We start from the raw sequence: 47,744 nt of genomic DNA, 5'->3' as shown, positions 1-47,744 counted from the left end.
AGAAAGCGAAAGGCTTGTCTAACCTAAACTGTTTTGACTCCTATCGGCCAGAGGCCTGGACTCCATTTTGTCAATCGGCAGAGCCGAGCGACTGCGGGAGAGTCTAAAACTTCCAACGGTCATCTTAAGTAAAGCCTACTTTCAGTCTCTGCATTTTATTGAAAAGTCCTTCTTAAACCACTATTTTGGATCACCAACAAAAAAGCTGACCTAGATAGATCAGCTTTTCTTTGAAGTAATGCTCTATTGTACTAACTCAATACGCCAGTAGGGTCTTTCATCGCTAATTCAGAAGCGGCTTCTTTGTCGAGGAACCACATCAGAAAACCATTGGACGGAACGATAAGCTGAGCCGGATATTCGGCAATATTAATGGGATCTTCAATGACATGCCGCACGGCTTCTGCTTTTCCTTTACCGTACACCAGAAAAGCCGTACGACTCGCCTGATTAATCAAAGGAAACGTAAAAGAAATGCGATACACTTTTTCTTCGGGCAGGAATACAGATTTTACTGATACACTATCGTCTTCCAAAATATCCGTATGGGGAAATAAAGAAGCCGTGTGAGAGTTATCCCCCAAACCCAGTAGTATTAAATCAAAGCTGATTTTTCTCCGTTAAAGAACTTCTCAATCGTCTGGGTATAAGCCGCAGCGGCAGCCGCTGGTTCCAGACTAGTATCCACGGCGTAAACCTGGCTGGGATGAATCGCTAATGGCGTGAAGAGTGTTTTCTTCGCCATTAAGTAATTACTATCGGCATGATCCTGAGGAACATAACGCTCATCGCCAAAAAAGAAATGAACCTTTTTCCAGTCTAAGGCCATTGCGTACTTTGAGGCCAGAATTTCATACACCTTTTTGGGAGAGCTTCCACCCGACAGGGCCACGGAAAAACTTCCTTTTTTGTCAATGTTCCGAACCGCCGTATCCACAAAATACCGGGCGGTGTTTTCCAAGGTTTCCTCTACGGTATCACCAATCGTAATTTTCATAAGGGTGTTCTAATATGCAATGGTTTACAGGCATTTAATCTCTTCATACCGGTGTAGCCCATTAGTTGCTAACCATATTCACAGTAACCATAGAATACGAAAATTCGTATTCTATGGTTTTAACAATCAGACAGCCTTTACTGTTTCTTTGTTTTCAACGGAAGAGAAAACCAGTGAAATCCATCGCGGGCAATGAGTGCTTCAGCAGACTCAGGGCCCCAGGAATCAGCAGCGTAATTCGGGAAGCTCAGACTAGGTTTAGAAGCCCAGGTATTCAATACCGGCATCAATAAATCCCAGGCCGCTTCTACCTGATCGCCACGCATGAAGAGCGTTTGATCGCCCAGCATGGTGTCGAGTAATAACGTCTCGTACGCCTCGGGTGTCTGGTGCGTATACGTACCTGATAGTCGAATACCATGTCTACCGTATTCAGTACCATATCCAGCCCAGGGCGTTTCGCCTGCACTTGCAAACGGATGCTCATTTCAGGTTGAATACTGATAATCAGACGGTTTTGTGGAAGACTGTCTTTGATGCCCGAAGGAAAAATATCGTGAGGTACTTCCTTGAACTGAATCGAAATTACCGAAGCTGACTGGTGCATGCGTTTACCCGTTCTGAGGTAGAAAGGTACGCCTTGCCAACGCCAGTTATCTACAAAAAACTTGATGGCCGCAAAGGTTTCTGTATTAGAGTTTTCCTCTACTTTAGGCTCTTCACGGTAGCCATTTACTTCTTTTCCTTCCATCCAGCCACCGCCGTATTGACCACGTACGGCCGACAAACGAACGTCTTCTGCCGAGAAACGACGCATGGCTTTCAGCACGTCTACTTTACGGTTACGAACTTCATCGGCATTGAAACTAACGGGGGGTTCCATTGCCACGAGGCAGAGTAACTGTAACAGGTGATTCTGAATCATATCCCGCAGAGCACCCGCTCCGTCGTAATAATCGCCACGTTCCCCTACCCCTAACTGTTCCGTTACCGAAATCTGAACGTGTTCGATGTGATTACGATTCCAGAGTGGTTCAAGAATGGAGTTCGCAAAGCGGAACGCCATGATGTTTTGTACCGTCTCCTTACCTAAGTAATGGTCAATGCGATAAATCTGCTTCTCCTGGAAGATGCTCGCCAGCAGATCATTTAGCTTCTTAGACGACTCCAGATCATGCCCGAATGGTTTTTCAATCACAATTCGAACGCGTTCAGTATCTGAAGCCAAACCTGCTTTGGAAATGTTTTCGGCAATGATAGGGAAGAAATTAGGAGAAACTGCCAAGTAATAAATTACATTGGCTTTCTCGCCCCAGGCTTGCTGGTATTCGTCAATCCGGCTACTGAATTCCTGATAGGTTTCTTCGGCATTCAGATCTGAAACCTGATAGACTACGTGTTTGGAAAACTCCGCCCATTTTTCTGGAGAAGCTTTTCCGCTACGGGAAAACGAATTAATTCCTTCAAGAATTTTATCGTTGAAAACCTTATCCGTCAGTTTGGTACGACCCGTGCCAATAATGGCAAATTGCTCGGGCAGGTACCCGTCCAGATACAGATTATATAATGCGGGGGCCAGTTTCCGGGAGTTCAAATCACCCGTACCACCAAATATCACAAAGATGGTTGGCCTTGTAGTTGATTCCATGGGGTTAATAGATAAAAGGTTTGACTTTTACGGACCGACAGCTAATGCCGCCGGGTTATTAATAAAAACAGACACAATCCCCTAATCCGTCTGAATTTATTATTCTTTTGTCTGAGCTATCCTAGACCAGATTTACGTCTTCCTTACTTACCCATTCGGTATGGAAAACACCTTCCTTACCAATAAGCTCGTAAGTATGGGCTCCGAAGTAATCCCGCTGGGCCTGAATCAGGTTGGAAGGCAGGCGTTTGGTGCGGAAGGCATCAAAGTAACTAATGGCTGAAGTATAAGCCGGAGCGGCAATACCGCTCTGAATTGCAGCCGTTACAACGGTACGCGTGCCCGGAAGAGCGGCAATGATTTGTTGCTTAACGTTTTCGTCCAGTAACAAATGCTCCAGCTCAGGATTTTTCTCGTAAGCGTTGGTAATATCCGTCAGGAATTCGGAACGAATAATACACCCACCTCGCCAGATTTGAGCAATAGCGGCCAGATTGAGGTTGTATCCGTAAGCAATCGAAGATTTGTACAGCATGTGCATCCCTTGAGCATAGGTAATTACCATGCTCGCAAAAAACGCCTGCTCTAGTGCATCAATGAACTCTTCTTTGACGGCATCAATTCCGTGAGCCTGAGTGCTGTACAGGTCAGAAGCCTGTTCGCGGAGTTTTTTATACTTAGATAAATCGCGTTGTTCAACGGCGGTATCAATCGTAGCAATGGGTACTTCCAGATCCATAGAAGCCTGGGAAGTCCACTTACCCGTACCTTTGGCTTTTGCTTCGTCCTTGATGTCGTCGAGTAACTCGCGATCCGTTCCTGGAATTTTATACGCAAAAATATCTTTGGTAATGTCAATCAGGAATGACTTCAGACGGCCTTCGTTCCACTTGGCAAAAATCTGTCCGATCGCTTTCATTTTCAAGCTTTCAGACGATTTCAGTAACGTAGTTCTGCAATTAACTGCATGATCCCGTATTCAATCCCGTTGTGAACCATTTTCACAAAGTGACCGGAAGCTCCGGGGCCAATGTACGTTACGCAAGGAACGCCGTCTACCTTCGCCGCAATGGCTTCAAAAACGGGCTTCATTACTTCATAGGCATGCTTATCGCCACCGGGCATCATACTAGGACCGCGACGGGCACCAGATTCGCCCCCCGAAATACCCATTCCAAAGAAGTGGATTCCTTTGGTTTGCAGGTAATCTACCCGGCGATTAGTATCCGTGAAATGCGAGTTACCTGAGTCAATCAGAATATCGCCTTCTGAAAGTAGAGGCGTAATGTTTTCAATAACGCTATCTACAGCCTTACCTGCTGGAACCAGCATGATAATCGTACGGGGGATCGTCAGGCTTTGTACGAATTCAGGAAGGGTTACGAAACCCTTCACTTTTTTGCCTTCGCCTTCTTTTTCCAGAAGGTCGGCTTTGGATTGATCGGTATCATGACCCGCTACAGACACGCCATGATCCGCCATATTTAACAGGAGGTTACGGCCCATCGTACCCAGACCGATCATCCCCATAGTATACTGCTCAGTGCTCATGAGTTTGAGTTTTGAGTTTAGGGTTTTGAGTTACGTGTTTGGGGTTTTGAGTTCGGGTTGTTAAATGTCTCCCAAACCCAACAGGAATGAGAACAATAACCCAAAACTCTAAACCCTAAACGCCAAACACATAACTTAAAACAGATTTAGAAAGAAGCCACTTTGTCGGCGATGGCTTTGAGGAGTTTTTGGTAAGGTGCGATGAATTTTTCGATACCCTCTTCTTCGAGTTTCGTTGTAATTTCATCGAGGTTGATTCCTAAATCTTTCAGAGAATCAAGGGTTTGCGTTGCCTCATCCAGACCACTTTCCAGAGTAGATGCCGCATTACCATGATCACGGAAAGCCACCAGCGTTTCCATCGGAACGGTATCAACCGTGTTAGGACCAATCAAGGCTTCTACGTAATACGTATCCGCAATAGCAGGATCTTTGCTGCTCGTGCTTGCCCATAACAGACGCTGAGGTTTCGCTCCTTTTTCTTCTAATTTCTTGAAGCGTTCGCTAGAGAAAATTTCTTTGTAGATTTCGTACGATTTCTTCGCTGAAGCAACGGCTACTTTCGCTTTCAGGTCGCTGCCTTCGGGTAATTTAGGATCAACGGCTACGTCAATACGGCTCAGGAAGAAACTAGCTACCGAAGAAATATGATCAATAGGTTGACCAGCGGCCAGACGATCTTCCAATCCATCGATATATGCATTGGCAACGGCAGCGTAACGATCCAGGCTAAATAGCAGGGTAACGTTAATGTTAATACCTTCGCTGATGGCTTTGCGAATCGCAGGCAGGCCTTCGGCTGTTCCTGGAATCTTGATCATTACGTTTTTACGATCTACCCGCTCCCAAAGATCCAGAGCCTGCTCAATCGTTCCTTCGGTATCACGAGCCAGTTCGGGAGAAACCTCCAGACTCACGTACCCGTCCGCACCTACAACTTTATCATTATAAACACCATCAAACAAGTCCGCAGCATCCTGAATATCCTTGATTGCTAAGGCATAAAAAATATCTTCTTCACTCTGGCCCACCAGCTCTTTCATTTGCTCATCATACTCAGAGCTGCCGCTGATGGCTTTTTCAAAAATGGCCGGATTGGAAGTAATACCCCGAACGCCATCTTCGTCAATTAATTTTTGTAATTCGCCAGATTTAATAAATTTCCGTTCAATGAAATCGAGCCAGATGCTCTGTCCGTGTTCATAAATTGCTTTTACACGATTGGTTGCCATAGGTGATAGTAACTGTTTAAATGAAAACTAAACGATATGTTCTAAAGAGTGAACCTTTTGAAGACGACGAAGGTGCCGCTCGGCCCCGGAAAATTTTGCATTTAAGAATGCATCGACATATTCCTGAGCTGCCATAAAGCCCGTAATGCGGCCTCCCAGGCATAAAAGATTGAGGTCGTCGTCCTCAACGCCCTGATGAGCCGAAAAATGATCATTAATTAAAGCCGCCCGAACGCCCGCGATTTTATTAGCCACTACGGAAGCTCCCACGCCACTACCGCAAACGGCAATACCCCGATCTACTTCCTGATTAGCAATTGCTTTGCCTAAGGGAATAACAAAATCAGGGTAATCATCCTGCGTGTCGAGCGAATGGGCTCCGAAATCAACTACTTCATATCCTTTCGCCAGCAAAAACTGGTAAAGGGTTTGTTTGAGGTCGTACCCTCCATGATCGGCTGCAATTCCTATTTTCATAGCGGTGTTAGTTAAAGAAAAGGCTGATACGTTGTGTACCAGCCCCCTCGTTCCTTACTTATTCAGCAAGGCCTTAGCCCGGCTTACAACATTATCAACGGTAAATCCAAACTCCTTAAAAAGATCTTTTGCCGGTGCGGACTCGCCAAAGGTAGTCATAGCAATGACATCTCCCTCATCGGAGACGTATTTATGCCAACCTACGGGTGAGGCGGCCTCTACCGCGAGTCGTTTTTTCAGAGATTTAGGCAAAACGGTTTCTTTATAAGCCTCGTCCTGTTTCTCAAAAAACTCCCAGCAAGGCATACTCACTACCCGTGCCTGAATCGATTCTTCGGCTAATTTTTGCTGAGCTTCCAAAATTAAGGAAACTTCTGAACCCGTTGCTAATAAAATCACATCTGGTTCACCTTGCGAATCAGAAAGGATGTAAGCTCCTTTACTCAGGTTCTCCGCCTTAGCGTATTTATTCTGATCTAAAATAGGAATATCCTGACGGGTCAAAACAATAATTACCGGTCCTGTGGTATGCTCGATGGCCGCTTTCCAGGCCTGAGCTGTTTCGTTAGCATCGGCTGGACGGATAACCACGATATTAGGCATCGCCCGTAAGGCAATCAATTGCTCAACCGGCTGGTGCGTAGTCCCATCTTCTCCCAAACCGATACTGTCGTGCGTATACACCAGTATGGTTCGTATTTTCATAATAGCCGCCATCCGAATGGGAGGACGCATGTATTCCGAGAAAATAAGGAAAGTAGCCCCATACGGAATAATACCTTTCGTCATGGCCATGCCATTCAAGATCGCCCCCATCGAATGCTCGCGAACGCCGAAATGGAAGTTTCGTCCCGAACGATCTTCCGCCGAAAAGGATGGATAATCCTTTAGCATAGTATCCGTAGACGGGGCCAGATCGGCAGCTCCACCCGTCAAACTAGGCAAGATCGGAGCCAGTGCATTTAACACCTTACCCGAAGCTTTACGAGTGGCCATTTTACCCTCTTCCGCACTAAACGTCGGGATAGCATCCTGCCAGTTTTCGGGTAATTTCAGCGTGCGTTCCTGTTCGTACTGAGCAGCTAAATCGGGATATTTTTCTTTGTACGCAGCAAACAACTCGTCCCAGCTTTTCTCTAAGTCTTCACCTTTGGCTCCGATGCTGCGGTAATAGTCAAGCACTTCATCGGGAACGTAGAATGATTTTTCCGGATCGAAGCCAAAATTCTGCTTCACTAATTTTACTTCCTCTTCTCCCAGCGGTGATCCGTGCGAACCGGCCGTATTTACCTTATTCGGACTTCCGTAGGCGATCTGCGTACGAACTTTAATAAGCGAAGGTCGCTCGGTTTCATTTTTGGCATTCTCCACGGCCTGAGAAATGGCCTGAATATCATTTCCATCTTCTATAGACTGTACATGCCAGCCATAGGCTTCGAAACGCTTGGCCACGTCTTCGTCAAAGGTCATCGCCGTATTCCCTTCAATCGAAATATTATTGTCGTCGTAGAGGTAAATCAAATTACCTAACTTCAGATGCCCAGCGATGGAAGCGGCTTCGGAGGTTACCCCTTCCATTAAATCACCATCACTACAAATGGCGTAGATTTTATAATCAAATAGCTCAAAATCAGGCTTATTATAGCGAGCCGCTAACTGTTTCTGGGCAATGGCAAAACCTACCCCATTGGCAAAGCCTTGACCCAGAGGCCCCGTGGTAATGTCGATACCATCCAGTAAGCCATATTCCGGGTGACCCGCCGTTTTACTATGTAACTGACGAAAGCTCTTAATATCGTCCATCGTCAGGTTATATCCTGTTAAATACAGGTAACTATATTGTAGCATACACCCATGTCCAGCGGAGAGTAGAAAGCGGTCACGATTCGGCCATTCGGGATTTTTTGGATTATAATGCATATGATGAGCCCACAGCACATGTCCCATCGGAGCGGCCCCCATCGGCATGCGGGGTGACCAGAATTAGCTTTCTGAACCGCATCGGCGGACAGAACTCTGACGGTATTGATACCTAATTGCTCAATGTCGGTTGTTGTTACTGTCATCTTCTTAAAAATTTAGGTAAACACCGAGCAATAAACGTTTGCTGCGGTGAACTTTACACAGGTTTAAGTCTATCTTATCCGCAAAAGAATCATACAAGCCGAGAGATTTTGAGAGATAATTTCCTGATTTTAAGTGGAATTAATTTTTAATTAAAAGCAAAGTCATTTTTCATTAACTTCAGTTAACGATTATTTCTCCCTTACCGACCATGCCTTCTACCCAATTCGCCATTTATACTGCTCTGGCCGCTAATCTAGCCATTGCTGCCACCAAGTTTGTCGCCGCAAGCGTCAGCGGAAGTTCTGCCATGTTGTCGGAAGGAATCCATTCGCTGGTAGATACATTGAATGAATTTCTATTACTATTGGGCATCAAACGCAGCCAGAAACAACCCGATGAAAACCGACCTTTCGGGTATGGGAAAGAAGTCTACTTTTATTCCTATATCGTCTCGCTATTAATTTTTTCGGTGGGCGGCGGCGTTTCTTTTTACGAAGGCATTACGCACATTCAACATCCTCACGCCATTGAAGATCCTTTCTGGAATTATGTTGTTCTAGGAATTGCTTTTGCACTCGACGGTTTTTCACTGCTTACCGCCTTTAAAGCCTTTAATGCCCAACGAGGAAAAACACCATTTTGGAAAGCCGTAAAAGACAGCAAAGACCCTTCTACTTTCGTCGTGCTTTTTGAAGATGCTTCGGACGTATTAGGTTTACTAATTGCTTTTTTAGGAGTCTTTCTGGGGCACGAATTACAAAACCCGTACATCGACGGAGCCGCCTCCATCCTCATCGGCTGTATACTGATGGGCGTAGCCATTGTATTAGCCCGCGAAAGTAAAAGCTTATTATTAGGCGAAGGAGCAGATCCCGAGATTCGAAGTCAGGTCAGGGCCGTTACGCAAGCATTAAAAGACTCGGAGTCGCTAAAAAGTCAGTTAACCTTTCAAATGGGGCCCGAACAAGTAGTCGTTATTCAACAAGTTTGCTTCAATTCAAACCTGAATAGTGAAGAATTAATCAAAGCCGTGGCCGAACTTAAAGAGAATATTATCACACAAGTAGCTCCCGTAACTCATGTGTTTATTGAGCCAGTGAAAGGGTAATAAGTGAATCTTTCACTGGCTAAACAGCTGACTCTTGATTTGCCTACGCTTTGCAATACTAGGTAAATGGTAGCAGGTTCAAAGAGATTTGAAGATGTGTATACCTTGATTCGCATCGGAAAACGATACTATAATATCTATATTAGAAAAGGAATGACTACCTAATTGTTAATTAAATAGTCATTCCTTTTCTATAAATAACCTTATACTATTACCTAATTACTGAGAAATACTTAGGCCTAAGTAGATAATAGTTTTCCTTTTCGATGAATTCATTTTTATCAAATAACATGTTTATGGTTTGATAAGCAAAGTATAAATCTTTTTGTTTGATTTTTGCAAATTCATTATCGCTGGTAATAGCATCAGCGTATATAGGTAAGTAATACCATTTTGAGTAGTCTATATTAATTTCATCTTTACGATTCTTATTTATAAGATGAGAAGTTTCTGCTACTTTTTGTTTTATATAAACTAAAATTGAATCCATTGTACTACCTTCTATCAATAAGGAGTCAATTTGATAATTCTTTGAATATTTAAACTTAACTAATAGATAATCCTCATAATTATAGCTACCATGTTGTATATTGAAAGGTAGTTGTATATTTTGAAAATAATGTGATAAATGATTAACAGAACTAATTTTTGTAGGAGATTTTGGGTATTTCTGTGCCTGAGAAGTGCAGGAACAAGCTAGTATAAAAAACAAGTGAATAGCAATGCTATCAATGAATGTTTAGGAGCAATAATGGCCATGTTGTTTTTTATAAGAATTTTTTTGTTTTTGTATTGCTGATTCACTATTGCGATTGCTCTTGTTCTCGTCAGATCTACTTTTTCAAATTCCTTCCAAGCAGTGGTTTCCTGCAACCCGCCCCAAGCTAATGCTTCAGCATCAGATTGACTTAAATTTGGGAATAATCCCCTTAACGCATCAGCCATAGGAATAACAAAATTATTTGCCATCAAATTATGATGTGTATCTCTTAATATACCGGTATCTCTTAAATATGAATGTAATACCTCATGGTAAATGGTAGCTGCAATATATTCTTCGGAAGCGTACGCCAAATCACTAGAATTAAGAGTAATTTGACTAGAAGTAGCATTGGTAGGAATTTCATCCGCATCTGTGCCATCTTCTAAAATCCCTTCGGCAAAAGTTATTTCCCTAGTTCCTGCTTCTTTAAAATTTCTTAATATTATTTGCACTTCACTTTTAAAGCTTGCATTAAGCATGTCGCCAAGTACACTTTTAAAACACTCATTGTTTAGATTGTTTATAATATCAAAAATAAATGCTCCTGGCTGCTCGTACCATTTCCAATTAGGTTGACTAGGATCATTGATATCACCTCCTCCTCCGTTATTTGGATCAGTAGGAGTTTCAGGTTCACTCCAACAAACAACTTCCTCTCGAGGCCCCTCGATAATTTGAAAATTATCACATCGCATGCCAGGTTCAAACGTCCATTGTGGAATTATTGGTTCATCACAATTACTGATATACTCCTTAGCAATAACTATCACCGAATTACCTAGTTGGCAGCCAGCAGAAAATACAGCTCGTCTTTTACATTCACACCCGCCACTATTAGCACGTCCTCCCCTATTATTACCAACAGAAAGTTTAGCAATAATTTTGCCATTCTCATATTTATAACCTTCTATGGCAGTTCCGTCACTATTTCTTAGGTACCATTCACCTGTAAAATCTTTTCGGTAAACACTACCACTGTGTTTCTTGTAAAAATTATATTCTGGTATTACTTCTAATATTCCAGATTTATACTCTTTTGCATGGTCATCAAAGTAGATGACTAATTGTGGTTGGGGTAATTTTACTACTTGAGTATCTTCATAGACACGGTATTGATCAACGGCTTGTATGAATGGTATTTGAAGAAGATATTTTTCCTGTTTTTCAAATCTTATTGATGCAGCATTTTTCCAGTCAGGCGTTAGTTTACTAAAAATGGATTTACTTCTCGTTCCCTTATTTATTTTATTATACCATTCCTTCACAGAGTTAACATCTAAAGGGCCTGAATGCTCAGAAAACAAAGATTCAGAATTCTTGCTACAGGATAAAAGTAAAATGATGCAGGAAATAAAAAAGTAGTTAATATGTTTCATATGAATGGTAGGTTAAAAACGCTCAATTATAAATACAATAAACTAAAATCACTAAAAATATTTATTAATAATTTTTTTAATAATTCTAATAACATTACTTTATAGTAGTTCAATTTAAAAATGTATAACATATGTATACAATTTAACTACTAATAGTACTTTTATAGTTATCCAAAACTCCTTACCTTTTACTATAAGGTTCCGTAGAACCTGGCTCAATTAAATAGCCGTCTTTTATTTTCAAGAGTCCTTTTGAATTGTAAGGTAATCGAAATAATACATTATAGGTTAACTTAAGATTTGTTTGAGAAGCATTACCCCGAGTAAAGCATCCTGAGGCCTCCGGGTCAACAAACTGATAAAACGGATACGTAAACCAGTAGGATTTTAGATTTTCTTTTAAGTGAGTAAATTTCCACCGCCCAGAACTAGACCAAATACGATCACTTATTTTTTTAACAACGAATGGTCTTAGATTTCCACTTAAAATAAGAGAATCTACGATACCTTTTTCATTCACTCTAAATTTAAATTCGCCATATTGAGTCTCACAATTTTTAGCTAGCTCTTCTGTTACAAATACGTATTTTCCCAAATAGTAGGATATAGGTTTTCTTAATTCACTTTGATGTAAGCTTTCTGTCAATGAAATCTCAAAATCTGGATAGAGATCATTGCCTTGAGAAAAAGCTTTAATACTCGTCAATAGAATGATACTTTGGATAAATACTATTCGTTTAACATTCATAATTGTCTTTATTATAAGTAGTACTTAAAGATGTAAAATTTCTACCATTATCAAGTTTATACCTTAGTTAGAAATTATCTACAACTTATATACTACGAATCATAACTACTAAAATCTTTATTAATTGAGAATCGGAAGCATTGGTGTAGCTTCTTTGTGCATAGCTATTTCCGAGTACAATGGCAAATGAAAACCTGCTATTGGTATTTATGAGTAGTCTCCAAACACTGGTGTTCTCTGTGACGCCTAACATAGAATACCTTACGCATCTCAACTATAGTAGCCTGATCATATAGCTCTGAGAATCCATCTCACGTAAAATTTCCCGCGTTAGTTCAGTACAGCCTATTCTCAGAGCCGATTACAAACTACTTTCAGCTTGTAACATTTTACAAAGGTTCCTTTAAAAAACGTTATATTTGTCAGAAAACCGTTACTTTTAGGGTTGTTTATCGATCAGTTTTGCTTATCACCCCATGCAATACGTTGCTTATTACCGCGTTTCGACGGTTTCTCAGGGAAAATCGGGATTAGGGCTTTCGGCTCAGCAGGAAATTGTTCGCCGCTTCGTGCGTGACGGCGAAACTATTTTAGAGGAGTTTACGGAAGTCGAATCAGGGAAAAAATCAGACAGACCTCAGTTAAAAGCAGCTATTGCCTTTGCCAAGGAAAAAAGAGCCCGTTTGTTAATTGCCAAACTTGACCGGCTTTCCAGAAATGCCGAATTCATTTTTACCCTCAGAAACGCCGAAGTAGATTTTGTGGCCTGCGACATTCCCGATGCTAATACGCTTACCATTGGCATCATGGCCGTGTTGGCCCAGCACGAACGCGAGTTGATTTCGGAACGAACCCGTAATGCCCTCCGGCAAAAGAAGCGGTTAGGATTTACCTTGGGTAAACCCGAAAACCTAACGGAAGAAGCCATTAGCAAAGGCCGGGAGCTACGTATTGAAAATGCCAAAACCCATCAGGCGAACCGACAAGCCGCCGAATTAGCCCGACTCTACAGAGCCCAGGGACACACCTACGCAGTCATTGCTGAAAAATTGAATAATAACGGTTTTCGCACTCGAAGGGGAAAATTGTTCCATGCCATGACGGTGCAGCGGCTGGTACTACGTTTTACATAAGGTATTAAACGTTTACACTATACGTAAGTTTCAACGCTAAACACCGTAAGTATATGAGTGTTCCACACAATGATCTTCACGGCAATGTACCTGATAGCTGCCCTGTCGCCCTAGTAATTATTGATATGATTAATGATCTGGAATTTCCTGAAGGCGAAGAGTTTGTAGGTACTTCTATACAGGTTGCAGAATGTATTCGGGATTTAAAGAAACAAGCCCGAAAGCTTAACATTCCCGTTATTTATGCAAATGATAATTTTGGTCGCTGGCGTTCTGATTTCAATGAGGTGATTGACCATGTTCTTCACGATCAGGTAAGAGGGCAGGCACTAGCGGAAATTCTCAGGCCCGAAGCGGACGATTACTTCGTTCTTAAACCCAAGCATTCCGCCTTTTTTGCCACAACGCTGTCAACCTTGCTAAGTTACTTCAATGTGAAACGTCTGATTTTGACGGGAATATCTACCGATTCCTGCATTGTTTTTACGGCAACAGATGCGTACATGCGGGATTATGAAATCTACGTTCCTTCGGATTGTACCACGGCCCGAAACGAAGACTATACGCAAAATTCACTCACGTTTTTAGAGCGAACGGTGCATGCTAACCTCACTCCTTCGTCGAAACTGAATTTGCAACAATTAATGGAATTTGAATAAACATTAAAAGTATTGATTAGCTGGTGTAATCGGGTAGAACGAAATTTGAAATACCTATCAGCGGGTTGTCTATTTATAGTTTTGAGCTCCTCACCTAATACAGTTGAAGAGAATCTTAAGAAGCTCATGAGCCTTGCCGGATGAAACGGTTTTCAGGCAAGGCTCATGAATCATCCAGTTTTGATCCAGTTCTGACAGGCGATCATTAACATTTCTATTCATCAAAATCGTTCGCGTATACTCTACCACGTAATTTCCTTTCGCCGATGGTTACCAAAGCATTTTAGGTTAGGCATGGCTTTCGCTCTCTATTCGTTTTCTTTGCCTCAGACGACCAACGGCCTACATATTAGGTCGTCACTCGGCAAAGCCGAGCGACTGCGAAGAGAGGAATTCGCATATACCCTAAGTCTGTCATCCAGAGCAAAGCGAAGGACCTTATTACCTTTGCGAGCGTACTTGACCTCGGGAAAGTTATGTTAATCACAGGCGTAAGACTTCTATCTCGTATCCGTTTATTTCTTTAACTATACTCGCTTCCCCGGATTTCATCCGGGGCTACGGGCTACCGTCGATATATAACTTATTTTACACCTAAAGGATATAGTAATACTTTACCATCAAAATCCGTCATTTCTCCAATAAGACTTCACTAGCCCTAGCCCGAAAAGCACACTTTTTCTATCTCTATTAAGGATTAGACAGAACCTTTCGGTTTTTAAGATCATATTTCTGACCTTCACTCAGCAAAATAAAACCACCATTAGAAGTGGTGAAATTCTCTTTCGCATTAGAGTCGTGCGAAGGGCTCTTTCCTAGTATCGTTTGATAATCATAAACCGCCACATACGATTTGCCTACCACTTCAAAAGTATCCTGCTGAACAACAATGGCGGTAGATTCATCCAGGCCAATGCCAATCAGTTCGGGAGCATTTTTGATGAAATCTATTAAATCAAATTGCCGATTTCTTTTCAGTAAATGCTGGTCAATGGCGGAGTTCTTTAAAAAGCCAAGTCCCTGCGTGTGATCGCCGACCAGAATCTGAGCCCCTTTGGTATCGCCCCGCCATAAAAATGATCCCTGAATACTCGCTCCCGCTGAACTTCCGGCAATAACCCCTCCCCGATTTAATACCTCAAAAAAGGCTTGATGAGTCAAGGTATTCAGGTACGAATCGGCTAGCCGCCATTGTCTTCCACCAATAAAGTACACGCCCGTTGCTTCTTTCAAGGGAGCGATGAAAGCCTCACTATTTGCTTCCGTAAGCTTTTTGGTGTGCAATAACGTTACCTTCGCAACGCCCGATTGTTTCCTGATGCTTTCCACATGCTCAGGTTTTAACGCTTCTTCATCGCCAGCAGCAGCAGTAACCACCACAATCTTAGCCTTTTCCTTTCCACCCGCTAATGTCACAAATGTATTCCAGATTTCAGGGCCGACTTTGCCTCCGCCAATGATGAGGAGTGATCCTTTTTCGGGACCGTGTCTAGTGGTGCTTTTTTCGTTGATAACAACAGGCGTCTGAGCCAAAGCAGACCAGGTGATGATGGTAAATAACAAAAAGTAAATCTGACGCATGGGTAAGGTATTCTGATTGATAAATAAATCTACCTTTCAATGGCAGTTCATCCAAGTAAAGAGCGATTCAATTGCTGTTAACCGCGACCAAAGGCATACTTCTACCTGCTTTCAGGCATCTGTTCATACCTTTCACTTCCATCGTTAACTACTTTTAACGTCGCAATTGCTTGGCTGACTTTTTATTCATGCTTAGTTTTCTAACCATTCAATCAATGCTCAAACGCCATGAAACACCTCAGCCTTTTTACACTTCTATTTTTCGTATTCACAATGACCTATGCTCAGGAGCGGCCTGATTATGACAATCTAAAGAAAGCCGAAATCGAGCAACATTTAAGTAAAGAGGGCTTTATCTCTAAAACAGGCTGGGTTTTAAAAGAAGGGGAAGAAATTACCCTCGGCAACGGAACCATGCCCAATAAATTTTTTGCATTTATTTACGAAACGCCCGCCTATCAGCACAGCGATGAACGGGAGCGGCTTACATCCTTCTCCAATGGGAAAAAGGCAAAAGTTAAATCTTTGTTAGTGAGAGGTTCTAAACGGACAGGTTATCAAGTCATTGCCCGAATTGGCATTGGTACCCTAACGAACTACTGGGTAGAACTCGACAATGCCATTGAGGCGGGCGAGGTAACGCTTCCCGAACCCTATGCTTCTCATCTGCAAACACCCGTGGCAAAGCCTTTTAGCGTAGCCGATGAAATCCGAAAGTTTAAGGAATTGATGGACGAAGGGGTCCTGACGAAAGAGGAATTTGAAACGCAGAAAAAGAAACTACTGAATCAGTAGCCGATGAAAAATCATTTTTAGCTAGGCTGCAAGTACCTGGCTTTTACTTTTGTAATGATAATCATTCATGTTAAAAAAGAGTTATGGTTTTTTCAGTCATTGGCACCGGGGCAATTGGTGGATTTTACGGAGGAATGCTTGCCGGGGCCGGGCAGGACGTTCACTTTTTATTGAATACCGATTACGACTGGGTCAACGAACATGGTTTACAAATTAACTCCGCCCATCTGGGAGGGCTTCATCTTCCGAAAGTTCAGGCCTACCAGAAGGCCACGGACATGCCTCCATCGGATGTGATTTTGGTGGGTTTGAAAAGCAATCAGAACGAAAAACTATTACCCGATTTATTACCGCCCCTTTTGAAAAAAGATAGTCTTGTCATCTTGATTCAGAATGGGTTAGGCGTAGAAAAGGACGTGGCCGATCTCTTTCCGGGCGTTTCCATCGCCGGAGGCATTGCCCGGGTCTCGGCCAGCAAAGTAAGTCCCGGTGTAATCAGGCATTTTGATAACGGTCGATTGGAGTTAGGTTCCTATAACCTCCCGGATTTGAATCGTCTCGAGGAAGTCGTAAGCACTTTTCAAACTACGGGTTTACCCATCGTTACCATTCCTGATTTACAATTCATTCGCTGGCGTAAATTGGTTTGGAATATTCCATTCAATGGGCTTTCTGTCATTCTTAATACTACTACAGATCAGTTAGTGGGAAATCCGGAAACGGCTCAGCTATCGAAAGAAATCATGCGGGAGGTGATTGCCGGAGCTAATGCCTGCGGGATTCATCTTCCAGAAGCTTTCGCCGACGAAATGCTGGCGTACACCCAACGCATGCGACCGTATTCCCCTAGCATGAAACTCGATTTTGAGCAGGGTCGTCCGCTGGAGATTCGCTACATTTATGAAAACCCCGTTTCAGCGGCTCAGGCAGCGGGTTACTCCATGAGTCGGGTGGATACGCTAGCCCAACAGCTAACTTTTCTGGAACGTCAACGAAACTCTCAGGCTGAAATGTAATACCGTAAATGACTACGAAAAAAAGGCGACGAATGCCTGATCCGCCGCCCCTTAGGAAGATGAATTCCCTACCTTTCTTCTTCGGTACCAACAAAAGATTGAGTCATGGATTTTTTTCGCGGCAGCATCCAGTAATAAATCGGAATACCGACGAGAATAATACCCAGCCCCGGAAGGGTGTATTCGCTTTCAAAGATTAATAAAAGTACAGCTAATGTACTGGCAATAATCAGGTATAGGGCAGGCAATACGGGGTAACCCCAGGCTTTATAAGGCCTTGGTATATCGGGCCTTTTGATACGCAGGATATAAATTCCGGCAATGGTTAATACGTAGAAAATTAACACCCCAAAAATCACCAGAGCCAGAAGTCTGTTGTATTCTCCACTTAGGCATAACAGACAAGCCCAGCCGCATTGAATCCATAAACTATACGCCGGCACCTGAGCTTTATTTAGTTTCCCAGCTTTCGGGAAAAATAAACCATCCTGAGCCATCGTATAGTACACCCGTGCCCCGGCTAGAATCAGTCCGTTATTACAGCCAAAGGTGGAAATCATGATCAGAACTGCCATTACGGTCGTTCCTGCGGGACCAAAAATGTATTCTGCCGCAACGACTCCGACCCTTGCATTGGGAGCGAAAGCGATGTCTTTTAGAGGAATAACTGCCAGATACATGACGTTAGTCAAGACGTACAGAACCGTAACGATCAGTGTTCCTAAGATCAAACTCAGGCCAATATTCTTTTTAGGATTTTTCACTTCTCCGGCGATGGCGGTAATGGAATGCCAGGAATCGCTGGAAAATAAGGTTCCCTTCATGGCAATGGCAATGGCTCCCCAACTAGCCAATCCGGTTAGTAAGGTTCGTTGCAAGCCGCCGTCGCTTGCCGGGCTTAACTGAGCCAGCGTCCAGGCTTGTTGCCAGTTTTGTTCCCAGATTTCGGCTTTTGCTCCCCAGATTAACCCAGCAGCAGTTAATCCCACCAACGATAGTATTTTGATACTCGTTAATCCCGTCTGAACGATGACACCATTTTTTACCCCGCGACTATTCAGATACGTTAATCCAACAATGATGGCGATGGACACCAACTGAGCCGCCGTTAGTTGAAAATGCGATCCCTGATAGAGGTAATTGGTTTCACTGAAAGCCGGAAACACATACGCCGCAAATTTGGCAAAAGCCACTCCCACTGCCGCAATAGTACCCGTCTGGATAACTGCGAAAAAAGCCCAGCCGTACAGAAAACCGACCAAAGGCCCGTAGGCTTCCCGAAGATACACGTATTGTCCGCCAGCTCGCGGAAACATCGCCGCTAACTCTCCATAACTAATAGCCGCAATGATGGTCACCAATCCGGCCAAAACCCACATCAGCAACATATAACCGGCCCCGCCAATGCTGGATGTAATTTCAGCACTGACGATAAAAATGCCCGAGCCAATCATCGACCCCGCTACCAGCATGGTGGCATCGAGCAGAGTTACGCGTGGTTTAAAACCCGGTTCGCTGAGATTTTCCATAAAATTAGATCATAGAAGTTTATACGGCAATTTTCAATAAAAGCCATAGAATATAAGTCTTAATAGACTATATATGTAAATAAAATAAGCTAAAATCAAATATTTACTTACACGTTAGAATAGTATTAATATTTGCGAATCAGCGTCGTAAAACCGCATCAGGTTTTATCCGAATTTTGTGGTGGACTTAAAAAGTATAGTATTTGATACTAAATCAGCTCTTATTCATTCAGAATTTAAGATCTAACCTATATCCATGAACGCTTACCATCAACTATCGAAGCTATTCCTGGCCCTTGTTCTGGTCAGTGGAAGTGCTTTGAGCCAATCACTGGCCCCCGAATGGAAAAATAGTAAAGTCAAAGTTTCGCCGGTAGTACCTGTGAAAGCCTATGTTTTTCCGTTAAGTCAGGTGGAGTTACTCGACAGTCCGTTTCGGCAGGCGATGCAGGCGGATGTTAACTTTTTGAAAGAACTTCAACCCGACCGCTTGTTATCCGAATTTCGCAGTCACTCGGGCCTGAAACCTAAAGCCGAAAAATACGGCGGCTGGGAGTCTTCGGGTTTGGCGGGGCATACGCTGGGGCATTACCTGTCGGCCTGTGCCATGCATTACGCCAACACGAAAGATCCAGAATTTCTGAAGCGGGTCAATTACATGATTGACGAATTGGATGAATGTCAGAAAGCTCGTAAAACGGGTTATATCGGGGCTATTCCAAAAGAGGATACCGTCTTTGCTGAAGTTTCAAAAGGCGATATTCGTTCGCGTGGCTTTGATTTGAACGGTGCCTGGTCGCCCTGGTATACGGTTCATAAAGTAATGGCCGGATTACTGGATGCTCACCTTTATTGTGATAACAAAAAAGCTCTGGACATCAACGTTCGGATGGCAAATTGGGTTGGCGAAACACTGAAAAACCTAACCGACGAGCAAATTCAGAAAATGCTTTTGTGTGAATACGGCGGGATGAATGAATTATTGGTAAATACCTACTCGCTGACCAAAGACAAAAAATTTCTGGATTTATCGTATAAATTTCACGACCGCTGGATTCTGGATTCGCTGGCTCATCATAAGGACATTTTACCAGGAAAACATTCAAACACTCAAATTCCTAAACTCATCGGAACGGTTCGTCGCTATGAATTGACGGGGAATAAAGAGGATTATGAAAGTGCGGCCTTTTTCTGGAATACCGTTGTCAATCACCACTCCTACGCCACGGGTGGAAATAGTAACTACGAATACCTGAGCACGCCAGATCAGTTGAACGAAAAACTGACCGAAAACACGATGGAGACCTGTAATACCTACAATATGCTGAAACTAACCCGGCATTTGTTCGCTTTACAGCCCTCTGCTCACTACATGGATTACTACGAACGCGGCTTGTATAACCACATCCTGGCTTCGCAAAATCATACGACGGGTATGATGTGTTACTTCGTACCGCTTCGCATGGGGGCAAAAAAACAGTTCAGCAGCCGTCTTCACGACTTTACCTGCTGTGTGGGATCGGGCATGGAAAACCACGTGAAGTACAACGAAAGCATTTATTTTAAAGGAGCGGATGGCAGTTTATACGTGAACCTCTTTATTCCTTCAAAACTGAATTGGGAAGAAAAAGGGCTACAGGTTAACATGGAAACGCAGTTACCCGCCGATTCTTCCATTCGATTAACCTTACATCCTAAAAAAGCTATTTCGTTACCCCTCCGCATTCGCAAGCCGCACTGGGCCGGGACCATGCTGGTTTTACTCAACGGAAAACCCGTTTCTGACTTGAAAGAAGAGGAAGGTTATCTGGTAATTAACCGGAAATGGAACGCAGGTGATTTAGTGGAAGTAAGCTTGCCGAGCAAACTTTACACCGTCGCCATGCCCGATAATCCCGACCGTAAAGCGTATTTCTACGGTCCATTAATTTTGGCAGGAAATTTGGGTCCCCAAGAAACCGATCCGGCGGTGGGTATTCCGGTTGTGGTCAGTAATGATTCAGATCCTAACCGCTACATCAAATCCACCGGAAAACCACTGGAATTTCAGACAAGTCGATTGGGTAATCCGGGAACGCTGACGCTGCAACCTTTTTATGCGTTACAGGATGATCATTATAGCGTGTATTGGGACGTATTTACCAGTAAAACCTGGCAGGAGCAGCAGAAACGCTACGAAGAGCAACGCCGACAAGCCCGCGAACTGGAACTTCGGACCGTTGATAACCTCCGCGTTGGTGAAATGCAACCCGAGCGGGATCATGACTTCTCAGGGGAAAATCTCGAAACGGGTGAATCTCACACGCGTAAATTCCGGGTGGCTAATGAGGGGGGCTCCTTTCAGTTTACAATGAAAACAGACCCTGATTCAAAAAATACGCTGGTTGCTACTTATTGGGGCATGGATAACCGGGGTCGGCAGTTTGATATTCTGGTGGACGGGAAAACCATTGCCAGCGAAGATGTTAATAAATACAAGGAAAGTCGCTTTTACGAAATTTCTTATGAGCTACCGAAGGAATTAACTACGGGAAAAATGTCAGTTACGATCAAGTTTCAGGCGAAAAAAGGCAATCAGGCGGGGCCAGTCTACGGCATTCGAATGTTGAAAGATTAATAGCGAAAAGGGGTACTTCACAAAGTATCCCTTTTTTTATGCACTGGGGAACAACGGTTTACTTCATAAATTCCTCCTCCATACATTCCGCTTTCCTACCCCCCCCCCAAAAAACACCTGTTTTGAAGAACACGTATATACGGTCTGTTATTACCTTTTCTCATTTCAGACCTTTGTAAAAGAAACGCCTAGCAATTAAATGCCTCCCGGTTCATTTTACGCTTGTGTATTAGGATTAACCCACTGCCTTTAATTAAACCCGGCACAATTCCGGGAGCGAAACAAAGCTCTATTGTGTGTTGTGCAATCTGTGAAAGAAAAGACAGCTAGCCGCAGGCTCTTTAATGATGTGGATGGCGGTCCCAGAACTAAAGTCGTCGAACGTTAGCTGTCTTGATTTCCAGATTAATTCAGATTCCGGTTTTAATCTGCTCTATATATCACCGCTAAGTTTAATTCATTAAATCTTATCCCGGTACTATGAAACGTAACTCCCATTGCTCAAGATTCCTGTATTTACGAACCCAACATTTCATACCCAAACCCGTGTATCGCGAACGAGCGATGCCTAAACCACTGAAGGAAATAAAAGGAGACACGCGATTTCCTTTTTCGTTGATACTGACGTAAAAGTTGTCGTCAAAAGAAGCGTTTGAGCTTTTCAAAAAGCTGCGTATTAAACGCATAGCCCGAAGAATTAACCCTCCCTTTAATAGATTAGGTTCAACAGTCGTTCTTCATTGAACGGCTGTTGGTTTTCAGAAGATCAATCCGGTTTATACCTTCCAGAGCTTGTTTCTAATGGCATACACCACCAGACTTACGGAATTATTAGATCCCGTTTTTTCGAGTAAATTTTTCCGGTGCCCTTCTACGGTGCGGTAACTAATGAAGAGGCGATCAGCGATTTCAGCGGTATTTAATCCCTGGCATAGCAATTCCAGTACTTCCATTTCTCGACCCGTCAAAAGCCCTTCGCCGGGCGTTTTTTTAGCGGATTCTTCGGGATGCTGAAGCCCCTGACGCAACGCCTGAGCGGTATCGTCATTCATGTAATACCCCCGCGTACTGACGTCTTCGATGGCCTGTACGAGCGTATTGCGGTCAATGTCCTTGGGTAAATATCCGTGAACGCCTACCCGCATGAGCTTCATAATATGCTCCTGAGAGTAACTCATAGACAAAATGATGATTTTTATTTCGGGATAATCTTTCAGTAAAATCCGACTGATTTCTTCCCCATCCATCCCCTTCATGTGTAAATCCAACAGGATTACATCGACAGGAGTGATAGGCAACTGATCAAATAAGTCTTTTCCGCTACTGGCCTGTAAGACAATTTCGTACTGCGGAAATTTCTTTAATATCTGGGCGACTCCCAACCGAAATAACTGATGATCATCAACTAGAGCTAGTCTACGATTTTCCATACATACTAACTAAGTTTCACGCTCTGCAAAGGTATGAGCATTTCTACACGAGTTCCTTGTCCGGGAGCAGAGTTGATGTCGAGTTTGGCATTCAAAAAATTGGCTCGGGCTCTAATTCCGCTTAGGCCAATGCCACTAGCGGGCGACTCTTTCGAGTGCTCGAATCCTTTCCCGTCGTCTTCCAGCCAAAGACGAAGCGTTCCGGATTCCTGAGTCAGACTCAGGGTTACCTGCTGAGCCTCGGCGTGTTTAATAATATTTACTGAAACCTCCTGTACAATGCGGTAAAGAGCCAACTGTTGTTCATGGGAAAGAGCCGCTTCCTGAAATTGAAATGAATGCGTGATTTGTAGTCCGTTGACTTCCAGTTGCTGGAATAAAGCTCGCAAAGCCCCGGTAAATCCCAGTTTTTCGACTACCAGAGGAGAAAGATGATGCGAAACCCGACGAACCTCCTGCACCAGCGTTCCCAGAACGCCATGAGCCTGTTCGGCCAGTTCGATCATATCCGGCAGGGTTTCTTCGTACTGAATCTGATTGATAAACAGCCGGGCGGCAGACAGCGAAGCACCCACTTCGTCGTGCAAATCCTGAGCAATGCGTTCCCGCTCATTTTCCTGAGCCTGAACAATCCCTTCGGTAATTTCCTTCTGATGGCGAATTTCCTGCTGGTGCATCTCCCGTTGCTGCTGAAAGAATTTCCGCTGGTAAACCACAACAAACATAACGACGGTTAGTGCCAGTAAAAACATTACTCCAACCCCCGCCAACAGAAGATAAGTAAACGTTATTCCTGCGGAGCTTCCATAAGGCTACGGTATAGGTAGTGTACAAAAGCATATCCAGTATCGAATGAACAATCCAGAAAGACCAGTTAAATTCTTGAGAATACCTCCGAGCAAATTCGGCAAATAGATACAGGATGGTGTTACTAGAAAAATAAATAAGTAAACCTCCAGAAACCCAAAAAGCGGGTTCCTGATGGATAGAAGGAGTCTTTATTTCTCTGAACAACTTAAAAAAGTAAGCAATTACTAACGCTATAACGATTCCTCCTTCAATAACCCTGCTTAAACCATCAATCACGTTGTGATTGATAAAATCCTGAAAAGAGTTTAATTTAAGATATTTACTACCAACGACCACAGCTAATAGAAGAATCAACCAGACTCTTGCCTTCTGTAACCAGGCAGATTCCAGCATCAAACTGTACATCCAAATAAACAAGCTTCCTTCAACTATCGTATAAATGGGATATAGAAACAGATTATTAACCTTTCTATACCATAAAATATCTGAAGCAGTCTGGATTATAAAAGCGAAAAACTGTATGTAACATAGAAACTTTACCCAGCCACTAACCCGCCGAATTGAATTCCGGCGGTAATAGTTGCGATCCACATTGGTACAATTGCTACTGAAAGTATGATTTGTTGTACAGAATAGTGCATTTTACAATATTCTATTTACAAGTCGGCGGACAGGGTCTACTTAAATCAAAATATCCGTCATCATCATCACTGTCATCTTTTAATTTCTGAAGTCCGGTTTCCGCACGTAGTAACAAACCAAACGTATATACGGCTGGATCTCCTTCCTGATATGTAGGAGAAAGGTGTTCGTGAAGCCCGAAATTAATACGTACATCCGTCGCCTTTCGGTCAATTAGAAGGGCTTCCATGAATTCTTCCAGTTCATAGTTATACCCTTTCAAAAATCCATGGGTTACCAGGAAATTCTGAACACTGATTAGATCATCGTTCGCTTTGGTAAGCCAGTAAAACCGCCATTGCTTTTGTAACTCTGCTGGTACAAGTCCTCCATTGGACTGATCAGGACGCTTCTCAAAAATTGCTTCCTTCGCGTGATAATAAGGGGTGATTCGTTGCTCTAACTCATCCGTTCCCCAGAGTATGACCTGAAAAAAGTTTTCCTCTTCTTTCGAGAACCCGAATCTGATTTTGATGGTACTCGTACCGGGCGTAGAAAGCAGATACTCCAGGGTTTTTTGGTTCAGAACAACTCCCGTTTGGATGCTGTATTCGTTGGCAAAAAACGGAAAAGTGGCGGTTTCAAACTCCAGGGCCTTCCAGTCGGACGTCCAGGTTTTGAATACTTGTTCGGTGATAGTGTGGACATTCATAATCTTATGAGTAAAACAGCGGATAATGGGCGAATATAAGTAATTATTTGAGTCCATTATCCGCTGTTTTACCTCAAGATTATTCTTTTGTTTAACAAGCAGATTTTGAATAAGTATAGACCTGGATAAGCTTCTGCTCTCGCAGCCATAGGTAATCTATTCATAACCAAATGTTAACGACCCACACAGTTATCGAATAAATCCGCGTTACTTCGGGTTTAGAATCAGTTCTAGCTCCAGTGCATTTTCCTTCAGAGGAATCGCAAAGGCTTCCCGTTCCTGAGGATAGGATTTCTGTAATTTATACCTCTGCGATTTTTTCTGGGCTGGATATTCCAGTCGCAGGTAGGCGGTTGGTGTAATTTCGGAAGCAGGTTGTAATCGAATTTTTATTGCTTTAGTTACTGAATTGTAGGCAACCTGCTCAATCATTCCGGCATCCAGACTGACCTGAAGTCCAATGGGTGAAAGATACACATTCGACCGGGCCGCCGTGGTGGGTTTGAGTATCACTTCATTCCCCTGCTGTCTGACGTTACCTCCAAAACTCAGCCATCCAAATTCGGGATGTTGCGTTAAGTAGGATATGGTGTTAACCGCATAACCGAAGAATCCACAACCATAATCGCCGGACAAAGCATCTATCTCCAGCGTAGAGGGATAGGAATGAAACGCCGCCGGGCCGAACCCATCTTCGGTGATATTGGCGATAGCTCCCATCAATCCACCGTAGCCGACGCGTAGCAGGTAAAAATCATCCGGCTGATCGCGATACGCCATTAACACTGGAATGGCATTGAGTCCAGAACCATAATGGTGAATCTGCCGCTCCACGCGAGACAATTTTCCGCCGTATAAAAAGTCCCAATAGCGACGGGCATTTCCATTGTAAGCCCAGTGCGGAATGGTTGGCATGTACCCCAGAATCGCGTTAAGGGTAACTTCCGCTTTGTCACGATACCCAAAGTAATACGACCAAACGTAAACTTCTTCCTGACCCGTTGAATCCCAGGGCATTTCGCTACCAAACGGATACTCCAGCGAACGCCAGAGATCGGCCCGTTTTTTCATGGTGCTTTCCAGTTCGGCGGCCAGCTCCGTTAATCCTTCCCGTTTTAAATCTTTTAGAATCAGATAAAATACTGTTCCCTCCATTTGACCAAACTGAGCGTAATAAGGAGCAAGTTTCACCATGCCCAGAGCTGTTTGGGCGGCATTCTCCAGATAACTTTTCCAGTTCCCCTGCTTTACCAGGTGCTGATGATTTCGCTGCAATCGGTATAATACCCAGTGAGCCGCCGCCACGTGCGGGTAGTTATACGAACGTCCCAGTGACTCGGCTTCCTTATGGGGCCAGGCCGACCAGCTTTTGTAGTTCACCGTCGGGCTGTAGGTATGGGGAGGCATGGAGTCGGGCTGATAATAAAACAGACTCTTCCGAACGCCGTATTGGTAGGGCCCTTCTTTATGCTGAATGTTTCCCCACAGGGTTTCATTCACAAAACGTTCCAGCTTTTGTACTTCTTCAGGTTTGGGCAACACGAGTTGTTTCATGGTCGCTCCGAGCCAGCTTCCAGCTCCGCCTTCGTCGCTCAGGCCCGCTACCCAGGCTCGGCTGTCCTGCGTTACCTGTTGCTTGGTTTCGTAATCATAGCTAATCACCGATGGGCTTCGATGAAATGTATCTTTAGGTACTTCGAACCACTGCTTTGTCGTTAGGAAATTCCCAAAATCGGCAATGGTTTCGCTTTCTGGTTTAATGATTTTATAATGGATCGTTTGCTTCAATCCATCCTGATACTGAATGGTTAAACGAGCACGCCCCCATTTTTTACCCCGAATCAGGTAACTCTGAAGATTCTTCTTTTGAGAGGGAATAGATTGCCAGCTTAGAGCTTCGGCAGGCTCCACTTCCATTGATTTTACTTTACTTGAATGTTGCAAAAACAGCTTTGCTTCTACGTCTTGTGGGACTACATAACCCGGAATTCCTACCGCAACCGGACGTTTATGAGCAATCAACGTTTTTTCAATCTCCCGAATGCTGGGAGCCAGTACCAATTTCAGACCATAACTTTTCGTTTCGCCGGGTTTTAACGTAACGGAAGTAGCGGTATTCCAGGGTTGAGCCTTCGCCCAATCTTTTTCAGCGTGAGCTTTACTATGAATCATCCATTCATGAAAACCCTCAAAGACAATTCCTCGCGGCGTAGGATCATCCAGCAAAGGGTTATAGGCCTCAAATGGCGTGTTTCCTTCGGGTAGTACCAGTAATACCGACCCTTTGCCGTGCAAACGAGCTACCTGTAAGTATCCGGCATCGGCCCCAATGTAGGGATCAAAAAAGACGTTTCGAGCATGAGCCTGCTCGAGCGTATTTCCTTCCAGAATGTTATTGAAAATCAGAGGGATACCTAACGAACCTAGTTCAATCGCTTCTTTACCGGGATTTTTGATCTGAAAGCGAAGGATTACGCCTCCATTCGTTTGCTCCCAGGAACGTTGAATTTCCAGGGGGAAATCAGAAGGAAAACTAGGCGAAAGATTCGCTATAGCCCAGACCTGTTTAGACTTTGGCGTTAATGCTTTTACTGCTGAACGTTTGCTCGCTGAAGAGAACGATTTCCACTCATTCCCTACCTTCAGGCGAAGATTAATATCCCCCAGTTGATACAGTCCGTCACCGCTACGCACTTTGAGTCGATCGCCTGGTGTAAAGTCGAAACTCTTCTCGCTGACCGGATGTAAACCTGCCACCGTCTGAGAAGACTTTACCAGCTTTAGTTCCAGCTCCGGCGTAGCAAAGGTTTGATACCCCTGCTCCAGATGAAGCGTGGATGGTTTTTCCTCCAGCTTTTTCCAGGGCGATTGCTGAGCCCAGCTCAGTTGAGTAACACTTAGTAACCCAGCGATCAATAGACCCCGGTGCTTTTTCAGGTAGGTAGCAGTAGTCATAAGGGGGGAAGTCTTCCGGGTTAGGATTTCCCCGGAAGACCGTTTTTATTTTTGAAAGGCACCGTCCACTAAACGGAAGATATTCAGCGGATTACTATCTTTTAATTCATCGGGTAAAAGTCCTTGCGGAAAACCCTGGTAACACACCGGACGGGCAAAACGCTTGATGGCATTCGTACCTACGGAAGTGCTCCGTGAATCCGTTGTAGCGGGGTAAGGCCCCCCGTGTTGCATGGCGTGGCTTACTTCTACGCCCGTTGGGAAGGCATTAATAATTAATCGACCTACTTTCTGTTCCAGCTCGGATAATAACTCGGCATTGGCCAGTAACTCCTCTTCAGTACCAAACACCGTAGCCGTTAGGTGACCTTCCAACGAACGTGCTACCTGTAGTAACTCTTCACTGGTTTCAGCCTGCACAATAATACTGCTCGGCCCAAACACTTCGTGAGCCAGTAAAGGATTAGCCAGCAAAGCCGTTACCGAACTTTTCAGTAACACCGGACGACCTGCTGCGAAGCCTTCCAGCTCCTGAGCTTCGGCAACAACCTCTACGTTAGCCTGCTCTTTTAATTTAGTGATTCCCTGAGCAAAAGCCTTTTGAATGCCCTGCGTTAGCATGGCCGTGGGCGAAAGTGTAGTTAGGGACTCCTGAGCGGCCTGAATAAACGCCTGCGAATCTTCTGATATAGGCAGAATACTTAAGCCGGGATTGGTGCAAAACTGTCCCGTTCCCAGCGTTAGGGAAGATACGTAATTCTGGGCTAACGTTGCTCCCTGCTGTTTCAGGATTTGAGGTAAAAAGAACACAGGGTTCGTACTGCCCATTTCTGCGTATACCGGAATGGGTTCGGGGCGTTGATTGGCCGCATCGAACAGAGCTTTACCACCCTGAAACGATCCCGTAAAGCCAATGGCTTTGATGGAAGGATGACGAACCAGATCTAATCCGGTAGCCGTGGTACGGCCCTGAATCAACTGAAACGTATCTTTCGGAACACCCGTTACTTTAATCGCTTTATGAATGGCCTGAGCTACCAGTTCAGACGTGCCGGGATGGGCTGGGTGAGCCTTCACTACGACGGGGCAACCCGCAGCCAGAGCCGAAGCGGTATCGCCACCCGCTACGGAAAACGCCAGAGGGAAGTTACTAGCTCCGAAAATACCTACCGGGCCGAGTGGCCGCAGCATTTGCCGCAAATCAGGACGAGGCAGGGGCTGACGCTCAGGCAGGGCTGGATCAATGCGGGCTTCTACCCAGGAACCTTCCCGCAGGTAACTGGCAAACAGACGTAACTGCCCCGTTGTACGGCCTCTTTCTCCCGTCAGACGGGCTAGCGGTAAAGCCGTTTCGGCGTTTGCCCGTTGTAAGAGCTCATCGCCCAACGCTTCGATCTGTCGGGCAATTTCTTCTAAAAAATCAGCTTTCGCTGACCCGGAAAGTAATCGGTATTCGGCAAAAGCTTGTGCCGCCCGAAGTCCGGCTTCGTTTATTTCCTGAGACGTAGATTCCTGAAAAACGCCCGGTAATAATTCGCCCGTAGCGGGATTAATGGCCTGAAAACCAGATTCGTTCATAAGTTCAGATGATTACTTATTAATCGTATAAAACCGCCAGCTAGTTTTAAAATCCTGCTGAAGCGGTTGTTTTGTAAGCAAAGCCCGAATTAACTCAACGGGCAATTGATTGAGTTGCAATATAGAATCATGAAATTGTTTGTCCGTCATTTTTCCGCTGTCTACCAGCTCTTTTCGCAGGGCTACAAACTGCAAACCACCCACCATATAGGCCAATTGATACAGCGGTTCGTACCCTCCAATGAATGAACGACGAACTTCCCCCTCGCATTCGCCCGCTCGTGCCCTACCCGATCTACCAGAAAGTTGATGCACTGTTGAGGCGTCCATTTGCCGAGGTGGTAATTAAGTGAAAAGATAATCCGGGCACAGCGGTGCATTCGCCAGAACAGCATCCCGATTTTGTCTTCGGGTGACTGCGGGAATCCCTTATCCCAAAGTACCATTTCCCAGTACAATGACCAGCCTTCAATCCAGAATGGCGAGTTAAAGCGACGGCGATGCGTCTCGAAGCGGTTATTCATAAACTGTTGCAGGTGATGACCTGCGATGAGTTCATGGTGAACCGTCGAACGGGAAAAATGGGGATTATTACCCCGCATACTCATCAGCTTATCGGCGTGTTCCATACTCGCCGTCGGGTAGGAAATCAGGATTTGTTCTCCGCCCAGAAAGAAGGGATTCACCAGTTGACGCTCGGGCGCCATCATACCCATTCGCCAGGTTTCTTCGGCCAGCGGTGGAATGGTTACCAGGTCATGTTTTTTGAGAAAATCAACCGATTCGTTATACAATCGTAGAATTAACTCGGGTTGTTTACCCACAGGAACGTAGCTGTTCTTTACTTTCTCCTGAGCCGCCCGCCAGTTTTCGCCAAAGCCCATTTCCTTACTGGCTTTCAGTAACTCCTTGTCGCACCAAGCAAATTCCTGATTAGCGATGGCCAGTAACTCTTCGGGCGAATAAGGGATGTATTCAAGCTTTAACTGACGGATTAACTCGTCACGACCTACCGCAACACCCTGGATACCGCTGCCATCATTAGCCATTGTACCCAGCTGGCCTTTGGGCTGAAAGAATTTCGTTAATTTCTCCAGTTGTTCATTCAATCGCGGATAGGGTTTTTCCATCCACCATGTGAACATCGGATCGTATTGATTGTAAAACTCAAAAACGCTTCTAATGGCTTGTTGTAGTCCTTTTGTTGTTTCCTCAGCCCGACTCGCCAGCAGAGGATTCATTGTTTTCATCTCCCCTAATTTCTTCTCAGCCTGGGCAACCTGAGTCGTCCAGCTTTCAAAATCACGGGCCAGTTCTTCTGAGTTCAGGTAAATGCCTCTCCGTCGTTTTTTCTCCAGTGCGTAAATCGGTTCGGCAAATGGAAACCAGTCTTTAATTTGCTCTGATTCTTTTTCTGCCGTAGCATATTCACGCAACTCGTCCTCCAGATCCCGGCGAAATAGTAAGTAATCCACCTGATTATTAGGCGTTAACTGCTTAAAATTCAATGCATTTAACCGGGTGATATACTGCTGATTCAGTTCTTTTAGCCGTTGGCGGCGTTCAGGCGAATTCGCAATCACGTAAAAGCGACGCAAACTGCCTTTGTCGGCTTCATACTGGATAATATGCTGGCTCAACTGCGTAGGATCGGTCGGCATTTGAGCCTTACTTGAAAAACTTAGCAAAAGGCCAATCAGCAGAAGACAACGTGCCAGAGACATAGGTTATGGATGGTTAAGAGTAAGAAAAAACTACCGCTGTTGACGAGTCGTTTTCGCGGATTTTTCAGGTGCTGGCACGGTGGTATCCTTTGCATTCCAGTGGGGAGGCTGCACGTGAAGCAAATGCTGCACAAAAAAGTCCCGGCGTTTACGTTCGCCGTATTCACCACCCGAGGAATGGCCCATATTGGGCACCACTACCAACTGAAATTCTTTATTAGCCTTAATCAGAGCATCGGCCAACTGATAGGTTGACGAGGGATCGACGTTATCGTCCATTTCACCCAAAATCAGCATCAAATTTCCCTGCAATTGGTCAGCGTGAGTGACGTTTGAACAATCGGCATAATGCGGACCAATGGGATAACCCATCCACTGCTCATTCCACCAGATTTTATCCATCCGGTTGTCGTGGCAACCGCAGGACGAAACGGCAACTTTGTAGAATTCAGGGTGAAACAAAACTGCTCCTGTCGAACTCTGCCCGCCCGCCGAGGTGCCGTAAATACCCACCCGATCCAGGTCCATAAAAGAGTACTTTTTAGCTGCCGCCTGCATCCACAGAATCCGATCCGGGAAACCGGCATCTTTCAGGTTTTGCCAGCACACATCATGGAAGGCTTTGGAACGATTGGACGTACCCATACCGTCAATCTGCACTACAATAAAACCTAATTCGGCCAGTTCATGCAAGGCCGTATTCGTCGTAAACGACTTGGGAACAAAGGAATCATGAGGGCCAGCATAGATCATTTCAATGACCGGATACTTGCGGGATGGATTGAAATTCGTCGGACGAATAATCATCCCATAAATGTCTGTTTGCTGGTCACGCCCTTTGGCCACAAAGGGCTCGGGTGCTTTCCAACCCGATTTTTCCCAAACGGAAAGATCAGCTTTTTCTAAAGTCGAAATAATCGAGCCGTCTTTACTGCTCCGCAGCACAGTGACTGGAGCCTGATTAATTCGGGAATATGTGTCAATGAAGCTTTCGTAATCATCCGAAAAGGTAACTTCGTGATTAGCCAGTTCGGGCGTCAGACTTTTCAGTCCTGAACCATCAAAATTAATTTGGTAATAATGCAGGTAATAGGGATCTTCTCCGGCATTCATGCCGCTGGCAGCGAACAGAATGGTGCGGGTTTTATCATCCACATTCATTACTCTACGAACAACCCAGTCCCCTTTCGTAATCTGATTTTTAACCTGACCAGTGGCGGCATCATAGAGGTATAAATGATTCCATCCATCCCGTTCGGAAGCCCAGATGATTTCTTTTTCGTCGGAAACATCCTGACGGAATCGTTTGCCACTGTAACTGAAAAAGGTTTTACATTTTTCTTCGATAACAGGCCGGATGGCTCCATTTTCTGCGTTCACATCCAGCACACGATAAACCTGATGCCCCCGCTGATTGTATTCAAGCGTAAAACTCTTACTATCTTTTCGCCAGTGCGGACGCGATAAATCGTATTGCTGGGCAATCAAATCCATCGAAATCCGGTATTGTTTTTTTGACGCAATGTCGAAAAGAGCCGGCTCTGAAATAGCCAGATTATCACCGGGTTTGGGGTAATTCCGCGTTTCCAGTTTAGGCTGTAGCTGATCGACAGGCGAAGAACGAATCAGGTATAAGAGATGAGGGGTTGGTTTACGAATCTTCACTCCAGCCAGTTTCTTGCCGTCTGGCGACCAGCGAAGATCGCTACTGTAAGCATCCCCCGGCGAACCGTCGAAACTCAATGGCGTTTCCTTCTTTGTTTTTTCGTCCCGCAGGTAAACATTGCTGTTCTTTATTGCTGCGGATAAGCTACTGTCAGGGCTATACGTTCGGCGGGTTTCGTCTTCTTCCCATCGCTCGCCCCAGTAACGACCGGATGGAACCTCCCCTTTTTTATGTAATCGTCCGTCTTCAAGAGTCCAGCGGACATTTTCAGCCACGAAGGAATAACCCTTATCCGTGGGTTTTAAGTTTTGGAGTGAAAGCTCGTACGCGGAAATGGTTTTACCTACCTGAGCACTGAGTTGTTTAGCCAGTTCTTCCTGATTAAAAGCGGGTTCCCGCTTACCCGTTTTCCGGTTCACCTGAATATATTCCCGACCTTTGGGGGTCTGAATGGTGTAGACTAATCGCTGGCTATTATCCTGCCAGTTGGTCTGCCGGGGAATATAATAAGCTTTATCTGTCCACTGTTTTTTTAGGGACTGACTTCGCTGATAATCAGCCAATGTGCCCTGAGCACAGAGTTGCTGAACGGAAAATAAGGTCAGAAGAAGAAAGGTATAACGCATAGAGGCTCGGTAGGTAAAACGAAAATTTAATCAAATCGATTCGGGGCAAATGCAGTAAGGCTCATGCTAAGGGGCTGATCGGCAATTACTTCTGCCACCAGTTTTCCTGTAGCAGGGCCGAGGCTGAGTCCCATCATGCCATGCCCGGTCGCAATTACTACGTTTTCGTAGTTATTCAATCGACCGAGGTAGGGTAACCCATCAGGCGAACACGGACGTAATCCTTTCCAGACCTGATTTTTAGCGGGTAACTGAACCGGAATATCTGGATAATACTGATTAATAGATTCAGCAATACCCTGCACCCGATTCATGTTGACACTCATGTCTGTTCCAGCAATTTCCATGGTTCCTGCGAAACGTAAATCTCCCCCCATTGGCGTAGCTGTGGCCCGAGCTTCCAGCATAATCGCCGGAACCCGTACGTTCTGCTTCACGTCTTTCAACATGAAACTATAGCCTTTGCCACCCTGCAAGGGTAAAGACAACTGTAATTGCTTGACGATTTCAGAAGACCAGGCTCCTCCGGCAATCACAACTTCATCCACCGGGAAAGCCCCTGCTGTCGTTTCAATAGCCGTCACCCGTGACCCCTGTCTCGTAAAACCTGTTACCTCTTTGGCTTCCTTAAACGTAACGCCCGATTGTTTCAGGTGGGTAATGAGCGAAGACATGACCTGCGTTGGAACAACCTGAGCATCACCAGGGTAATACACTGCACCCGCCACTGTCACCCGAACATCCGGCTCCAGTGACTGCACCTGATCGGGGTTTAGTAACTGAGCCTCAATACCGGCGGCATTTGCCACATCGGCTTCATGCTGCATTTCGTGAGCAGCCGAAGGCGTTTTGAAAAGCATTAATAAGCCCCGCTCGTGCCAGCCCATGTCCAGTGTATCAGCCATTTGCTGATACAAAGTCTTGCTTAGCAGACTGATGTCCCGCAGTGCCGGAATGGATGCTTCGACGTGCTTCTCGGTGGAGTGCTTGTAAAACAGCCAGCCCCATTTCATCAGATCGGCATTGAGCCGGGGTTTGACGTAAAAAGGACTTTTTGAATCCAGCATCCAGCGTAACCCCTTGGCAATCATGCCGGGCTGGGCCAGCGGAATAATATGGCTGGGAACGATCATCCCGGCATTGCCGTAGGAACATCCATCGGCAATGACCGTCTGATCGAAAATCGTCACCTGATAACCTGCCTGTTGCAGGTAATAGGCCGAACTTAGACCAATGATGCCGCCTCCCACAATTCCAACGTGTTTCATACGCGTATGGCCTGATTTTGGTGGTTAAATAACCTGAAAACCAAATCCGTAAGGATCGTCTTCATCAATAATGAGGTGATTGTATCCGTGAATTCTCGCCCAGCCTTCAATGCTCGGCACGATAGCCGGGTGATCGCCCAACTGGGTTTCGGCTTCGATACGTCCGTTAAAAATGGAACCAATGATGCTTTCATGCACGAAGACATCGCCAGACTTCAGCTTTCCTTTGGCATACCACTGAGCCATCCGGGCGGATGTACCCGTGCCACAGGGAGAGCGGTCAATGGCTTTATCGCCGTAAAAAACGGCATTGCGGGCGGTTGAGCTTTCCTGAATGGTTTTTCCCGTCCAGAGTAAATGGCTCAATCCGCGAATGGTATCATTTTCCGGGTGAACGAAGCTATACTTTTCATTCAGTTGTTTCCGTAATACCCGCGACCAGCTCACGAGCTGATCGGCACTGAAGTGTTCGAGTCCGGGGAAGTTTTCCTGTACGTCCACAATGGCGTAGAAGTTTCCTCCGTAGGCTACATCAACGGTTAATTCTCCTAAATCCGGACACTCTACCGTCAGGTTTTCAGCCGCCAGATAAGACTTGATGTTGGTAATTTTCACCGAAGTTACTTTACGACCGTCCATGACGTACTCGGCCCGTACGAGGCCAGCGGGTACTTCCAGATTGAGTACGCCGGGGGTTTTCGGCGTAATTAGGTTTTGCTCAATGGCTACCGTTACCGTACCAATGGTTCCGTGACCGCACATGGGCAGGCAACCCGAAGTCTCAATGAAAAGTACGCCTGCGTCGTTGGCCGGATCGATGGGCGGATAAAGTATACTTCCCGACATCATATCATGGCCCCGGGGCTCAAACATCAGTCCTTTGCGAATCCAGTCGTACTCACGCAGAAAATGCTGCCGCTTTTCGCTCATGGAATTTCCCTGCAAAAAGGGAATACTTCCCCCTGTTACCACCCGAACCGGATTGCCGCAGGTGTGAGCATCAATACAAAAAAAATGATACGCTGTAGACATGAATTCACTCGATTAATAAACTCAGAAAAAGAAATTAGGCGGGGGTTAATACGGGGCGAGTTGCCAGTGCCTTGTCGATAATTGCCTGCACATGAGCACGCTCTTCACCGATTAAAGGTAAACGGGGAGCCCGAACGTATTCTGAAGCAATACCCGTTGCTGTAGCAGCTAATTTAATATTTTGAACCAGTTTGGGGTGAATGTCCAGTTCGAGTAATGGCATGAACCATTTGTAAATTTCCAGAGCTTCGGCCAGTTGTCCCTGTTGAGTCAGATTGAATAAGGCTACCGTTTCTTCAGGGAAGGCATCCACTAAACCTCCTACCAGACCATCCGCACCTAATACTACGGCTTCCATGATTAAGGTATCCACACCACCCATGATTTTGAAGCGATCACCGAAAGCATTACGCATCCGAACGATGTTCGTCAGGTCGCGAGTTGATTCTTTAACAGCCTGAATGTTAGGGCATTCTGACAATTCCTGGAACATCGCAATCGTCGTCATGATTTTGTAATCCACGGGATTGTTGTAAATCATGATGGGTAATGACGTTGCCTGAGCCACGGCTTTGAAATACTCAACTGTTTCGCGTGCGTCTGAGTAATAACGCATCGGAGGTAACAACATCAAACCGTCGGCTCCGTTTGCTTCTGCTTCTTTCGCCCGTGCTACGGCTTCGCGAGTAGCCTGCTCAGCAATGTTAACAATAACAGGAATTTGTCCCTGAGTTATTTCCAAAGCTGAAGCCAGTAATTCCAGCTTTTCTTCGGGAGTAAGCGTACTGGCTTCACCCAGCGAGCCACCAATGATGATTCCGGTAATACCGGCTTTCATCTGAGCAATTATATTTTTCTGGAATAAAGGCAGGTCCAGGGTATCTTCAGCAGTGAATGGGGTAAGCATGGCTGGATACACACCTTGCCAGGTAACGATAGTGTTCATGAGCGTTAGTTTTTCTGGTGATTGATTTAGTCAAAGGTCGGAAACTTGAGGGAAAGGTTATTCTCAATATTTGATTGCCTTTAATACTTTTTTCACTAGTTTTATACCGTCAATAAGATTATATACCAAAAATGTATTATTCTTACCTCTATGAAACCACTACTGTTCCGGGTACCCAGCGTGGACCAGCGGTCATTCCGAGTTCAAATTGACGATGGTCCTACCTTTTATGCTCAGTTACACTTCCACCCCGAAGTTCAGTTAACCCTGATCGAACGAGGCGAAGGCACACTCATTGCCGGAGACCGAATTGACCGGTTCCAACCGCTCGATTTACTATTATTTGGGAGCAACCTGCCCCACGTGCTTCGCAGCAGTGACTCGCACGAGCGAGCTACCTCGACTACGATGTTTTTCATGAACGACTCGCTGGAACAACACTGGCTGGAATTTCCCGAAGTAAGCCATTTGCGGCAGTTACTTTCAGAGGCCAAACAGGGGGTTCGTCTGCGTTGTCAGGAAAATGATCCAATTATTGATGAATTCCGGCAGCTCTCGCAACAGCGGCCTTTTCACCAGTTCCTCTTTTTATTAAAAGTACTAGATAAACTTGTAAATGAAGAAGGTCGCGAGGTTTTATCGAGAACGGCTTACGAGCGTCCCAGTCGTCCAGACGACCATTACCGCCTTGAACGGGTATTTTCTTATTTATTACAAAACTACGCTTCGTCCATTTCGCTGGAAGACGTAGCCAATGTAGCCAATCTCACGCCGGGAGCTTTTTGTCGCTTTTTCCGTCAGCATACTCGCAAAACCTTTTCGCATTTACTGAATGAAATCCGAATCGAAAATGCCTGTCGCTTACTGCGGGAATCGAAGGACCCCATGAGTCAGATTGCGGAATCCTGTGGGTACACCAATATGTCCAATTTTAATCGTCAGTTCAAAGAAATCGTGGGCATGCCCCCAAGTCAGTATATCCGTACGTATCGGATGTAGACCCTGTGTCGTTGTTTACCCTATTGCTTAATAACAGACTTTTACGGAATTCAACGAGAGCGTACTTGTAATAAACTAGTCGCTCTTTTTGTTTAATGGACTTTCAGAAAGTTAATTTTGGGCGAGTAAAGGGCTGTATACTTGTCCGTACCCGCAAAATACGCATTCAATAGGACATTTAAGCATAACTATTTATAAACCCTATAGCGGTTCTGGATGTTAAGACTGAAATTCTTCCTACGAGGAAACTTTGGTAAAGGCATTTCATGCATCCCTTCGAATCGTTTGAAAAAGAAATTAACGTAACAACATATAAATGGATATTTCTCAAATTTTCAAAAACAACCAAGACTGGGTTCAGAAAAAGCTAAGTGTAGAGCCAAACTATTTCAGCGATCTGTCTAAAGGCCAAACGCCTGATATTCTGTATATCGGTTGTTCCGACAGTCGGGTAACGGCTGAAGAGTTGATGGGTATCGCACCGGGTCAAGCCTTTGTACACCGAAATATTGCTAACATGGTTCCCAACACCGACCTGAGTGCCATGTCGGTTATCAACTACGCCGTTCAGCACCTGAAAGTGAACCACATTGTTGTTTGTGGTCACTATTACTGCGGTGGCGTTCAGGCAGCCATGAAATCGCAGGATCTGGGAATTTTGAATCCGTGGTTAAGAAATATTCGTGACGTATACCGGACTCACCAGGCCGAATTAGATGCGATCAAAGATGAAGAATTGCGTTACAAAAGACTGGTAGAGCTGAACGTAGAAGAGCAATGCATCAATGTGATTAAAACGGCGGAAGTACAGAAAGCCCGCCGGGAACGAGACCTTACCGTTCATGGATGGGTGTTTGATGTACACACCGGAAAGCTGATTGATCTAAATATTGATTTTATCAAATTACTGGAAAACATCATGCAGATTTATCACCTGGATCCTAACGAGCCTGAAAAACCAGCCGATAAAAACGTGTAATTGTATATGAGTAGCACTTTCCGAAAATTTTAAAATTTCGGAAAATGCCGCAGTCGCTCGGCTAGAGCCGAGCGACTGCTAGGAATCTCCCAAAAACAAAAGACTGACCCTACAGAGTCAAATAGAAAGGAACGCCAGCTTTTGGCGTTCCTTTCTATTTGACTCTTCTTTTTTAAGACCATTTTAAGCGTATTTATAAATCAATTTAAAGCTCTGGGAAGAGCTTTGCTTACACAAAGGCAGTATTAAAAACAAATTCAACACTATCAACTATGCATGTCAACCATGAAAACGCAATGGCTTTTTATGGGCTTTATTCTACTCTGGATGAGTGGATGTACAGCCGTTCAGGTACAGCAAAAAAGTGCCGTCAATTTTAATGACTTTCGCAAATTTACCTTTGTTAAACCAGATATTCAGGGTAATAAAAACCCCTTGTATCGAAGCGGCATTACCGATGACATGATTCAAAATGCGATTGCTGCCGAGCTTACAAAAAAGGATTGGTTCGGGATGATAATCAACCTGACTTGTTAGTTTCGACGCACGAGTATTTTGAAAATAAAAGCCAGCAGGTAGCCAATCCTTCCTATCCTTATCCCTATTACGTTCCGTATAACATCTGGTACCAACGTCGCTGGATGCCCGTAGGCTTCGGTTATTATTACCAACCCTGGAATACCGGTTATCATACCGAACACTACACGGACGGTACATTGATCGTCGACGTCATTGATGCTAAAACCCAGCAATTACTCTGGCGTGGTTCACTGGAAAACCCAGTAAACGATCCGGCTGAACTGAGTAAACAGTTTGCCCACGAAGCCGAAAAAATTCTCGCTCGTTATCCTCAACATCTTCAACACTCATAACTAGTAAAATCATGAAATCTAACCTGTTAGCCATCAGCCTAATGATTGCACTGGCCTCTTGCCAGTCATCACCCAAAAAACAAGAAGCACAAACTTCCACTACGGATACTACCCTTATCGCGGCGGAAGAAACGCAAGTACTGGAAAATCCTTCGGATGCGTATTTCGATCAGGCTCTAGTGGCTTTGCAGACCAATGCTCCAGAGACCGCAGTAAAAGATTTACAATCAGGTATTGCTGCTCTCAAAGTGGAAGGCAAAAATCTGAAGGGTGAAAACCTGTCACTCTTTGATAATCACCTGAAAGACCTCGAAAAACTGGTAGAGCGGGCCAAAGAAAAGAAATTAACGGAAGCAGAACTGAATGAAGCCGTAACCGCAGCCGAACTAACGGTAGGCCACCAGGCAATTGAGGATATCCTTGTATTGCCAGAAGTAACGACCGACCCCCTCAAGGTTACGCTTAATGACCTGGAAAAACACGTGGGTAAAATGGATAAATCCAGTAAGGAAGAGGGTCTTAAACTTATAAACACCGCTCGCACTTCGCTCGATGCCAGAGAAAAAGCAGCGAAGCAAGACGCGAAAAAAATGGATGATCGCCTGCGTCAGGATTTGAAGAACATTCAGACCTACATCAAAAAACACGCGTAGTCCATAAAAGCCAGCATTCTCTGGCGGATCAACAAAATCTAGAGGCCACCTGTAGGGGGTTATCACTACAGGTGGCCTCTAGATTTTGCTATATTGTTAGTTAATAGTTTAATATTAAGCATTTTACAATCCATTTATCTATGTATTAAATTATTACAAGAACTTATCCTTAACTTCTTACATCACTTATTAGCCGCCGACTTTGAATACAAGTCCTCTAATTTAGCTCCTAACTCTTCCCCTCTTAAATTACGAGCAACAATTCGTCCTTCGGCATCGAGTAACACGTTTGATGGGATGGCTCGAACGCCGTATAACTGAGCGGGTTCGCTGTTCCAGTATTTCAGATCCGATACTTGATGCCAGGTCAGTTGGTCTTTGGCGATGGCTTTCAGCCAGGCTTCTTTGGTATGATCCAGTGATACGCCAAGAATAGTAAAGCCCTGCCCTTTGTATTTTCCATAGGTCTTTACCAGGTTCGGGTTTTCGTGCCGGCAGGGGCCACACCAGGCCGCCCAGAAATCTACCAGAATATAGCTCTTTCCGTACAGACTTGACAACCGCAGGGGCTTCCCTTCGGGTGTGTTGGCCTGAAAGTCTTTGGCTTTTTCTCCTACCTGCACACTTCGCAGGGTAGTCACCAGCTCTTTCAGCGTTTTCACATAAGGTGTTTTTTGAAGCGACGCGTCGAGTAAGGCTACGTTTTTCTCAATTTCTTCCGGTGTTAGTCGGTACGAATATTCCCGATACAGAATATAGGTTGGAACAATGGACGTTGGATTCTTTTTAATGAAATCCTCAATCTTCCCTTCCTGCCCCTGACGGAAACTTGCCAGCAGCTCCTGCCCCTTGGAGCCCGTTACTTTTGTGTTCCGGTAGCGAGCTGCACTATCCAGACTGATCGTTACTTTAGTATCGGTAGCGTCCAGAAACAGAAACTGATTTCCACGGGTGGTATCGACCGTGATACCATATACTTCGGGTAACTGTAGCTTCCGCTGAATCTGAAACTTCCCATCTTTCACGGGTACGGCTTCAACCGTATAAAACATTTTATTGTGGAAGCGTTGCAAGTACACTTTTCCGGTGTTAATACCCGCAACGGTTCCTGAAATATTCACGGGTGTTTGAGCCTGAGCCAGTGAGTTCAGACCTAGTCCAGCCACCAGCGTTAAAGATTTGAGCAGATTCATTGAGTGATTGGTTTGAATTGAAAAGAAAGTTTTCAGAACTCCTTCTGCGTATAGCGATGGGAGTGCGTTTAAAAACGGCTGACATTAAAGCGGATACAGACTCTTATCGCCATAACGACAGATTCTCGCTAGCAAATCGGCGTATTCTTTGGCTTTGGTCGAATCGCCTTTTTTTCGATATACTTTATACAAGCCCCAGAGTCCGTTGGCTGAATTGGGATGTTTATGCAATAAATCCATATACGCTTTAATAGCCTGATCGTAATTTTTGGCCTGTAACTGCACTTCGCCGAGGCTAATCAATACCGGACGGGCATACGAAGGCGGTTCGCTATACCCTAATTCTTCTTCCTTGACCTTTGCTTTTTCCAATAAGGCAATCGCTTCTTTGGTATGTCCCTGAGCGTTTTTGATCAGTCCCTGTAATTCCAGCGAAGCTACATTTAAGTCATTCACCCGCCGCGAATTGATAATATCTGCTTCGCTAAACTGGTTGACATTTCGCCAAAGCGTAGCATCCAGTGCATCAACCAACTTCTGAGCTTCCTCAATTTTATTTCGCTTGATGGCGTCCATTCCTGCAGAAAAATAATATAGTCCATCTTTATACGCCATTGCTTTGACTGAATACAAACTGTCAGTGGGCAAAATGGCTTTAAGACGTTGGGCCGCCCGGTCGTAATGCCCAAAACAGATTTCCATTTTTACGGGAGCAAGAATGCCCTGATAAAAGAAACGACCTTCGTACTTGCGTTTGCGTTCTTTCGAAGCAGGCATATTCTGGAGCTTTTCGGCATAGTACAATGCCGTTGCGTAACGTCCATCTTCGGCACAATTGGCCAATAAGTAATTGATATTGTGAATGTAATTCCAAGCATCAACTTCCTGAATATTCTGCTTTTTCATATAAACGGAGTCCACCGCGACGGAAGCTTTGAATGTATCGAAGGCTTTCTGGTATTCGCCTAACTTATAGTACACGTGACCCGGCATGTGCACCAGATGACTCGAAGCCGGACCGAGTTTAGGTAATTTTTCACAGCTTTCAAGAGCCTCTTCCGGGCAACAATTTTCCTTCAGGTGAATCCAGTAATGATGAGCTCCGGCGTTATCGGGATGCGATTTTAGTACGTCTCGCAGCAGGTATTCGGCATACATCGTTCCCTCTCTGGGATTCAGCTTGAGATCATAGCCGCTCATTTTGCTTAAAGCCAGAAAGAGCTTGGCATCTACATCGTCGGGGTATTCGTGAACCAGTAACTCCAGAATACGTTCATACTCCTTTTTGTGGTTTGCCCCCGATACCTCGCGGGCCAGAATGGCTTCCGCATAACGCCTTTCATGCGGAGGGGCCTTATCTTTCAACGCTTTAATTTTTGCCACAGCCCGAATCCGGTCTTCCGCAAAGTCATCCCCTTCCATGGAACCAATTGCACTATAAATACCCCAATAAGGCATGAGGGCGGTTGAATCCTGACGGGACGCTTCTTTAAAAGCCCGATACGCCTCAAAATCCCAGAAACCATGCAGTAAGGCAACGCCTGATTGAAATAGGTTTGAGTTAAAGAAGATTTCGTTTGAATTTTCAGATCAGAAGTACCAATTCCCGACATTACTTGTGGAGCCGGAAGATGATGTACATAAACCGTTTCTTTACGATATTCCTGAATATGAGTAAGATGATCGTGATTCATCGCCCGACCTTCTGGATCGTGGTGATGATCATCGTGATACACCCGTTGACTCAGGGCAGGCAGGGAAAGTAAACTCAAAGCTAGTAAGCGAAGTTTCATAAGGGATTCAGACGGAAAGACTGTTTTTTATCCGATAGAAAAGAACAGACAGGCAACTCCTAAAACAAAATCTGAATCAAATATACACTTACTCTATATATTTAGTATGTTATTATATGAAAATATACTATCCTGTCAATCCCCAGCGAAGGTGATTTTTGAATAATCTATACAGAAGCTTTAAAATAAAGTTTTTAAAAGCATTTGGAAAAGCATTTAAGTTTATCCTACTTTGCCTACCAATTTTATAGACTTTAAATCTTCCATAATGAAACAAGCTGTATATAATTTTCTCACCGAGTATTCTTCTGTCGCTCTCTTACACGATCTCTACTTCAAATCGTGTTGTTGCTAGGTATTCCATTATTCCATTGATCTCCGAAGTATTATTTCGGAAGATTCTCCGCCTTCTTTTTACGAATTCCCCTAGTGTCAGACTTAGCTATTGATTAGGTCTGAAGTTCTCCTATTGCTTTATCAGTACTCCTTTGTGTGCCTTATTCCCATCTTTTCATTGACAAGAGTATGAAAAAACCTATCATTTCCGCTCAGCAGATTCTGGGTTTGTTATTACTGAGTTATGCTTTATCGGGCACACCGCCAGCCGAAGCCGCTCCTCTCCATCAGCCCCTACTCATCTCATCAAAAGACCTAGTGATTCAGGGGAAAGTAACTGCTCAAAGCGATGGTACACCTCTACCTGGCGTGTCGGTCGCCATTAAGGGAACCACCGTCGGCACTACGACCGACGCCAACGGAAATTATCAGCTTCACATAGCTGATGCAAAAGCGACATTAGTTTTTTCTTTTGTTGGCTTTATTTCACAGGAAGTAATCGTAGGTACTCGAACTCGCGTGGATATCCATCTGGAATCGCAGACCAGCCAGTTGAATGAAGTGGTTGTTGTGGGGTATGGTACCCAGCAGAAACGGGATTTAACGGGCTCGATCGCAACGGTTTCGGGTAAAGACCTTGCCGCTGCTCCTGTGCAGAGTTTTGATCAGGCCCTACAGGGAAGAGCCGCTGGAGTTAACATTTCAACCCCCGGCGGAGCTCTGAACGCTACACCCGTCATTCGTATTCGCGGGATTAACTCAATTAACCTGAGTTCCTTCCCGCTGGTTGTGGTAGATGGCGTACCTACGTATACGGATAATATCTCTACCAATTCGGCTTCCAATAACCCATTATCTAATATTAATCCGGCTGATATTGAGAGCGTTGAGGTATTAAAAGATGCTTCGGCCACTGCTATTTACGGTTCACGGGCCAGTGCCGGGGTCATTCTGATTACCACTAAACAGGGCAAAAAGGGTAATGTAAAAGTAAGTCTGGATTCCTGGGTAAGCTGGTCGAACCCCTACCGACTTAACAAAATCCAAATGCTGGGGGCAGAAGATTTTGTTACCCTGAAAAATGAAGCCCTTGCCAATGCCGGACAAACGCCCGGTTACGCTTTAAATTATGACGCCAACGGCAACTTAATTGATACCGACTATAAAAAACTATTTTACCAGAATAATGGATTTTCGCAGTCGCACGCTTTGAGTTTTTCAGGCGGTTCGGAGCGAACTAATTATTACGTTTCACTGGGATATACCGATCAGGCGGGGATTGTGAAGCATAACGAATTTGATCGTAAAAATGCTCGTGTTAAAATCGACCATAAGCTTTTCAAAACCTTTACGATTGGAGCTAATTTTGCTATCAGTAACACCAGCACCCTTTCCGTCAATTCAGGTTCAGTAAGTGGGGAAGTCTATTCCTACACCAACGGTCCGCGTTTAGCCTTAAGCCCTGACCCTAACCTGAGTCCATACAATAGCGATGGCTCGTATAATATCGGTTCTGGTGGTTTGATCGGTCAGATGAATAACCGTATTCCGTCCATCTGGTCCAATCTGGCGGCGGTGATGGATAATGATCGCTATCGTTCGTCGGGTGCCGCCACGCAGGGAAGTTTATACGCCAATTGGGAAATCATCAAAGGGCTGAACATCCGTACTCAATATGGGATTGATCGGTTGAGTGTAGTCGATGAATCGTATGAAAGTCCGCTTACTCCTCCCGGCGTATTTGTGGGTGGCAGTGCGACCAGCCGTTATCGCAATAACTACCGTTGGAACTGGCAGAATACGGCTCAATACGATTTTTCATTGGCTGGAAAGCATAATATTTCTTTGTTAATCGGCAATGAACAGCAACTTTCTACAGTGGACCGTTGGGGTTTAAACCGAACGAACCAGTCCGATCCACTTTTCAGGAGTGTCAAGGGGAACTTTGTAAATACAGTTCCGGTGAGCATGGCTCAAACGGAAAACTTCCTGTTATCCTATTTCGGACGTTTGAATTATGATTTCGGTAAAAAATATTTCGCTACTCTTAACTTCCGTCGGGACGGCTATTCAGCTTTTGCGAGTGGTAAAAAGTTTGGTAACTTCTACGGTGCTTCGCTGGGTTACTCCATCTCAGATGAAACTTTCTGGGCGAATTCAGCCATCAGTCGAATCGTAAGTTACCTGAAATTCCGGGGTAGCTACGGTCTGGTTGGGAATAATCAGGGCATTAATGACTATGCTTCGCTGCAATCCTACGCGGCTGGTTTACAGGGCGATTCCCCTACGCTTTATTACGATCAGGCGGGAAACCGAAGTCTGTCCTGGGAAACCAGCAAGAAAACTGATTTTGGATTTGCTTTTGGCTTACTCAATGATCGCATTACCGGAGAAATCGCCTATTACCAAAACGATGTGGATGGCCTGATTCTCAATGTTCCGCAGGCATCTTCCAAAGGGATCCCCTCCAATTCTCTGTTACTCAATATTGGCTCGATGCAAAATACCGGGCTGGAGTTCAGCGTACAGGCCCATGCCGTTCGTACGGATGAGTTCAGCTGGAAAATCAATGCGAATGTAACGACGCTGAAAAATAAGGTCATTAGCCTGAATGGCGATAACCAGCGGATAATCAACGGTGAAAACGTAATTGAAATTGGAAAATCGGTTTCCAGTCTCTGGGCCGTTACTACGCTGGGGGTTAATCCTGAAAATGGTCGCCGTTTATTCCAGAAAGCCGACGGAACCGTGGTTCAATACGATCATTCGGCCTCCGCATCCCAACGATGGACGACGCTGGAAGGCACGTCCGTATCTGCTGCAACGACGCTGGCGGACGGTAGAAATCAAGGCCCGGCTTTGCCAAATGGTACGGCGGATTTGATAACACGTTTACCTACAAAAACTTCGATCTGGGTTTATTCCTGCAATTCTCGGGAGGTAATAAGGTTCTGAACGGCACCAAACCTGGAACTCGTGATCAACGCGGCTATAACAACAGCACGGATCTCCTCGACCGCTGGACACCGACTAATAAGGATGGGAAATTACCACGGGCGGTTTACGGAGATAACATTTCCAACGGCGGAGCGGCTATCTCCATTTCCGAAAATATTGAAAAAGGCGATTTTGCTCGTCTGCGGAATGTTTCGCTGGGGTACAAACTCAATCCAAATGTTCTGAACCGCCTTCATGTATCGAGTGCCCGCGTGTACGCTCAGGTGCAGAATGCTCTGGTTTTTACGAAGTACAGCGGTTATGATCCCGAATCTACGGTGAATGGAAACAGCAATACGGGCCCCGGCGTGGACCGGAATGCATTGGGACAAACCCGTACAGTATCCCTCGGTATTACTATTGGCTTTTAACCCTTCCTAATTATGAATCACTTACTCAAACATACGTCCCGCGTACTAGGCCTTGGAATCGTACTTGCACTTTCTTCCTGCAACGAAGACAAACTAGAACCCACACCCACTACGTTTTTCACCGACATTGTCGTTTTCGATACACCTGCCCGCATTGCCCAGCAGGTGAACGGGTTATTCAGTTCTTCGTCCATTAAATCAGGAGCCTTTCTAGGAGGGCGTTATCACATTTATAGCGATATTCAGGGAGAAGAATTCCTGAATGTCAAGGCCAACCAGGGTACTGGTTTTAACGTGTGGAGCTTTACACAAAACGAATCGCAGACGGGTGGCATCTGGGACGCGGCTTATGCTTCTATTAATAAAGTTAACGTATTTTTAAAAGGTCTGGATGATAACGCCAGCAAATTCGTACCTCCTACGTTTCCGGCCAACTATGACCAGCAAGTGCTAAAATACAAAGCCGAAGCTCGGTTCGTGAGAGCGGTGGCTTATTTCTACGTACTGCAGTTTTATGCCCGGTCGTATGGGGCAACTTCTAATGGTTCCAGTCCGGGCTTGCCGCTTCGGCTTCAGGCTGAAACCAATGCAGCGAATAACGATCTGGCCCGGAGTACGGTGGCCGAAGTTTACGCTCAGATTATTGAGGATTTGAATTTCGCCGAGCAGAACCTTCCGTTAAATTATACCGATGAATTGACCAATGTCTCGCATCCGCATCGGAATTCGGCAATTGCGTTTAAAACGAAAGTTTATCTGGCTCAATCTAAATGGGATGACGTAATCCGGGAAGCTGACAAGATTGTTTCCGCTTCTGCTCCCTTTACGGCCACCACGGGCGTAAAGCATGCCTTGCAAGCCAATATTGCTTCGGTCTTTGCCGTAC

39 protein-coding genes and 3 pseudogenes (1 of these 42 running past the window's edge) are annotated in these 47,744 nt (G+C 44.9%); 14 read left to right on the top strand and 28 right to left on the bottom strand.

The window, feature by feature from the left end; all coding sequences use genetic code 11:
• Positions 1-251 precede the first annotated feature (251 nt).
• From BWI96_RS22860 to tkt, 7 genes and pseudogenes are all read right to left on the bottom strand, one after another.
• Positions 252-584, bottom strand: coding sequence for a 6-phosphogluconolactonase (locus tag BWI96_RS22860; RefSeq protein ID WP_198555189.1), 333 nt, complete (start codon positions 582-584; stop codon positions 252-254).
• An 11-nt stretch (positions 585-595) separates the two neighbouring features.
• Positions 596-997, bottom strand: a complete 402-nt coding sequence (locus tag BWI96_RS22855) for a 6-phosphogluconolactonase (RefSeq protein ID WP_198555188.1) — start codon at positions 995-997, stop codon at positions 596-598.
• Between the two features lie 137 nt (positions 998-1,134).
• Positions 1,135-2,645: pseudogene (gene zwf / locus BWI96_RS08135) on the bottom strand (glucose-6-phosphate dehydrogenase).
• A 121-nt stretch (positions 2,646-2,766) separates the two neighbouring features.
• Positions 2,767-4,127, bottom strand: a pseudogene (gene gndA, locus BWI96_RS08130) (NADP-dependent phosphogluconate dehydrogenase).
• A gap of 215 nt (positions 4,128-4,342) precedes the next feature.
• Positions 4,343-5,428, bottom strand: a complete 1,086-nt coding sequence (tal, locus tag BWI96_RS08125) for a transaldolase (protein WP_106636159.1) — start codon at positions 5,426-5,428, stop codon at positions 4,343-4,345.
• A gap of 27 nt (positions 5,429-5,455) precedes the next feature.
• The gene (locus BWI96_RS08120; protein ID WP_106636158.1) at positions 5,456-5,905 is read right to left on the bottom strand and encodes an RpiB/LacA/LacB family sugar-phosphate isomerase; all 450 of its coding nucleotides are present in this window, start codon (positions 5,903-5,905) and stop codon (positions 5,456-5,458) included.
• Positions 5,906-5,959: 54 nt separating this feature from the next.
• A pseudogene (tkt, locus tag BWI96_RS08115) lies at positions 5,960-7,971 on the bottom strand (transketolase).
• Between the two features lie 209 nt (positions 7,972-8,180).
• Between tkt and BWI96_RS08110 the strand changes: the two are divergent.
• A complete protein-coding gene (locus BWI96_RS08110) occupies positions 8,181-9,080 on the top strand; it encodes a cation diffusion facilitator family transporter (RefSeq protein ID WP_106636157.1) in 900 nt (299 codons plus the stop codon).
• A 211-nt stretch (positions 9,081-9,291) separates the two neighbouring features.
• Here the strand turns inward: BWI96_RS08110 and BWI96_RS21525 are convergent, their stop codons facing one another.
• The 3 genes from BWI96_RS21525 to BWI96_RS08095 all read right to left on the bottom strand — a co-directional run bounded on the left by BWI96_RS21525 (position 9,292) and on the right by BWI96_RS08095 (position 11,967).
• On the bottom strand, positions 9,292-9,570 hold the full coding sequence (locus tag BWI96_RS21525) for a hypothetical protein (protein WP_157830269.1): 279 nt from the start codon (positions 9,568-9,570) through the stop codon (positions 9,292-9,294).
• A 206-nt stretch (positions 9,571-9,776) separates the two neighbouring features.
• The gene (locus BWI96_RS08100; protein ID WP_106636155.1) at positions 9,777-11,219 is read right to left on the bottom strand and encodes a hypothetical protein; all 1,443 of its coding nucleotides are present in this window, start codon (positions 11,217-11,219) and stop codon (positions 9,777-9,779) included.
• Between the two features lie 181 nt (positions 11,220-11,400).
• Positions 11,401-11,967, bottom strand: coding sequence for a hypothetical protein (locus tag BWI96_RS08095; protein ID WP_106636154.1), 567 nt, complete (start codon positions 11,965-11,967; stop codon positions 11,401-11,403).
• Between the two features lie 476 nt (positions 11,968-12,443).
• Here BWI96_RS08095 and BWI96_RS08090 point away from each other — a divergent pair, with 476 nt between their 5' ends.
• Complete coding sequence (locus tag BWI96_RS08090) at positions 12,444-13,100, top strand: recombinase family protein (RefSeq protein ID WP_106636153.1); 657 nt, start codon at positions 12,444-12,446, stop codon at positions 13,098-13,100.
• A 53-nt stretch (positions 13,101-13,153) separates the two neighbouring features.
• Entirely contained in the window at positions 13,154-13,759 is a 606-nt protein-coding gene (locus BWI96_RS08085; RefSeq protein WP_106636152.1) for a cysteine hydrolase family protein, read from the top strand.
• Between the two features lie 690 nt (positions 13,760-14,449).
• Here BWI96_RS08085 and BWI96_RS08080 read toward each other — a convergent pair.
• Positions 14,450-15,340 carry a cyanophycinase gene (locus BWI96_RS08080; RefSeq protein WP_106636151.1) on the bottom strand — a complete coding sequence of 297 codons (891 nt, stop codon included), beginning with the start codon at positions 15,338-15,340 and terminating at the stop codon, positions 14,450-14,452.
• Between the two features lie 228 nt (positions 15,341-15,568).
• Between BWI96_RS08080 and BWI96_RS08075 the strand changes: the two genes are divergently transcribed.
• Positions 15,569-16,135, top strand: a complete 567-nt coding sequence (locus BWI96_RS08075; protein WP_198555187.1) for an SHOCT domain-containing protein — start codon at positions 15,569-15,571, stop codon at positions 16,133-16,135.
• 83 nt (positions 16,136-16,218) lie between these two features.
• A complete protein-coding gene (locus BWI96_RS08070; protein WP_106636150.1) occupies positions 16,219-17,151 on the top strand; it encodes a putative 2-dehydropantoate 2-reductase in 933 nt (310 codons plus the stop codon).
• Between the two features lie 68 nt (positions 17,152-17,219).
• On the opposite strand, the gene BWI96_RS08065 is transcribed toward BWI96_RS08070, so the two are convergent.
• Complete coding sequence (locus BWI96_RS08065; RefSeq protein ID WP_106636149.1) at positions 17,220-18,680, bottom strand: APC family permease; 1,461 nt, start codon at positions 18,678-18,680, stop codon at positions 17,220-17,222.
• Positions 18,681-18,936: 256 nt separating this feature from the next.
• Between BWI96_RS08065 and BWI96_RS08060 the strand changes: the two genes are divergently transcribed.
• Positions 18,937-21,297 carry a glycoside hydrolase family 127 protein gene (locus BWI96_RS08060; protein ID WP_106636148.1) on the top strand — a complete coding sequence of 787 codons (2,361 nt, stop codon included), beginning with the start codon at positions 18,937-18,939 and terminating at the stop codon, positions 21,295-21,297.
• 467 nt (positions 21,298-21,764) lie between these two features.
• Here the strand turns inward: BWI96_RS08060 and BWI96_RS08055 are convergent, their stop codons facing one another.
• The 13 genes from BWI96_RS08055 to BWI96_RS08005 form a co-directional block, all read right to left on the bottom strand.
• Positions 21,765-21,983 (bottom strand): hypothetical protein, encoded by a 219-nt coding sequence (locus BWI96_RS08055; RefSeq protein ID WP_106636147.1) that lies wholly within the window; start codon positions 21,981-21,983, stop codon positions 21,765-21,767.
• A 90-nt stretch (positions 21,984-22,073) separates the two neighbouring features.
• Positions 22,074-22,727 carry a response regulator transcription factor gene (locus BWI96_RS08050; protein WP_106636146.1) on the bottom strand — a complete coding sequence of 218 codons (654 nt, stop codon included), beginning with the start codon at positions 22,725-22,727 and terminating at the stop codon, positions 22,074-22,076.
• A 5-nt stretch (positions 22,728-22,732) separates the two neighbouring features.
• Positions 22,733-23,452, bottom strand: a complete 720-nt coding sequence (locus BWI96_RS08045; RefSeq protein ID WP_198555186.1) for a sensor histidine kinase — start codon at positions 23,450-23,452, stop codon at positions 22,733-22,735.
• Positions 23,337-23,891, bottom strand: a complete 555-nt coding sequence (locus BWI96_RS21845; protein WP_198555185.1) for a hypothetical protein — start codon at positions 23,889-23,891, stop codon at positions 23,337-23,339. Before BWI96_RS21845 ends, BWI96_RS08045 begins: the two co-directional genes overlap by 116 nt.
• A gap of 298 nt (positions 23,892-24,189) precedes the next feature.
• Complete coding sequence (locus BWI96_RS08040) at positions 24,190-24,870, bottom strand: hypothetical protein (protein WP_157830268.1); 681 nt, start codon at positions 24,868-24,870, stop codon at positions 24,190-24,192.
• Between the two features lie 207 nt (positions 24,871-25,077).
• Entirely contained in the window at positions 25,078-27,825 is a 2,748-nt protein-coding gene (locus tag BWI96_RS08035) for a DUF5695 domain-containing protein (RefSeq protein WP_106636143.1), read from the bottom strand.
• A 45-nt stretch (positions 27,826-27,870) separates the two neighbouring features.
• Complete coding sequence (locus BWI96_RS08030) at positions 27,871-29,403, bottom strand: aldehyde dehydrogenase (NADP(+)) (protein WP_106636142.1); 1,533 nt, start codon at positions 29,401-29,403, stop codon at positions 27,871-27,873.
• Between the two features lie 12 nt (positions 29,404-29,415).
• A complete protein-coding gene (locus BWI96_RS23215) occupies positions 29,416-29,619 on the bottom strand; it encodes a hypothetical protein (protein WP_369804107.1) in 204 nt (67 codons plus the stop codon).
• Positions 29,586-31,127: a DUF885 family protein gene (locus BWI96_RS08025; RefSeq protein WP_369804106.1), complete on the bottom strand. Its 1,542-nt coding sequence runs from the start codon at positions 31,125-31,127 to the stop codon at positions 29,586-29,588. Before BWI96_RS08025 ends, BWI96_RS23215 begins: the two co-directional genes overlap by 34 nt.
• Before the next feature lie 30 nt (positions 31,128-31,157).
• Positions 31,158-33,419 (bottom strand): S9 family peptidase, encoded by a 2,262-nt coding sequence (locus tag BWI96_RS08020; RefSeq protein ID WP_106636141.1) that lies wholly within the window; start codon positions 33,417-33,419, stop codon positions 31,158-31,160.
• Positions 33,420-33,445: 26 nt separating this feature from the next.
• The gene (locus BWI96_RS08015) at positions 33,446-34,687 is read right to left on the bottom strand and encodes an FAD-binding oxidoreductase (protein ID WP_106636140.1); all 1,242 of its coding nucleotides are present in this window, start codon (positions 34,685-34,687) and stop codon (positions 33,446-33,448) included.
• Positions 34,688-34,711: 24 nt separating this feature from the next.
• A complete protein-coding gene (locus BWI96_RS08010; protein ID WP_106636139.1) occupies positions 34,712-35,719 on the bottom strand; it encodes a 4-hydroxyproline epimerase in 1,008 nt (335 codons plus the stop codon).
• A gap of 34 nt (positions 35,720-35,753) precedes the next feature.
• Positions 35,754-36,665: a dihydrodipicolinate synthase family protein gene (locus tag BWI96_RS08005; protein WP_106636138.1), complete on the bottom strand. Its 912-nt coding sequence runs from the start codon at positions 36,663-36,665 to the stop codon at positions 35,754-35,756.
• Positions 36,666-36,815: 150 nt separating this feature from the next.
• Here BWI96_RS08005 and BWI96_RS08000 point away from each other — a divergent pair, with 150 nt between their 5' ends.
• The 5 genes from BWI96_RS08000 (at position 36,816) to BWI96_RS07980 (ending at position 40,168) form a co-directional block, all read left to right on the top strand.
• A complete protein-coding gene (locus BWI96_RS08000; protein ID WP_106636137.1) occupies positions 36,816-37,664 on the top strand; it encodes an AraC family transcriptional regulator in 849 nt (282 codons plus the stop codon).
• A 316-nt stretch (positions 37,665-37,980) separates the two neighbouring features.
• Positions 37,981-38,643, top strand: a complete 663-nt coding sequence (locus tag BWI96_RS07995; RefSeq protein ID WP_106636136.1) for a carbonic anhydrase — start codon at positions 37,981-37,983, stop codon at positions 38,641-38,643.
• A gap of 285 nt (positions 38,644-38,928) precedes the next feature.
• Positions 38,929-39,180 (top strand): hypothetical protein, encoded by a 252-nt coding sequence (locus BWI96_RS07990; protein WP_157830267.1) that lies wholly within the window; start codon positions 38,929-38,931, stop codon positions 39,178-39,180.
• The gene (locus BWI96_RS07985) at positions 39,147-39,515 is read left to right on the top strand and encodes a DUF4136 domain-containing protein (RefSeq protein ID WP_106636134.1); all 369 of its coding nucleotides are present in this window, start codon (positions 39,147-39,149) and stop codon (positions 39,513-39,515) included. The genes BWI96_RS07990 and BWI96_RS07985 overlap by 34 nt, the downstream gene beginning before the upstream one ends.
• Positions 39,516-39,526: 11 nt before the next feature.
• The gene (locus tag BWI96_RS07980) at positions 39,527-40,168 is read left to right on the top strand and encodes a hypothetical protein (protein WP_106636133.1); all 642 of its coding nucleotides are present in this window, start codon (positions 39,527-39,529) and stop codon (positions 40,166-40,168) included.
• Between the two features lie 182 nt (positions 40,169-40,350).
• Here the strand turns inward: BWI96_RS07980 and BWI96_RS07975 are convergent, their stop codons facing one another.
• The 3 genes from BWI96_RS07975 to BWI96_RS21520 form a co-directional block, all read right to left on the bottom strand.
• Positions 40,351-41,361, bottom strand: a complete 1,011-nt coding sequence (locus tag BWI96_RS07975; protein ID WP_106636132.1) for a TlpA disulfide reductase family protein — start codon at positions 41,359-41,361, stop codon at positions 40,351-40,353.
• An 84-nt stretch (positions 41,362-41,445) separates the two neighbouring features.
• The gene (locus BWI96_RS07970; protein WP_106636131.1) at positions 41,446-42,819 is read right to left on the bottom strand and encodes a lipopolysaccharide assembly protein LapB; all 1,374 of its coding nucleotides are present in this window, start codon (positions 42,817-42,819) and stop codon (positions 41,446-41,448) included.
• On the bottom strand, positions 42,723-43,154 hold the full coding sequence (locus tag BWI96_RS21520; protein WP_157830265.1) for a hypothetical protein: 432 nt from the start codon (positions 43,152-43,154) through the stop codon (positions 42,723-42,725). Before BWI96_RS21520 ends, BWI96_RS07970 begins: the two co-directional genes overlap by 97 nt.
• Before the next feature lie 525 nt (positions 43,155-43,679).
• On the opposite strand from BWI96_RS21520, the gene BWI96_RS07965 reads away from it, so the two are divergent.
• From BWI96_RS07965 to BWI96_RS07960, 3 genes are all read left to right on the top strand, one after another.
• Entirely contained in the window at positions 43,680-46,445 is a 2,766-nt protein-coding gene (locus BWI96_RS07965; RefSeq protein WP_106636130.1) for a SusC/RagA family TonB-linked outer membrane protein, read from the top strand.
• Between the two features lie 254 nt (positions 46,446-46,699).
• Entirely contained in the window at positions 46,700-46,858 is a 159-nt protein-coding gene (locus BWI96_RS21515) for a hypothetical protein (protein ID WP_157830264.1), read from the top strand.
• 12 nt (positions 46,859-46,870) lie between these two features.
• Positions 46,871-47,744: the 5' portion of a RagB/SusD family nutrient uptake outer membrane protein gene (locus tag BWI96_RS07960; RefSeq protein WP_106636129.1), read on the top strand. 602 nt of this gene lie beyond the right edge of the window; only the first 874 of its 1,476 coding nucleotides appear in the window; it begins with the start codon at positions 46,871-46,873; its stop codon lies beyond the right edge, outside the window.

It is taken from the genome of Siphonobacter sp. SORGH_AS_0500, assembly GCF_002838835.1.
Taxonomy (GTDB): Bacteria; Bacteroidota; Bacteroidia; order Cytophagales; family Spirosomataceae; genus Siphonobacter.
This window is presented reverse-complemented; position numbering and strand designations above follow the sequence as displayed.

Coding starts and splice junctions, on each gene's coding strand:
- BWI96_RS22855 (WP_198555188.1), bottom strand. CDS start 997: ATGAAAATTACGATTGGTGATACCGTAGAGGAAACCTTGGAAAACACC.
- tal (WP_106636159.1), bottom strand. CDS start 5,428: ATGGCAACCAATCGTGTAAAAGCAATTTATGAACACGGACAGAGCATC.
- BWI96_RS08120 (WP_106636158.1), bottom strand. CDS start 5,905: ATGAAAATAGGAATTGCAGCCGATCATGGAGGGTACGACCTCAAACAA.
- BWI96_RS08110 (WP_106636157.1), top strand. CDS start 8,181: ATGCCTTCTACCCAATTCGCCATTTATACTGCTCTGGCCGCTAATCTA.
- BWI96_RS21525 (WP_157830269.1), bottom strand. CDS start 9,570: ATGGATTCAATTTTAGTTTATATAAAACAAAAAGTAGCAGAAACTTCT.
- BWI96_RS08100 (WP_106636155.1), bottom strand. CDS start 11,219: ATGAAACATATTAACTACTTTTTTATTTCCTGCATCATTTTACTTTTA.
- BWI96_RS08095 (WP_106636154.1), bottom strand. CDS start 11,967: ATGAATGTTAAACGAATAGTATTTATCCAAAGTATCATTCTATTGACG.
- BWI96_RS08090 (WP_106636153.1), top strand. CDS start 12,444: ATGCAATACGTTGCTTATTACCGCGTTTCGACGGTTTCTCAGGGAAAA.
- BWI96_RS08085 (WP_106636152.1), top strand. CDS start 13,154: ATGAGTGTTCCACACAATGATCTTCACGGCAATGTACCTGATAGCTGC.
- BWI96_RS08080 (WP_106636151.1), bottom strand. CDS start 15,340: ATGCGTCAGATTTACTTTTTGTTATTTACCATCATCACCTGGTCTGCT.
- BWI96_RS08075 (WP_198555187.1), top strand. CDS start 15,569: ATGAAACACCTCAGCCTTTTTACACTTCTATTTTTCGTATTCACAATG.
- BWI96_RS08070 (WP_106636150.1), top strand. CDS start 16,219: ATGGTTTTTTCAGTCATTGGCACCGGGGCAATTGGTGGATTTTACGGA.
- BWI96_RS08065 (WP_106636149.1), bottom strand. CDS start 18,680: ATGGAAAATCTCAGCGAACCGGGTTTTAAACCACGCGTAACTCTGCTC.
- BWI96_RS08060 (WP_106636148.1), top strand. CDS start 18,937: ATGAACGCTTACCATCAACTATCGAAGCTATTCCTGGCCCTTGTTCTG.
- BWI96_RS08055 (WP_106636147.1), bottom strand. CDS start 21,983: ATGCGTTTAATACGCAGCTTTTTGAAAAGCTCAAACGCTTCTTTTGAC.
- BWI96_RS08050 (WP_106636146.1), bottom strand. CDS start 22,727: ATGGAAAATCGTAGACTAGCTCTAGTTGATGATCATCAGTTATTTCGG.
- BWI96_RS08045 (WP_198555186.1), bottom strand. CDS start 23,452: ATGTTTGTTGTGGTTTACCAGCGGAAATTCTTTCAGCAGCAACGGGAG.
- BWI96_RS08040 (WP_157830268.1), bottom strand. CDS start 24,870: ATGAATGTCCACACTATCACCGAACAAGTATTCAAAACCTGGACGTCC.
- BWI96_RS08035 (WP_106636143.1), bottom strand. CDS start 27,825: ATGACTACTGCTACCTACCTGAAAAAGCACCGGGGTCTATTGATCGCT.
- BWI96_RS08030 (WP_106636142.1), bottom strand. CDS start 29,403: ATGAACGAATCTGGTTTTCAGGCCATTAATCCCGCTACGGGCGAATTA.
- BWI96_RS08025 (WP_369804106.1), bottom strand. CDS start 31,127: ATGTCTCTGGCACGTTGTCTTCTGCTGATTGGCCTTTTGCTAAGTTTT.
- BWI96_RS08020 (WP_106636141.1), bottom strand. CDS start 33,419: ATGCGTTATACCTTTCTTCTTCTGACCTTATTTTCCGTTCAGCAACTC.
- BWI96_RS08015 (WP_106636140.1), bottom strand. CDS start 34,687: ATGAAACACGTTGGAATTGTGGGAGGCGGCATCATTGGTCTAAGTTCG.
- BWI96_RS08010 (WP_106636139.1), bottom strand. CDS start 35,719: ATGTCTACAGCGTATCATTTTTTTTGTATTGATGCTCACACCTGCGGC.
- BWI96_RS08005 (WP_106636138.1), bottom strand. CDS start 36,665: ATGAACACTATCGTTACCTGGCAAGGTGTGTATCCAGCCATGCTTACC.
- BWI96_RS08000 (WP_106636137.1), top strand. CDS start 36,816: ATGAAACCACTACTGTTCCGGGTACCCAGCGTGGACCAGCGGTCATTC.
- BWI96_RS07995 (WP_106636136.1), top strand. CDS start 37,981: ATGGATATTTCTCAAATTTTCAAAAACAACCAAGACTGGGTTCAGAAA.
- BWI96_RS07990 (WP_157830267.1), top strand. CDS start 38,929: ATGAAAACGCAATGGCTTTTTATGGGCTTTATTCTACTCTGGATGAGT.
- BWI96_RS07980 (WP_106636133.1), top strand. CDS start 39,527: ATGAAATCTAACCTGTTAGCCATCAGCCTAATGATTGCACTGGCCTCT.
- BWI96_RS07975 (WP_106636132.1), bottom strand. CDS start 41,361: ATGAATCTGCTCAAATCTTTAACGCTGGTGGCTGGACTAGGTCTGAAC.
- BWI96_RS07970 (WP_106636131.1), bottom strand. CDS start 42,819: ATGCCTTATTGGGGTATTTATAGTGCAATTGGTTCCATGGAAGGGGAT.
- BWI96_RS21520 (WP_157830265.1), bottom strand. CDS start 43,154: ATGAAACTTCGCTTACTAGCTTTGAGTTTACTTTCCCTGCCTGCCCTG.
- BWI96_RS07965 (WP_106636130.1), top strand. CDS start 43,680: ATGAAAAAACCTATCATTTCCGCTCAGCAGATTCTGGGTTTGTTATTA.